Annotated in this window: 45 protein-coding genes, 1 tRNA gene and 1 pseudogene (2 of these 47 cut by a window edge); 24 read left to right on the top strand and 23 right to left on the bottom strand. The window is 70.7% G+C overall.

Annotated features, from left to right (window positions below; translation table 11 throughout):
• Both OHU34_RS24835 and OHU34_RS24830 read left to right on the top strand, forming a co-directional pair.
• On the top strand, window positions 1-491 hold the 3' portion of the coding sequence (locus OHU34_RS24835; RefSeq protein ID WP_142264691.1) for an SDR family NAD(P)-dependent oxidoreductase. Its footprint begins 274 nt before the window's first position; the window shows 491 of its 765 coding nt (coding positions 275-765); its start codon lies off the left edge, out of view; the stop codon is at window positions 489-491.
• Window positions 492-577: 86 nt separating this feature from the next.
• Window positions 578-949: a MerR family transcriptional regulator gene (locus OHU34_RS24830; RefSeq protein WP_142267883.1), complete on the top strand. Its 372-nt coding sequence runs from the start codon at window positions 578-580 to the stop codon at window positions 947-949.
• A 13-nt stretch (window positions 950-962) separates the two neighbouring features.
• Here OHU34_RS24830 and mfd read toward each other — a convergent pair whose 3' ends face one another.
• From mfd to OHU34_RS24815, 3 genes are all read right to left on the bottom strand, one after another.
• Window positions 963-4,496 (bottom strand): transcription-repair coupling factor, encoded by a 3,534-nt coding sequence (gene mfd / locus OHU34_RS24825; RefSeq protein ID WP_142264692.1) that lies wholly within the window; start codon window positions 4,494-4,496, stop codon window positions 963-965.
• Between the two features lie 374 nt (window positions 4,497-4,870).
• Window positions 4,871-7,450, bottom strand: a complete 2,580-nt coding sequence (locus tag OHU34_RS24820; RefSeq protein WP_405768363.1) for an ABC transporter permease — start codon at window positions 7,448-7,450, stop codon at window positions 4,871-4,873.
• Window positions 7,447-8,235 (bottom strand): ABC transporter ATP-binding protein, encoded by a 789-nt coding sequence (locus tag OHU34_RS24815; protein ID WP_142264694.1) that lies wholly within the window; start codon window positions 8,233-8,235, stop codon window positions 7,447-7,449. The genes OHU34_RS24820 and OHU34_RS24815 overlap by 4 nt, the downstream gene beginning before the upstream one ends.
• Before the next feature lie 421 nt (window positions 8,236-8,656).
• Here OHU34_RS24815 and OHU34_RS24810 point away from each other — a divergent pair, with 421 nt between their 5' ends.
• From OHU34_RS24810 to OHU34_RS24800, 3 genes are all read left to right on the top strand, one after another.
• Window positions 8,657-10,222 carry an MFS transporter gene (locus OHU34_RS24810; RefSeq protein ID WP_142264695.1) on the top strand — a complete coding sequence of 522 codons (1,566 nt, stop codon included), beginning with the start codon at window positions 8,657-8,659 and terminating at the stop codon, window positions 10,220-10,222.
• Window positions 10,223-10,520: 298 nt separating this feature from the next.
• The gene (locus tag OHU34_RS24805; protein WP_142264696.1) at window positions 10,521-10,949 is read left to right on the top strand and encodes a DUF485 domain-containing protein; all 429 of its coding nucleotides are present in this window, start codon (window positions 10,521-10,523) and stop codon (window positions 10,947-10,949) included.
• Window positions 10,946-12,556 carry a cation acetate symporter gene (locus OHU34_RS24800; protein ID WP_405768360.1) on the top strand — a complete coding sequence of 537 codons (1,611 nt, stop codon included), beginning with the start codon at window positions 10,946-10,948 and terminating at the stop codon, window positions 12,554-12,556. The genes OHU34_RS24805 and OHU34_RS24800 overlap by 4 nt, the downstream gene beginning before the upstream one ends.
• Before the next feature lie 189 nt (window positions 12,557-12,745).
• Here the strand turns inward: OHU34_RS24800 and OHU34_RS24795 are convergent, their stop codons facing one another.
• A complete protein-coding gene (locus tag OHU34_RS24795; RefSeq protein ID WP_142264698.1) occupies window positions 12,746-13,336 on the bottom strand; it encodes a TetR/AcrR family transcriptional regulator in 591 nt (196 codons plus the stop codon).
• A gap of 257 nt (window positions 13,337-13,593) precedes the next feature.
• Here OHU34_RS24795 and OHU34_RS24790 point away from each other — a divergent pair, with 257 nt between their 5' ends.
• Window positions 13,594-14,613, top strand: a complete 1,020-nt coding sequence (locus OHU34_RS24790; protein ID WP_142264699.1) for an aldo/keto reductase — start codon at window positions 13,594-13,596, stop codon at window positions 14,611-14,613.
• Between the two features lie 41 nt (window positions 14,614-14,654).
• A complete protein-coding gene (locus tag OHU34_RS24785) occupies window positions 14,655-15,530 on the top strand; it encodes an LLM class flavin-dependent oxidoreductase (RefSeq protein ID WP_142264700.1) in 876 nt (291 codons plus the stop codon).
• Window positions 15,531-15,658: 128 nt separating this feature from the next.
• On the opposite strand, the gene OHU34_RS24780 is transcribed toward OHU34_RS24785, so the two are convergent.
• The 3 genes from OHU34_RS24780 to OHU34_RS24770 form a co-directional block, all read right to left on the bottom strand.
• Window positions 15,659-16,543: a cellulose-binding protein gene (locus OHU34_RS24780; RefSeq protein WP_142264701.1), complete on the bottom strand. Its 885-nt coding sequence runs from the start codon at window positions 16,541-16,543 to the stop codon at window positions 15,659-15,661.
• A 228-nt stretch (window positions 16,544-16,771) separates the two neighbouring features.
• Window positions 16,772-19,783: an SUKH-4 family immunity protein gene (locus OHU34_RS24775; RefSeq protein ID WP_405772355.1), complete on the bottom strand. Its 3,012-nt coding sequence runs from the start codon at window positions 19,781-19,783 to the stop codon at window positions 16,772-16,774.
• Between the two features lie 8 nt (window positions 19,784-19,791).
• Window positions 19,792-20,790, bottom strand: coding sequence for an SMI1/KNR4 family protein (locus OHU34_RS24770; RefSeq protein ID WP_142264702.1), 999 nt, complete (start codon window positions 20,788-20,790; stop codon window positions 19,792-19,794).
• A gap of 307 nt (window positions 20,791-21,097) precedes the next feature.
• Here OHU34_RS24770 and OHU34_RS24765 point away from each other — a divergent pair, with 307 nt between their 5' ends.
• Entirely contained in the window at window positions 21,098-21,685 is a 588-nt protein-coding gene (locus OHU34_RS24765; RefSeq protein ID WP_142264703.1) for a YwqJ-related putative deaminase, read from the top strand.
• Window positions 21,686-21,770: 85 nt separating this feature from the next.
• On the top strand, window positions 21,771-22,265 hold the full coding sequence (locus OHU34_RS24760; protein WP_020128451.1) for an SUKH-3 domain-containing protein: 495 nt from the start codon (window positions 21,771-21,773) through the stop codon (window positions 22,263-22,265).
• A 22-nt stretch (window positions 22,266-22,287) separates the two neighbouring features.
• On the opposite strand, the gene OHU34_RS24755 is transcribed toward OHU34_RS24760, so the two are convergent.
• Window positions 22,288-23,574, bottom strand: coding sequence for a sensor histidine kinase (locus tag OHU34_RS24755; protein ID WP_405768354.1), 1,287 nt, complete (start codon window positions 23,572-23,574; stop codon window positions 22,288-22,290).
• A gap of 329 nt (window positions 23,575-23,903) precedes the next feature.
• On the opposite strand from OHU34_RS24755, the gene OHU34_RS24750 reads away from it, so the two are divergent.
• From OHU34_RS24750 to OHU34_RS24725, 6 genes are all read left to right on the top strand, one after another.
• Window positions 23,904-23,975, top strand: a tRNA-Gln gene (locus OHU34_RS24750).
• Window positions 23,976-24,090: 115 nt separating this feature from the next.
• Window positions 24,091-25,539: a bifunctional UDP-N-acetylglucosamine diphosphorylase/glucosamine-1-phosphate N-acetyltransferase GlmU gene (gene glmU, locus OHU34_RS24745; RefSeq protein WP_142264705.1), complete on the top strand. Its 1,449-nt coding sequence runs from the start codon at window positions 24,091-24,093 to the stop codon at window positions 25,537-25,539.
• A 134-nt stretch (window positions 25,540-25,673) separates the two neighbouring features.
• Window positions 25,674-26,648: a ribose-phosphate diphosphokinase gene (locus OHU34_RS24740; protein WP_020128448.1), complete on the top strand. Its 975-nt coding sequence runs from the start codon at window positions 25,674-25,676 to the stop codon at window positions 26,646-26,648.
• A 177-nt stretch (window positions 26,649-26,825) separates the two neighbouring features.
• Window positions 26,826-27,413, top strand: a complete 588-nt coding sequence (locus tag OHU34_RS24735) for a 50S ribosomal protein L25/general stress protein Ctc (protein WP_054244131.1) — start codon at window positions 26,826-26,828, stop codon at window positions 27,411-27,413.
• Window positions 27,414-27,483: 70 nt separating this feature from the next.
• A complete protein-coding gene (pth, locus tag OHU34_RS24730; RefSeq protein ID WP_054244130.1) occupies window positions 27,484-28,086 on the top strand; it encodes an aminoacyl-tRNA hydrolase in 603 nt (200 codons plus the stop codon).
• Window positions 28,087-28,239: 153 nt separating this feature from the next.
• Window positions 28,240-28,779 (top strand): hypothetical protein, encoded by a 540-nt coding sequence (locus OHU34_RS24725; protein ID WP_142267886.1) that lies wholly within the window; start codon window positions 28,240-28,242, stop codon window positions 28,777-28,779.
• A 77-nt stretch (window positions 28,780-28,856) separates the two neighbouring features.
• On the opposite strand, the gene ppc is transcribed toward OHU34_RS24725, so the two are convergent.
• A complete protein-coding gene (ppc, locus tag OHU34_RS24720; RefSeq protein ID WP_142264706.1) occupies window positions 28,857-31,598 on the bottom strand; it encodes a phosphoenolpyruvate carboxylase in 2,742 nt (913 codons plus the stop codon).
• A 312-nt stretch (window positions 31,599-31,910) separates the two neighbouring features.
• Between ppc and OHU34_RS24715 the strand changes: the two genes are divergently transcribed.
• Together OHU34_RS24715 and OHU34_RS24710 are read left to right on the top strand one after the other, a co-directional pair.
• Window positions 31,911-32,924, top strand: a complete 1,014-nt coding sequence (locus OHU34_RS24715; RefSeq protein WP_142264707.1) for a fatty acid desaturase — start codon at window positions 31,911-31,913, stop codon at window positions 32,922-32,924.
• On the top strand, window positions 32,921-33,601 hold the full coding sequence (locus OHU34_RS24710; RefSeq protein WP_028806628.1) for a TetR/AcrR family transcriptional regulator: 681 nt from the start codon (window positions 32,921-32,923) through the stop codon (window positions 33,599-33,601). Before OHU34_RS24715 ends, OHU34_RS24710 begins: the two co-directional genes overlap by 4 nt.
• A gap of 170 nt (window positions 33,602-33,771) precedes the next feature.
• Here OHU34_RS24710 and OHU34_RS24705 read toward each other — a convergent pair whose 3' ends face one another.
• The 3 genes from OHU34_RS24705 to OHU34_RS24695 all read right to left on the bottom strand — a co-directional run bounded on the left by OHU34_RS24705 (window position 33,772) and on the right by OHU34_RS24695 (window position 35,178).
• The gene (locus OHU34_RS24705; RefSeq protein WP_082413041.1) at window positions 33,772-33,945 is read right to left on the bottom strand and encodes a CsbD family protein; all 174 of its coding nucleotides are present in this window, start codon (window positions 33,943-33,945) and stop codon (window positions 33,772-33,774) included.
• A 65-nt stretch (window positions 33,946-34,010) separates the two neighbouring features.
• Window positions 34,011-34,379: a VOC family protein gene (locus OHU34_RS24700; RefSeq protein WP_230195502.1), complete on the bottom strand. Its 369-nt coding sequence runs from the start codon at window positions 34,377-34,379 to the stop codon at window positions 34,011-34,013.
• A 1-nt stretch (window position 34,380) separates the two neighbouring features.
• Window positions 34,381-35,178: a trans-aconitate 2-methyltransferase gene (locus OHU34_RS24695; RefSeq protein WP_142264709.1), complete on the bottom strand. Its 798-nt coding sequence runs from the start codon at window positions 35,176-35,178 to the stop codon at window positions 34,381-34,383.
• 104 nt (window positions 35,179-35,282) lie between these two features.
• Here OHU34_RS24695 and OHU34_RS24690 point away from each other — a divergent pair, with 104 nt between their 5' ends.
• On the top strand, window positions 35,283-35,780 hold the full coding sequence (locus OHU34_RS24690) for a MarR family winged helix-turn-helix transcriptional regulator (RefSeq protein ID WP_020128438.1): 498 nt from the start codon (window positions 35,283-35,285) through the stop codon (window positions 35,778-35,780).
• Here the strand turns inward: OHU34_RS24690 and OHU34_RS24685 are convergent.
• Window positions 35,739-36,506 (bottom strand): response regulator transcription factor, encoded by a 768-nt coding sequence (locus tag OHU34_RS24685; protein ID WP_142264710.1) that lies wholly within the window; start codon window positions 36,504-36,506, stop codon window positions 35,739-35,741. The two genes, OHU34_RS24690 and OHU34_RS24685, sit on opposite strands and share 42 nt — an antisense overlap.
• A gap of 281 nt (window positions 36,507-36,787) precedes the next feature.
• Between OHU34_RS24685 and OHU34_RS24680 the strand changes: the two genes are divergently transcribed.
• Window positions 36,788-37,231: an N-acetyltransferase gene (locus OHU34_RS24680; RefSeq protein ID WP_142264711.1), complete on the top strand. Its 444-nt coding sequence runs from the start codon at window positions 36,788-36,790 to the stop codon at window positions 37,229-37,231.
• A 172-nt stretch (window positions 37,232-37,403) separates the two neighbouring features.
• Here OHU34_RS24680 and galK read toward each other — a convergent pair whose 3' ends face one another.
• The 3 genes from galK to galT are packed head-to-tail and all read right to left on the bottom strand — an operon-like array spanning window position 37,404 to window position 40,614.
• Window positions 37,404-38,561 carry a galactokinase gene (gene galK, locus OHU34_RS24675; RefSeq protein ID WP_142264712.1) on the bottom strand — a complete coding sequence of 386 codons (1,158 nt, stop codon included), beginning with the start codon at window positions 38,559-38,561 and terminating at the stop codon, window positions 37,404-37,406.
• Window positions 38,561-39,556: a UDP-glucose 4-epimerase GalE gene (gene galE / locus OHU34_RS24670; RefSeq protein WP_142264713.1), complete on the bottom strand. Its 996-nt coding sequence runs from the start codon at window positions 39,554-39,556 to the stop codon at window positions 38,561-38,563. The genes galK and galE overlap by 1 nt, the downstream gene beginning before the upstream one ends.
• Window positions 39,553-40,614, bottom strand: coding sequence for a galactose-1-phosphate uridylyltransferase (galT, locus tag OHU34_RS24665; RefSeq protein WP_054244120.1), 1,062 nt, complete (start codon window positions 40,612-40,614; stop codon window positions 39,553-39,555). Before galT ends, galE begins: the two co-directional genes overlap by 4 nt.
• Before the next feature lie 149 nt (window positions 40,615-40,763).
• Here galT and OHU34_RS24660 point away from each other — a divergent pair, with 149 nt between their 5' ends.
• Complete coding sequence (locus OHU34_RS24660) at window positions 40,764-42,464, top strand: sodium:solute symporter family protein (RefSeq protein ID WP_142264714.1); 1,701 nt, start codon at window positions 40,764-40,766, stop codon at window positions 42,462-42,464.
• Window positions 42,465-42,500: 36 nt separating this feature from the next.
• Entirely contained in the window at window positions 42,501-42,899 is a 399-nt protein-coding gene (locus tag OHU34_RS24655; RefSeq protein ID WP_405768349.1) for a hypothetical protein, read from the top strand.
• Window positions 42,900-42,980: 81 nt separating this feature from the next.
• Here the strand turns inward: OHU34_RS24655 and OHU34_RS24650 are convergent, their stop codons facing one another.
• Window positions 42,981-43,250 carry a hypothetical protein gene (locus OHU34_RS24650; RefSeq protein ID WP_054244117.1) on the bottom strand — a complete coding sequence of 90 codons (270 nt, stop codon included), beginning with the start codon at window positions 43,248-43,250 and terminating at the stop codon, window positions 42,981-42,983.
• 103 nt (window positions 43,251-43,353) lie between these two features.
• Window positions 43,354-43,665 (bottom strand): annotated as a pseudogene (locus OHU34_RS24645) (ATP-binding protein); the annotation flags it as partial.
• On the opposite strand from OHU34_RS24645, the gene OHU34_RS24640 reads away from it, so the two are divergent.
• Together OHU34_RS24640 and OHU34_RS24635 are read left to right on the top strand one after the other, a co-directional pair.
• A complete protein-coding gene (locus OHU34_RS24640; protein WP_405772352.1) occupies window positions 43,603-44,484 on the top strand; it encodes a helix-turn-helix domain-containing protein in 882 nt (293 codons plus the stop codon). The pseudogene OHU34_RS24645 and the gene OHU34_RS24640 sit on opposite strands and share 63 nt — an antisense overlap.
• An 8-nt stretch (window positions 44,485-44,492) precedes the next feature.
• Window positions 44,493-44,780, top strand: a complete 288-nt coding sequence (locus OHU34_RS24635; RefSeq protein WP_405768347.1) for a DUF397 domain-containing protein — start codon at window positions 44,493-44,495, stop codon at window positions 44,778-44,780.
• Here the strand turns inward: OHU34_RS24635 and OHU34_RS24630 are convergent.
• The 5 genes from OHU34_RS24630 to OHU34_RS24610 form a co-directional block, all read right to left on the bottom strand.
• On the bottom strand, window positions 44,750-45,322 hold the full coding sequence (locus OHU34_RS24630) for a dihydrofolate reductase family protein (RefSeq protein WP_142264716.1): 573 nt from the start codon (window positions 45,320-45,322) through the stop codon (window positions 44,750-44,752). The genes OHU34_RS24635 and OHU34_RS24630 overlap by 31 nt on opposite strands.
• Window positions 45,323-45,400: 78 nt before the next feature.
• The gene (locus OHU34_RS24625; RefSeq protein WP_142264717.1) at window positions 45,401-45,856 is read right to left on the bottom strand and encodes a hypothetical protein; all 456 of its coding nucleotides are present in this window, start codon (window positions 45,854-45,856) and stop codon (window positions 45,401-45,403) included.
• Window positions 45,857-45,860: 4 nt separating this feature from the next.
• The gene (locus OHU34_RS24620) at window positions 45,861-46,511 is read right to left on the bottom strand and encodes a hypothetical protein (protein ID WP_405768345.1); all 651 of its coding nucleotides are present in this window, start codon (window positions 46,509-46,511) and stop codon (window positions 45,861-45,863) included.
• Between the two features lie 54 nt (window positions 46,512-46,565).
• Complete coding sequence (locus OHU34_RS24615) at window positions 46,566-46,994, bottom strand: hypothetical protein (protein ID WP_405768343.1); 429 nt, start codon at window positions 46,992-46,994, stop codon at window positions 46,566-46,568.
• A gap of 31 nt (window positions 46,995-47,025) precedes the next feature.
• Entirely contained in the window at window positions 47,026-54,753 is a 7,728-nt protein-coding gene (locus OHU34_RS24610; protein ID WP_405768341.1) for a ricin-type beta-trefoil lectin domain protein, read from the bottom strand.
• A gap of 512 nt (window positions 54,754-55,265) precedes the next feature.
• Between OHU34_RS24610 and OHU34_RS24605 the strand changes: the two genes are divergently transcribed.
• Window positions 55,266-57,671: the 5' portion of a DNRLRE domain-containing protein gene (locus OHU34_RS24605; protein ID WP_405768339.1), read on the top strand. Its footprint extends 1,071 nt past the window's final position; only the first 2,406 of its 3,477 coding nucleotides appear in the window; the start codon lies at window positions 55,266-55,268; its stop codon lies beyond the right edge, outside the window.

Genomic DNA, 57,671 nt, shown 5'->3' with positions numbered 1-57,671 from the left:
CGGCGATCGTCGACGCCGCGTCCCTGCGCACCTACACCCGAGACTCCGTCGGGCCCCAGCTCGCGACGAACCTGATCGCCCCCGTCCTGCTCACCCAGGCCGCACTGCCGGCCCTGACGGACACCCGGGGCGTCGTCGTGAACGTGACGACGGCCGTCGGACAGCGCGGCTGGCCCGGCAACTCCCTGTACGCGGCCGGGAAGGCGGCCCTCGAAGTGCTCACGCGCAGCTGGGCGGTCGAGCTCGCGCCGCTCGGGATCCGCGTCGCCGCGGTGGCGCCCGGCGCGATCGAGACGCCCATCGCCGACCACAGCGGCCTCACCCCCGAGCAGCGTGTCGCGATCCGGGCGTGGCAACTCGACCACACCCCCCTCGGCCGGGTCGGCCGGCCGGCGGAGGTCGCCTGGGCGATCACCCGACTGGCCTCACCCCAGGCCTCGTTCATCACGGGAGTGGTCCTCCCGGTGGACGGCGGAGCGGTGGTCGCATGAGACTGGCGCGCATGCAGCAGACCGACCCGGACGACGACGACCGATTCCGCCCCGGCGAGGATCCCTCCCGTCCGCCCGGGCGCGCGCTGCGCATCGGTGAGGTCGGCCGGGCGACCGGTGTCTCGCCGCGGGCGCTGCGGCACTACGAGCAGGCGGGACTCATCGTCTCCGAGCGGGCCGCCAACGGCTACCGGCTCTACGACCCCGCCGTCGTCGTCCGCGTCCGCAACATCCGTCATCTGGTGGACGCGGGGCTCACCTTGGACGACGCACGCGTCTTCCTGCCGTGCCTGGACCGGGACGTGACGGCGTCACCGCCGCGCGGCCGCAATCTGGCGGTCGCGCTGCGGCGTCTTGCGGTCATGGACGAGCGGATCGCGGCCCAGGTCGCGGTCCGCGACCGGCTCGCGGCGGCGCTGGCCGAGGCCACCGGCGGACGGATCCGACCGGTGGCCTGAGGACGACCGCGCCCTACGACCCCAGCACCGTCGCCAGCAGCTCGCCCACCCAGCCCAGCAGTTCGCGTCCGACCAGCGGCTTGCCGCCGACCCTCGCGGTCTTCGGGCGGGGCACCAGGATCTGGTGCGCGGCCGGCTTGAGGACGGTCCCGGGGTAGAGCCGCTTGAGGCGCAGCTCCTGGGACTCGCGCAACTCCACCGGCGCGAAGCGGATGTTGGCGCCCTGGAGCACGATCTCGCCGACGCCGCACGCGCGTGCCAGCATCCGCAGCCCCGCCACCAGCAGCAGGTTCTCCACCGGTTCCGGCAACTTGCCGTAGCGGTCGACGAGTTCCTCGCGGACCGCCTTGACGTCCTCCTCCGAGTTGGCCGAGGCGATGGCCCGGTAGGCCTGGAGGCGCAGCCGCTCGCCGGGCGCGTAGTCGTGCGGGACGTGCGCGTCGACGGGCAGCTCGATCTTGACCTCGAGCGGCGGCTCCTCCTCGGCCCCGCCGGACTCCAGCTGACGCCGGTAGTCCGCCACGGCCTCGCCGACCATGCGGACGTACAGGTCGAAGCCGACACCCGCGATGTGACCGGACTGTTCACCGCCGAGCAGGTTTCCGGCGCCCCGGATCTCCAGGTCCTTCATCGCCACGTACATGCCCGCGCCCATCTCGGTGTGCTGGGCGATGGTGGCGAGACGCTCGTGGGCGGTCTCCGTGAGGGGCTTCTCCGGGGGGTAGAGGAAGTAGGCGTAGCCGCGCTCACGCCCTCGTCCGACCCGGCCGCGCAGCTGGTGCAGCTGGGACAGGCCGAAGGTGTCGCCGCGCTCCACGATCAGCGTGTTCGCGTTGGAGATGTCGATGCCGGACTCGACGATCGTCGTCGAGACGAGCACATCGAACTTCTTCTCCCAGAAGTCGACGACCACCTGCTCCAGCGCCGTCTCCGACATCTGGCCGTGGGCGGTGGCGATGCGCGCCTCGGGCACGATCTCGCGCAGTTTCGCCGCCGCGCGGTCGATCGACTCGACCCGGTTGTGGATGTAGAACACCTGGCCCTCACGCAGCAGTTCACGGCGGATGGCGGCGCCGATCTGCTTCTGCTCGTAGGGGCCGACGAAGGTGAGCACCGGATGGCGCTCCTCCGGGGGCGTGGTGATCGTCGACATCTCGCGGATGCCCGTCACCGCCATCTCCAGCGTCCTGGGGATCGGGGTCGCCGACATCGTCAGGACGTCCACGTTCGCGCGCAGCTTCTTCAGCTGCTCCTTGTGCTCGACGCCGAAGCGCTGTTCCTCGTCGACGATGACCAGGCCTAGGTCCTTGAACTTCGTCTCGGAGGAGAACAGCCGGTGGGTGCCGATGACGATGTCCACCGCGCCCTCGTGCAGCCCCTCCAGGGTGGCCTTCGCCTCCGTGTCCGTCTGGAAGCGGGAGAGCGCCCTGACGTTCACCGGGAACTGCGCGTACCGCTCGCTGAACGTGCCGAAGTGCTGCTGCACCAGGAGGGTGGTGGGCACCAGGACGGCGACCTGCTTGCCGTCCTGGACCGCCTTGAAGGCGGCCCGGACGGCGATCTCCGTCTTGCCGTAGCCGACGTCACCGCAGATCAGGCGGTCCATCGGGACCGTCTTCTCCATGTCGTCCTTGACCTCGGCGATGGTCGTGAGCTGGTCGGGCGTCTCCGCGTAGGGGAAGGCGTCCTCCAGTTCGCGCTGCCAGGGGGTGTCCGTGCCGAAGGCGTGACCGGGGGCCGCCATCCGCGCGCTGTACAGCTTGATCAGGTCGGCGGCGATCTCCTTGACCGCCTTCTTCGCGCGCGCCTTGGTCTTCGTCCAGTCGGCGCCGCCGAGCCGGTGCAGCGTGGGCGCCTCGCCGCCGACGTACTTGGTGATCTGCTCCAGCTGGTCGGTCGGGATGTACAGACGGTCGCCGGGCTGGCCGCGCTTGGCGGGCGCGTACTCCACGACCAGGTACTCGCGCGTGGCGCCCTGGACCGTGCGCTGCACCATCTCGATGTAGCGGCCCACGCCGTGCTGCTCGTGGACGATGTAGTCACCCGCCTCCAGGGTGAGCGGATCGATGGTCTTCCTGCGGCGCGCGGGCATGCGCGCGCCGTCCTTGCCGGCCGCCTTCTGGCCGGACAGGTCGGTCTCCGTGAGCACGGCGAGGCGGAGCGCCGGGTCGACGAACCCGTAGTCGATCGAGCCGCAGGAGACGTGGACGACGGAGGGGCTCAGCTCGGTCAGGTCCGCGTCGAGGCGGGCCGCGACGCCTTCGCCGCCGAGCACCTCGACCGTGCGGGCCGCGGGGCCGTGCGCCTCGGTGACGAAGGCGACGCGCCAGCCGTCGGCCAGCCAGCCCTTGGTGTCGGCCAGCGCCTTCGCGGTGTCGCCCCGGTAGGTCTCGGGGGCGTGCATGCCGAGCTTGAGGGTGCCGGCGTCCAGTTCCTCGTCGGCCGCGAACGGCGACACCGACCACCACATCATGTCCAGCTCGCGCGCGTGGTCACGGACGTCCGCGATGGACCACAGGGAGGCCGCGCCGACGTCGATGGGTGCCTCGCCGCCGCCGGCGGTGGCCGCCCAGGACGCCTGGAGGAACTCCTGGGACGTCGCCACGAGGTCGGTGGCACGCGTGCGTACCCGCTCCGGGTCGCAGACGACGGCCATCGCGCCCTTGGGCAGGACGTCGATCAGCAGCTCCATGTCGTCGACCAGCACCGGGGCCAGGGACTCCATGCCCTCGACGGCGATGCCCTCGGCGATCCTGCCGAGCAGCTCGCCCAGCTCGGGGTGCTCCTCGGCGAGGGCACCCGCACGCGTGCGCACCTCTTGCGTCAACAGGAGTTCACGGCACGGCGGGGCCCACACGCCGTGTTCGGCGACTTCCAGGGAGCGCTGGTCGGCGACCTTGAAGTAGCGGATCTCCTCCACGTCGTCGCCCCAGAACTCGACGCGCAGCGGGTGTTCCTCGGTGGGCGGGAACACGTCCAGGATGCCGCCCCGTACGGCGAACTCGCCGCGCTTCTCGACGAGTTCCACGCGCGCGTAGGCGGCCGCGGCGAGGGCTTCGACGACGTCGTTCAGGTCGGCGGTCTGACCCGTGCGCAGAGCCACTGGTTCCAGGTCGCCGAGGCCCTTGACCTGCGGCTGGAGTACCGAGCGGACCGGCGCCACGACGACCGAGACCCGGCCGGTCTCCGGGTCGTCGGGGCGCGGGTGGGCCAGCCGGCGCAGGATGGCGAGGCGGCGGCCGACGGTGTCGCTGCGCGGGCTGAGGCGCTCGTGCGGGAGCGTCTCCCAGGAGGGGTACTCCACCACGCCGTCCGGTGGGAGCAGCGAGCGCAGGGCGGCGGCCAGGTCCTCGGCCTCGCGCCCGGTGGCCGTCACCGCGAGAACCGTACGGCCGGTCTCGCGGGCGAGGGCGGCGATGGCGAAGGGGCGGGCCGCCGGCGGGCCGACCAGGTCGACGTGCATGCGGTTGCCGTCGGCGGCCGCGGGGATCGCTTCCGCGAGGGCGGTGTCCTTGACGACGGCGTCGAGCAGACCGTGCAGGCTCATGGAGGGCTGGGCTTTCCGTCCGAGGGGCCGGGGTGCGTCCGGGGGCGGGCGTACCGGGGTCCGGGGTGGGCAACGCGAAGGGCCCGACGCGTGTCACGGGCCGGGGGTGTCCAGCGTACGTCGGGGCGGGGTTGTTCGCCGGGGGCTGTGGACAACCATGGGGGCGGTGGGGACCGTGCACGAGCTTCCTCGCCCCCGCCGCCCCTTCTCTTCCCGACCCTGGGGCCGCGCCCCCGGACCTCCGCCTTCGGCCTGACCAGCCTCGTCGTCGAGCTCCTGCGGAGGGGGCACCCGCGGACCGGCCGAAAGACGCGAGGGAGCCCGGCACCGAGAAGACCCCCGTTCTTCTCGGTGCCGGGCTGGTTCGGGTGGTGCTAGTCCGTCGCGATCGCGTTCAGGACGTTCATGCGGCCCGCGCGAAACGCCGGGATCAGGGCGGCGAACAGGCCCACGAAGGCGGAGCCGATGAACACGCCGATGATCGTCGGCCACGGGATCTCGAGGACGTTCAGGCCCTGGAGCGCGAGGAGCTGCTGGGCGGTGGCGCCCCAGCCCATGCCCAGACCGAGGCCCAGGAGGGCGCCGAAGAGGGCGATGACGACCGACTCCATGCGGATCATGCGGCGCAGCTGGCGGCGGGAGAGACCGATCGCCCGCATCAGGCCGATCTCCCTCGTGCGCTCCACCACCGACAGCGCGAGGGTGTTCACCACACCCAGGACGGCGACGATGATCGCGAGGGCGAGCAGGCCGTAGATCAGGTTGAGCAGCTGCCCGATCTGGTCCTTGAGCTCCTGCTTGTAGTCGGTCTGGTCGCGGACGGTGTACTGCGGGTAGTCGTGCAGCGCCGACTTCAGGGAGGTGTACGCGGCGTCCTGCTGTCCGTCCTTCGCCGTGGCGAAGACCAGGTCGTCGAGCGGCAGCTTGTCGGCCGGGACGTACCTCTTGAGGGTGGCGATGGAGGTGTACATCGCGCCTTGGTCGATGACGGCGTCACTACTGGTGATCGCGCGGACCGTCAGCCGGGCCGTGGAGCCGTTCTTGAAGGCCACCGCGATCTTGGAACCGAGGGTGATCCCGTGGTCCTCGGCGAACTTCTCGTGGACGGACATCGAGTCGGGACGGTAGGCGTCGGCGAGGTTGCCGGCGACGGTCTCGACGCGCAGGTCGGTCGCGTAGGTCGGGTCGGCCGCCGTGATCGCCGTCTTGTCGAGCGTCTTGCCGTCGGGCGTGGTGAAGTCGGCCTCGGTCCACTTGTACTCGGTGACCCGCTCCAGGCCCGGCGTCGACTTGATGGCCTGCACCGCCTGCGGGGTCATCAGCTGACCGCCGTCGCTCTGGATGATGAAGTCCGTGCCGACGCTCTTGTCGAGCTCCTCCGTGGCGGAGGCGACCATGGAGGAGCCGACCACCGACAGACAGGCGACGAGCGCGAGGCCGATCATCAGGGCCGCGCCCGTGGCGCCGGTGCGGCGCGGGTTGCGCAGCGCGTTGCGCTCCGCCATCCGTCCGACCGGACCCAGGGGCCGCAGCACGATCGCGCCCAGCGCCCGGACCACCGCGCCCGCCAGCAGCGGGCCGATCACCACGAAGCCGATCAGGCTCAGCACCACGCCCAGGCCGAGCCAGAGCGATCCCTCTGCGGCCTTGTCGGCGGCGGAGGCGAGGTAGAGGCCGAGGCCGCCTGCGCCGGTGAGGAGCAGGCCGATGACGGCCCGTACGGCGCCCGCCTTGGCGTCGGCGGGGGCGCCGGCGTCGCGCAGCGCGGCCATCGGGGAGACCTTGCCGGCCCGGCGGGCCGGGAGGTACGCCGCGAGCACCGTGACGACGATGCCGAGGACCATGCCGACCACCGGGGTCGTCCAGGCGACCGTCAGGTCGTCCGTGGACAGGTTCATGCCGGTCATGCCCATGAGCTTCATCAGCCCGACCGCGATGCCGACGCCCGCGCCGACGCCGAGGAGCGAGCCGACCACACCCAGCAGCAGGGCCTCCGCGAGAACGGACCGGTTGACCTGCTTGCGGCTGGAGCCGATGGCCCGCATCAGGCCGATCTCACGGGTGCGCTGCGCGACCAGCATGGAGAAGGTGTTGATGATCAGGAAGATGCCGACGAGGAAGGCGATCCCTGCGAAGCCGAGCATCGCGTACTTCATCACGTCCAGGAAGCCCCCGACGCTGTCGCGGTTGGCGTCGGCGGTCTCCTTGGCGGTCTGCACCTTGTAGCCGGCGCCGATCTCGGCCGCCACGTTCTTCTTCAGCTGCGCGTCGCTCACGCCGGACGCGGCCGTCACGTTGACGTTCGTGTAGACGTTCGACTCGCCGACCAGTGCCTCCTGGGCGGTCTTCGTGTCCAGGTAGAAGATCGCCGCGCCGGGGTTGGTGACCTGGAAGGCGGCGATGCCGGAGATCTTCGCGGTGTGCGTGCCGACCGCGGTGATCACGCCGATCTCGTCGCCGAGCTTCAGGTGGTGCTTGTCGGCGGTGTCCGCGTCCACCATCACCTGGTCGGAGCCCTTGGGCGCCGAGCCGTCGGTGATCTCCATGGTGCGGGCGTCGTTGCCGTTCCAGTTGCCGACGATGGTGGGCGCGCCGCTGGTGGGCGACAGGCTGTCCTTGTCGGCGTCGACGACGGTCGCGGAGGTCGAGAAGACGGTCCCCTCCGCCGACTTCACCCCGTCCGCCTTGCGGACCGCACCGAGTACGGAGGCCGGCATGACCGGCGGCTTCCCGTTGTCGGACGTCGTCTCGCCGGTGTCCGAGGCGCCCTTGGCGCTCACCGTCACATCGGAGGAGGTACTGGCGAAGAGCTTGTCGAAGGTGGTGTTCATCGTGTCGGTGAAGACGAGCGTCCCGCAGACGAACGCCACCGACAGCAGGACCGCCACGGCCGACAGGGCCATGCGCCCCTTGTGCGCGTAGAAGTTGCGCATCGAGGTCTTCATGACGGTCATGACGTACGCCCCCGCGCGTCGAAGTCCTTCATCCGGTCCAGGACGGTCTCGGCGGTCGGCTTGAACATCTCGTCGACGATCCGGCCGTCCGCGAGGTACAGCACCCGGTCCGCGTAGGAGGCCGCCACCGGGTCGTGCGTGACCATCACGATGGTCTGGCCCAGGTCGTCCACCGAGCGGCGCAGGAAGCCCAGGACCTCGGCGCCCGCGCGCGAGTCGAGGTTTCCGGTCGGCTCGTCCCCGAAGATGATCTCCGGGCGGGCGGCGAGGGCGCGCGCCACGGCGACGCGCTGCTGCTGACCGCCGGAGAGCTGGGTGGGCCGGTGCCTGAGACGGTCGGCGAGCCCGACGGTCTCCACGACCTGGCTCAGCCACGCCTTGTCCGGCTTGCGGCCGGCGATGTCCATCGGCAGCGTGATGTTCTCGATCGCGTTGAGCGTGGGCAGCAGGTTGAACGCCTGGAAGATGAACCCGATCCGGTCCCGGCGCAGCTTGGTGAGCTTCTTGTCCTTGAGCCCGGTGATCTCGGTCTCGTCCAGGTAGATCTGCCCGGACGAGACGGTGTCGAGACCGGCGAGGCAGTGCATCAGCGTGGACTTGCCGGACCCCGAGGGGCCCATGATCGCGGTGAACTGACCGCGGGCGATGTCCACGTCGACGTGGTCCAGGGCGACGACGCGGGTCTCACCGGACCCGTACGCCTTGACGACCTGCCGCGCCCGCGCGGCTACGGCCGTACGCCCTCCAGTGCCCCCGTGCCTGGGAATGGTCACAGCCGAAGTCACGGTAAGTCTCCTATGTCGTATGTCAGAAGCGGATGAGCAGCGCATCGGATGTGCAAGGGATGGTGCGAGGCGCTACGTCGAAGAGTCTGTCGGCGGAAGGGGGTCCCTCGCGCTGGTGCTCGGGCCCGTCTTTCCGGGGGGTTAACCCCACCCCCCGGAAGTGGTGCCGGCCGCCCCCCAGCGGCGTAAAGCCAGGTTAAGGACGGGACCCCGCCCCTCTCCTCCTCCGGCAGTACGAACCCTCCCCGAGCCCTGGTACGGAGGTACCCCTAGGGGCCGTCCACCGCCAGGTGGAGGGCCCCTAGGGGTTGTCTCCACCCTCCGGCCCAGTCAGGCTCCACCCTCCCGCGACGCGAGGGTCAAGTGGGAAGCTGACCCCGGCAGTTAGATGCAAGGGGCACGGGAGATACGGGGGCATCAGGTGGGGGACATCCAACCGGCGACACGCGAGGCCGCGCGGCCGACCGCACCGGGCAGACGGGGGGCGGTCGTCGCCGCCCTCATGCTCTCCATGGCGCTGGCCGCCCTCGACTCCACCGTGGTCTCCACGGCCGTCCCGCAGATCGTCGGCGACCTGGGCGGGTTCTCCGTCTTCTCCTGGCTGTTCTCCGGCTATCTGCTCGCCGTGACGGTCACCCTGCCGGTCTACGGCAAGCTGTCCGACACCTTCGGCCGCAAGCCGGTGCTGGTCGCCGGGGCGGCCCTCTTCCTGCTCGGCTCGCTGCTGTGCGCGCTGGCGTGGAACATGGGCGCGCTGATCGCGTTCCGCATCGTGCAGGGCCTGGGCGGCGGGGCGTTGCAGGGCACGGTGCAGACGCTCGCCGCCGACCTGTATCCGCTGAAGGAGCGGCCGAAGATCCAGTCGAAGCTGTCCACGGTGTGGGCGGTCTCGGCGGTCGCGGGCCCCGGCCTGGGCGGGCTCCTCGCCGCCTACGCGGACTGGCGCTGGATCTTCCTCATCAACCTGCCCATCGGGGCGGTGGCGTTGTGGCTGATCGTCCGTCATCTGCACGAGCCGCAGCGGCAGTCGTCGCCGCCCGGACCGAAGACACCTCCACGCGCGTGTGGCGGGTCGCGGGTACGCGCGACGCGTGACGCCACGCGTGCACGCGCGCGTGTCGACTGGGCGGGTGCGCTGGCGGTGTTCGCGTGCGGCGGGGTGCTGCTGACCGCGCTGGTGCAGGGCGGGGTGGCGTGGCCGTGGCTGTCGGGGCCGTCACTCGCCCTGTTCGGCGCCGGGCTCGCGCTGGCCGGGCTCGTCGTCGTCATCGAACGCCGGGCGGCGGAGCCGATCATCCCGGGCTGGGTGTGGCGCCGCCGCACGATCGCGGCGGTCAACCTCGCGCTCGGCGCGCTGGGCCTGCTGATGGTGGCCCCGACGGTGTTCCTGCCGACGTACGCCCAGTCGGTGCTGGGCCTGGGGCCAGTGACCGCAGGGTTCGTCCTCTCCGTCTGGACCCTGAGCTGGCCGCTGTCCGCCGCCCTCAGCCAGCACGTCTACCGGCGCATCGGTTTCCGTGACACGGCGCTGCTGGGCATCGGCGCGGCGACGCTGATCCTGCTCGCGTTCCCGCTCCTGCCGTATCCCGGCCAGGCCTGGCAGCCGGCCCTGCTGATGCTGCTGCTCGGCGCCGCGCTGGGCCTCTTCCAGCTTCCGCTCCTGGTCGGCGTGCAGTCGACGGTGGGCTGGTCGGAACGCGGCACCACGACCGCGTCCGTGCTGTTCTGCCGTCAGACCGGGCAGACGATCGGCGCGTCGGTGTTCGGCGCGGTCGCCAACGGGGTGCTGGCGGCCCGGCTGGGCGGCGCGGGCGATCTGGACTCCGTCACCCGCGCCCTCGCCGCCGAAACGGCACCCGAGGCCGTCCGGGACGCCGTCGCGAGCGCCGTGCACGCCGTCTACCTGGGCGCGGCCTGCGCGGCCGCACTCGCCTTCCTGGTGCTGCTGTGCGTGGCCCCACGACGGTTCCCGGTACTGACGGAGTGACGGGCTGACGGGCCGACGGGCTGACGGGCTGACGGGCCGACCGAGCGGCCGACCGATGGCCCCACCACGCCTATGTGAAGACGATCGCCACAAGGGCCACAGGAGTCACACAGACGTGGGGTTAACGGGGGTAACAGCGCAGGTCAGGCGGCGTTTTGCGCAGTAAGCGCATACCGACCACTCAGTTTGGTGAAAACCCTTCGCAGCCGCCGTACTCCCGAGTAACGTGCGTCCCTCGCACCACCCCCCACTCCCTGCGGTCCGCCGCCACGGACCCGAGCCACGCAAGGAGCACGGGATGTCACACGACCCGTCTCACCCCGGCCCGACCTACCCATGGCAGCCGCCACCCCAGCCGCCCGAGCCACCTCGACGCCGGCCGGCCGACCACGCTCCGCTGGGGCGCCACAGCGACCTGCGGGTCCTGCGCGGCGCCTACCGCCGCCAGCGGCGGGTCGCGACACTCACCGCGCTCGGCTACTTCGTCGTCTTCCTGGTCCTGTCGGCGTACGCGCCGTCCCTGATGACCGGCAGGGTCGCCGTCGGCCTCCCCGCGGGTCTGCTGCTCGCCCTGCTGCAACTCCCGGTCACCTGCCTGGCGATCGTCCTGTACGAGCGGACCGCCCGCCGTCATGTGGACCCGCTCGCGGACCGCATCCGCAAACTCTCCGAGATCGACGCGAAGCGGGACGCGCGCGGAACCCGTACCAAGGAGGCCGGACGATGACGGAGTTCAGCGACGACGCACAGACGATGTCCCTCGTCGCGTTCACCGCGATCGCCACGATCACGCTGCTGCTGTGCGTGATGACCGGCCCCGACCGCGACGACCTCGCCGAGTTCTACACCGGCTACCGCTCCCTCTCCCCGCTGCGCAACGGCCTGGCCATCGCCGGGGACTACATCTCGGCGGCCACCGTCCTGGGCACCGGCGGGGTGATCGCGCTGTGCGGCTACGACGGTGTCGTCCTCGCCCTCAGTACGGCGCTCTCCCTGATGCTGATGATGTTCCTGCTGGCCGAACCGCTACGCAACGCGGGCCGGTTCACCATGGGCGACGCGCTGGCCCGCCGTATGCCGGGCCGGGCGGTGCGCATCACGGCGTGCGCGGTGACACTCGCCGCGCTGCTGCCGATGATGCTCGTGCAGCTCGCCGGCACCGGTCAGCTGCTCGCCTTCATCCTGGGGTTCTCCGGCGCCTCGGTGAAGACGGGCTGCGTCGTCTGCATGGGCGTGCTGATGATCAGCTACGCGGCGATCGGCGGCATGAAGGGCACCGCCCTCATCCAGATGCTGAAGATCGTGATGCTGCTCGGCTCCGGCACGGTCATCGCCGTGCTCGTCCTGTACCGCTTCGACTGGAACCCGGGCACCCTCTTCGACGCAGCGGCCGAGGGCAGCGGGGTCGGCGACGCCTTCCTGCACTCCGGGCTGGAGTTCGCCGGCGGCCCCTTCCCCCGCGTCGACATGATCACCGCCCAGTTGTCGGTCGTCCTGGGCGGCGCCTGTCTGCCGCACATCACCATGCGCATGTACACCGCCTCCAGCGCCCGCCAGGTACGCCGGTCGATGTCCTGGGCGGTCTCCGGCGTCGCACTGTTCGTGCTGATCATGACGGTCGTCGGCTTCGGCGCGACGGCGATCGTCGGCCGCGCGGTGATCGCACAGGCGGACCCGCAGGGCAACACCGCCTACCTGCTGGGTGCCCGGGGCGCCTTCGGCAGTGAGGTGTCCACGGCCGAGACCCTTCTCTTCACGACGGTCACGACGGCGATCTTCCTCACCGTCCTCGCCTCGGTCGCCGGCATGATCCTCGCCTGCGCCAACTCCCTCGCCCACGACGTCTTCGCGGCACGCGACCCGCACATGTCGGCGCGCCGCGAGATGCTCCTGGCCCGGCTGTCCGCGCTGGCCGTCGGCGTCCCGACGATCCTGCTCGCCGCCCAGGTCCAGCACCGCAGCCTCCAGCCGCTGGTCACCCTCTCCTTCTGCCTCGGCGCCTCGGCGCTCGCCCCCGCCCTGGTCTACAGCCTCTTCTGGCGCCGCTACACCCGGACGGGCCTCCTCGCCACCCTCATCGGCGGCACCCTGTCCGTCCTGATCCTCATGCCGGGCACCAACCTGGTCTCGGGCTCGCCCGTCTCCGCCTTCCCCGAGGCCGACTTCAACTGGTTCCCCTTCACCACCACGGGCATCGTCACCGTCCCCCTGGGCTTCGCCTTCGGCTGGCTGGGCACGGTGGTCTCGGGGCACCGCAAGGCGGAGGAGCAGCGCCGCCAGTACGAGGCGGTGGAGGGCTGGATCCTGGCGGGCGCAGGGCGCAGGGAGTCGTGAGCGCGGGCGGTGCGGACGCCCACCCGCCGACCGCCCCACGCCGACCGCCCCATGCCGACCACTTGACGGCGGTCAGTGCAGTCAATTCGGTCCCCGCGGTCAGTTCAGTCCCCGCAGCCCCCGCCGTCAATGCCGTCAATGCCGTCAATGCCGTCAATGCCGTCAATGCCGTCAATGCCGTCAATGCCGTCAATGCGGACGACGCAGCCCCGCGACGAGGAGTTCCACCAGTCGGGGCGGGTCGTAGCGGGGATCGTTGTCCGCGCCGATGCACAGGTTGCCGACGCCGCGCATGACCTCGTAGGCCTCGAGACCTGGCCGGATCTCACCGGAGGCGGCCGCGGCGTCGAGCAGCCGGCCGCACACGGGCACGAGGCGGTCGAGGAAGTACGCGTGCAGCGTCTCGAAGCCCGCGTTGTCGGACTGGAGCACGGCGGCGAGTCCGTGCTTGGTGACCAGGAAGTCGACGAAGAGGTCGATCCATCGCCCCAACGCGGCGTACGGCGTCGGACCTTCCGCCAGCAGGGCCGGACCGGCCTCGGCGCAGGCGTCGACCTGGTGCCGGTAGACGGCGATGATGAGGTCCGCCCGCGTCGGGAAGTGGCGGTAGATCGTGGCCGTCCCGACGCCGGCCCGGGCCGCGATGTCGCGCACCGGCGCCTCCACGCCCGCCGCCACGAAGATCGCGGCGGCCGCGTCGAGCAGGGTCTCCTTGTTGCGTCGGGCGTCCGCCCGCTGAGGCCGGGCCGCGTGCCCCGCGCCCAGGTCGCCGTCGTTCACCGCGCCACCCTCTCCTCCGCCTGCTTGCCCACTGCCCGCATGCCCACTGCCCGCTTGCTCATTTCCTGCTTGATCACCGACCGGCTCACTCTCCGCGGAACGGCCTGCCGTCCACCCGGTTGCTAAACGGAACGACGTTCCGTATGTTCAAACGGGACACGGTTCCGTTTGCTCATCATGCCAGAGCGGCGGGCTCGTGACCAAGTCACGCACGCGTGGCGACACGACGCCTCATCCTCGAAGAGGAGACAACGGTCATGCAGTACCGCACTTTGGGCCGCACCGGTGTGCAGGTCAGCTCCCTCGCGCTCGGCGCCATGAACTTCGGCAGGATCGGGCGCACCGGCCAGGACGAGGCCACCGCCCTCGTCGACGCCGCCCTCGAGGCCGGGATCAACCTCATCGACACCGCCGACATGTACAGCGACGGCGAGTCGGAGGAGATGGTCGGCAAGGCCATCGCCGGCCGGCGCGACGACATCGTGCTGGCCACGAAGGCCGGCATGCCCATGGGCGACGAGCGCAACCGGCGGGGCAGCTCCCGCCGCTGGCTCGTCACCGAACTGGACAACAGCCTGCGCCGTCTCGGCGTCGACCACGTGGACCTCTACCAGATCCACCGATGGGACCCGAGCACCGGCGACGAGGAGACGCTCTCGGCGCTGACCGACCTCCAGCGCGCCGGAAAGATCCGCCACTTCGGCTCCTCGACCTTCCCGGCCTATCGCATCGTGCAGGCCCAGTGGGCCGCCCGCGAGCACCACCTGAGCCGCTACGTCACCGAGCAGCCCAGCTACTCGATCCTCCAGCGCGGCATCGAGACCCACGTCCTGCCCGTGACCGAGGAGTACGGGCTCGGCGTCCTGGTGTGGAGCCCGCTGGCCTCGGGCTGGCTCACGGGCGCGATCCGCGAGGGCCGGCCCGTCACCACCAGCCGCTCGACGTTCATGCCGCAACGCTTCGACACCGCGGTTCCCGCCAACCGGGCCAGGCTCGACGCCGTCGAGCAGTTGGCCGCGGTCGCCGACGAGGCCGGGCTGACCATGATCCAGCTCGCGCTCGGCTTCGTCACCGCGCACCCCGCCGTGACGAGCGCGCTCATCGGCCCCCGTACACCGGACCATCTGCGCGCGCAGCTCGCCGCCGCGGACACCGTGCTCTCCGCCGATGTGCTCGACGCGATCGACGCGATCGTGGCCCCGGGCACCGACCTCGCCGCGCACGAGAAGTTCGACACCCCGCCCGCGCTCCTCGATCCGTCACTGCGGCGCCGCTGACCGCAGGACGGCCTCCCCCCACCGAAGGAATCGACCACTCCATGTCACCCACACCCCGGCCCCGTTTCGGGATCATGACCGCCCCCATGCAGGTCGACTACCACGACGTCCTACGGGTCTGGCGCGAGGCGGACGCGATCCCGGAGATCGAGCACGCCTGGCTGTTCGACCACCTCATGCCGATCGGCGGCGACCCCGACGGCCCCACCCACGAGGGCTGGACCCTGCTCTCGGCGCTCGCCGCCCGGACCCGACGGCTGCGGCTCGGCGTCATGGTGACCAGCAACCGCTTCCGGCCGCCCGCGATGCTGGCCAAGATCGCCACGACCGTCGACATCGTCTCCGGCGGACGGCTCGACTTCGGCATCGGCGTCGGCTCACGCCCCGACCACCCGTCGGCCCGGCGCGAGTACGCGGCGCACGGTCTGCCCTTCCACGACACCGCGCACGCCGTGGGGAGCCTCGCCGAAGCCTGCACGGTGATCCGACGGTTGTGGACCGAGGACAAGCCGTTCGACTTCGACGGCACCTACCACCGGCTCACGGGCGCGTTCGGCAACCCCAAACCCGTCCAGCGCCCCCACCCGCCGATCCTCGTCGGCGGCCGCTCGGCCGCGACCCTGCGCGTGGCCGCCGAGCACGCCGACCTGTGGAACATCCCGGGCGGCGACCTCGACGACGTCGTTCGGCGCAGCGCCCTCCTGGACCGCTACTGCGCCGAGATCGGCCGCGACCCCGCCTCGATCACCCGCTCGATCCACCTGCCCATCTCCTACGACCGGCCCAACGACACCCGGGACGCGGTCGGCGACGCGATCGGCGCCGGCTTCCGGCACATCGTCCTCGGACTGCCGACGCCCTACCCCGCCGCCGCCGCACGGTGGGTCGCCGACGAGATCGTCATCCCGTCGTCGTAGACGCCGACCGTCCGCGCGACCGACGAACGCGGCCGGTCCCGCCAGGTCACTATCGCCTCAGGTCCAGGTCACGCCAGGTCCGGATCCTGTCAGGTCCGGATTCCGGCAGGTCGTGATCCCGGCAGGCCCTAGTCGACCGTGCGGCCGGTGAGGGCGCTCAGGCTGTTGCGTACGTGGTCCATGTGCGCCTGCACGTCGTCCCGGCGTTCGCCGTGCTCCCGCAGCAGCCGCTCCGTCTCGTGGACGACGCGCTCCTCCCGGGCGCGCGCCTCGGCGAGAAGCTCGGCGGCACGCGCGTGTGCCTCCTCCTGACGGAGGCGGTCGGACTCCTCGGCCTCCGCGTACGCCTGCTCGGCCTCGGACAGCGCCGCCTCGGCACGGGCCACCGCCCGATCGTGCCGCGCGTCGAGGGCGGCGGCCCGCTCGGCCTCCTCGCGCTCCGCCGCGGCCCACCGCTCGGCCTGCTCCTTCTCCTGTTCGGCGAGCATGCCGGCGGTGCGCTGCCGCACCTCGCGCAGGGCGGCCAGCGCCTCGCCGCGATACTCCTTGACCTCGCGCCGGGTGCCGATGCGGAGCTCGTCGGCCTCGGCGCGGGCCGCGAGCAACCGCTGACGAACGCGCTCCTCGGCCTCCGCGCGCAGCGCGTCCGCCTCCTCCTGCGCCGCGCGGCGCACATCGAGGGCGCACGTCTCGACGTATGCGAGGTGCTCACGCGCTTCACTGCGCGCGTTGTCGCGGACCGCGGCCGCCTCTTCCAGTCCGAGCTGGAGAATGCGCCGTGCACGCTCCCCGAGGGAGTCGTACGTCTGCGGCGCGAGCCGGGTCACCACCTCGCGCAGCCGCTCGGCCTCCTCCTCCATCTCCCTGGCGAGCACCGTGAGCCGGGCGGCCCGTTCCCACGCGGCGTCCCGGTCGGCGCAGAGGGCGGCGGTGTACGCCTCGACCTGTTCCGGTCGGTAGCCGCGGCCGCGGACGGTCACGAACCCCGGCGGTGACATCGATGCGCTGCTCATCCTGTAACCCCTCGCCACCCGACAGACACGACATGATGATTTCGCGCATATCTTGATGGATCGGGCGCAAGTGTTCATAACGCGACACTCCGCGCACAGGTCACGGCCAACCTCGAACACAAAGGGGCCGGACCCGATCATCCGACCGGGTCCGGCCCCTTTCCGTCCTGCTCACCCGCGTACGCGTACGCGGTTCCGCGCGCCCTTACGAGGCGCGGCGACCGCTCGTCACAGCAGTCCGTCCCACATCTGCTCCAGCAGCACCGACCACCAGCTCTCGGGCGAACCGAGCGCCGCCGGGTCGAGCGAGGCCAGCTGGGCCTGGAAGTCGACGGTCCAGCGACCCGCCTGCTCCTGGTTCAGACCGAACCGCAGCCGCCACATCCGCCCCAGCAGCGCCAGACAGCGCGCGAACTCCGGCAGCCCGGTGTTCACGAACTGCGGCGGTACGGGCGCACCGCCCGGCCCCGCCTCCACCGGCACGGCGACGATGTTCGCCGTGCCGTACTGCACACAGATCGCCTTGCCGAAGTCACTGCCCATGACGAGGTACGAGCCCGCGTCCGACGCCGGCTGCACGCCCCGTTCGGCCGCCAGCTCGGCCAGCGTCGGCACCGGCCGGCCCGGCTGGGCCTGCGCCCAGAAGAACGGCCCCATGTCGGCCGGCAGACCCGCCACCACCAGGGTGTGCGCCACGACCGGCGGCACGCCCTGCCGGGACACCGCGGCCTGCTCGAAGCGGAACACCGCCGGCCCGAACACCGCCGCCAGCTCCTGCCCGATCGCCTCCGGCGGCAACGGCGGCGCGGCCTGCACCGGCGGCAACGGCGCACGAACAGGGGCCGGCCGCGCCGGTCCGTCCGCCACCTGGTGCAACTCGCCCTGGTGCGCCAGCAGCTGCTGCATGCCCTGCTGCCGGCTCGCGTGATCCGTGCCGTACGGCGCGATGCTCGTGATCCGGGCCTGCGGCCACTGCTCGCGCATCATCCGCGCGCAGTAGGCGCCCGGCAGCTCGCACGACTCCAGCTCCGTGTGCAGCTCCAGCACCTGGTCCGGCGGCACGTTCATGGCCCGCAGTTCGTGGAAGATCTGCCACTCCGGGTGCGGGGTCCCCGGCGCCGAACGCCGGATCAGCTGCTGCTCCGAGCCGTCCTGCGCGCGGAAGCGCAGCACGGCCTGATAACCCGGGCCGACCGTCGGCAGTCCCTGCTGCTGCGGATACCCGTACGCGGGCGGCTGCCCCGGCGCCGGCCCGCCCGGCGGCATCGGGGGCTGAGGGGCACCGGGAGCCATACCGGGAGCGGGGGCCATGCCCGGGGCACCCGGGAAACCGGGCGCCGCGGGTGCGCCGGGAGCGCCGGGAGCGCCCGGGAAGCCGGGGCCACCGGGAGCCGGCGGCGGCGGAGGCGCGCCGGGGCCACCTGCCTGGGGCCCGGCCAGCATGGTCGCGGCGTGGTGAGCGACGCCGGGCGTACCAGGGGCGCCCGGAAAGCCGGGAGCACCGGGAGCCTGCGGTGCACCGGGGGCACCCGGCGCGGCCTGCGCGCCAGGCATACCGGGAGCACCCGGAGCACCAGGCGCACCAGGCGCACCAGGCGCATGCGGAGCACCAGGGGCACCAGGCGGCTGCGGTGCGCCCGGTCCCATCCGCGAGGGGTCGGCAAGCATCGTCGCGGCGTGGTGAACCCCACCGGGAGGCGTACCCCCGGGCGGATTCGGCCCGGCGGGCGCGCTCGGCGCACCAGGCACCCCAGGGGCGCCAGGGGCGCCAGGAGGCTGGGGCGTGCCCCCCGCCCCCTGACCCGTACCCGGACCACCCGGACCACCCGGGCCCGCAGATCCGTCCGGGCCCAGGGAGGACACGAGCTGGGTGGGCACATAGCCGCCCGCCGGGGTACCGGGCGCACCCGGGCCGGAAGGCGGAGGCGGAGGCGTGTTCCCGGGTCGCGTGCCCGGCGTTCCCGGAGCACTCGGCGGAGGCGGCGGCTGCGCCCCTCCACCACGTTGACGACGCGGAGGCGGCGCCGCCTTGCTGGTCGCGGCGTCCGCGATGTCACCGGCGTTCGGAGCGAGCGGCCGCGCGGGCGTCCCCGGACCGGCCGGAGGCGGCGTACCAGGACCGGCGGCCGAAGACGAAGACGGGGACGAGCCCGGCGAAGAACCCGAGGACGAGGACGGAACCCCGGGGCCACCCGGTGCGCCCGCGCCCGGCCCCTGCGGGTAGCCGTACGACGAACCGGCCGGACCGGACGGCGGAACCGGAGCAGTCGGCGGGGTCGGAGGAGTCGGGGAGGTCTGAGAGGCCGGTGTGTTCCCGGCCGTACCCGCGCCGCCCGGCCCCGTGCCACCCGCCCCGGGAGCGTCGAGCGCGGGGGCGACCGCCGTCCGCGGAAGCCGGCTGCCGCCCGACATCAGCGCCGTCTTGGCGTCCGGCGCGGACGTCGGCGGCGCCGGCTCGTCGTCGGAGCCGCTCAGCGGCGGCGCGAACACGGTCGCGGGAAGTGACACGGAACGGTCGTCACCGGCGTCGGCGTTGGTGTCCGTCCCCGCCCACGGCGTGGCCCCGACGGGAGCGGCAGGCGCGGACGACCCACCGGAACCCGGACCCGCGGGCACCCCCGCCTGTGTCTCGGGCAGCCCGCTCCCCGACACGCCGCCCTGGGTCCGGGGCAGCGAGGGATCACCGCCCGGCACAACACCGGCCGAACCGGAACCGGAACCAGCACCAGCACCAGCACCAGCACCAGCACCAGCATGTGAGCCGGACCCGGGCGCCGAAGCGGCCTCGCCACTTCCGGAATCCGCGGAACCGTTCCCGGATCCAGCTCCCGAACCGGCTCCCGAACCGGCCTCCCGCCGATCCGCGATCCCCAGCTTGTCCGCCGCCTCCTGGAGCCACTCCGGCGGCGACAGCAGGAACGACGTCTGGTTCAGATCCACCCGTGCCGCGGGTGCCGGCACCGCGTCGGCGGGGGTGTCCGTACGGCCGTACTCCTCCTCGTACCGGCGGATGACCTCGCCCACCGGTACCGAGGGCCACAGCGTGGCCTCCCCGCTGTCCCGGGCGATCACGAGCCGCTGCGCGCCGCCGTCCGAACGCGGTCCCTCCGCGCGGTCCTCGGCCCACACCACGAATCCGAGATCGAACTCGCGTACCCGCACCTCACGGTGCTGGTACGCCGGCACATCCCCGTTGATCCACTCTTCGGCGCGCTCCTGCGCCTGCGCGAACGTCACCATCGTCCAGCTCACTCCCCCACCGAAGACGCGGCCGCCGCGGGCACCGCACGCGCGAACCCGCCGTCCACCATCAGATTGGCCACCGTCTCCAACTCCGGCGGATTACCGGCCAGCCTCGACAGGAAGACGTCGAAGTCCTCACCGCACGGCAGCAGCAGCCGCTCCATACGCTCCGCGGGCGACCACGCCGGATCGACGTCCCGGATGTCGTCGTACGCGCAGAACCACACCGAACCGGCCCGCTCGCCCCGCACCTTCACGGCGAGCAGCCCGCCCTGCACGAACGCGACGCCCAGGTAGTCCTTCGTCAGATGGTCACGCAGACACTTGTTCACGTACACGAGGTCGTTGACCGCCGCCTCGTCGCGCACGGTGAAGAACGGCTGGTCGATCAGGAGCCCCAGCTCCGCGTCCAGGGCCGCGCCCACCGGCGCACAGCCGCCGGCCGCCTTCACGAACGAGCGGTACGCCCCCGGCAGCCGGTACCCCAGGTCCTCCTCGACCCCCTGGACCTGCTGTTCCGTCACCGCCACGCCCGACTTCGGGAGCCCGAAGTGCACCGGACGGGTCTCCTGAAGGGGCCGCGTCCCGCGCTTCGCCTGGTCCACGATCGCCGACGACACCCCGCCGTGATGCCGCAGCAGTGCCTTCACCTCGACCGGGACCAGTTCCAGCCGACGCGAACCCACTACGTGGTGCCACGTCCAGCCGTGCGGTGTCGCCACGCTCGACACCGTGTCCCACAGCTCGTGGCCCGACGCCGCCAGCACCGCGTTCGCCGACACGTAGTCCGTCAGCCGCAGCTCGTCCACGCCGAAGCCCTCCGGCGGATCCGCGATCTCCGCTGCCGCCCGCGCATACGGCGAGAAGTCGGGGTAGCCCCGCTCGTCCATCCGCACGCCTCTCGGGTGCCGTGCCGCCCGGACCGGATCCGGGAAATGCACGACCTGCCCGGCATAGGCCGCGTTCGGCGGCGCGGCTTGCTGCCCGAGCCGACCTGTCGTCATGGCGGTTGCCCCCTGCGGCACTCTGTACGGCCCGCAGCGGCCGGTTCCGCTTCCGGATCCACCCACCACGCCCCGTATCGACTGTCTCCAACAATCTCCAACGCGCGTCAACCGCGCGCCGACGGTGCCGACAGCCTATGCGGTACGACGACAGCGGTCACCGGCCCTCCGCTTCCGTGACCAGCCGTCACCCCGCCGTGACAGCCCGCCCAAACCCGGGCGTGTCGAACCGCCCCAGCTTCCGCACCCGCCACGCCATTTGGCACTCTGTGACGTCCGGGGGGATGCACGGGAGGGGAAGACGATCATGAACGCGACTCAGACGGGGTCTCACACCGGCAGGTCGGACGACCTGTACACCGGCAACACGGCCGCCCACGACAGCGGCCGGACCGGTGATCCGCACACCGGTCGGTCCGGCGATCCCCGCATCGGCTGGTCCGCCACCGAGGCCCCGCACGCCCCCGTCCTCCGTCACCGCAGGGACGGCATACTCCCCACCGTCGCCGCCGCCCTCTCCGTCCGCGGCGCCACCCTCACCAGCACCGCCGCCCGCGCCGACCAGCCGCCGCCCCTGCACCCGCTCGTCCAGGACTTCCTCGACACCCTCACCAGCACCCAACGCGACCGCTTCACCGGACGCTGTGCCGAGGCGCTCCTCATCTCGCGGCATCTCACCGCCGCCGACGCCGCCCGCAGCAGACGTGCCGCGCGTCGTCCCATGACCAACGGCGAAGCGCGCAAGACCCTCAGACAGGCCAAGCTCACCACCCGCCGCATCCGCGAGGACGGCGACCCCCTGCACGGCAGCTTCGCCGCTCCCTGCCGCGCCTGCACCGCGCTCAGCGCCCACTTCGGCGTCCGCATCGTCGACCCGTCGACCGCCGGCGACTGAACCGTCCCCTACCGCCACCCCCCGTGCAGGACGACACGACGGCCCCACCGGGCCACGCACCACCAGCTCGACGAACGAAGGGCCGATGCACCCCGACCGCACTTCCACCACACGCTTCCCCGTCCCCGTCGACGCCGCGCTGCGCGCCGCCGGCTGGCAACCCGGACGCTGGGACATCAAGCAGGCCGAGATCTGGGCCGACACCCTGCGCGAACACACCTCACCCGCCGGGCACCGGCACGCCGTCTTCCCCGCCGCCGTCGAGGCCTGGGCCGAGTTCGGCGGCCTGACCATCGCCCCCACCGGCCCCGGCCGCCAGGTCGCGCCCACCACCGTCCACCTCGACCCCCTGCACGGCCTCCACCTCGCCCGCACCCTCGCCGACCTGGGCCGCGCCCTCGACACCGACGTAGCGCCCCTCGGCACCGAGACCGACACCCAGGGCATCCTCGCCATCGACGCCGGCGGCCGTGTCTACGCCCTCGACCACACCGGCGACTGGTACCTCGGCCCCGACATCGACCAGGCCCTCGGCGCCCTCGCCGCCGGCATCGAACCCGTCCGCCTCACCGCCGGCTGACCGGCCGGCGGGCGCCGGAGGGCTACGACGCCGGTATCACCGCCGACACCCGGAAACCCCCCGCCTCCGTCGGCCCCGACACGAACACCCCGCCCAGCGCCATCACCCGCTCCTTCATCCCCACCAACCCGTTGCCCCCCGACGGGAACCCCGCCGACAACGCCGACACCTCCGGCGGCGGCCCGTTCTCCACCTGCATCGCGATCTCCCCCTCCCGATGCGCCAGGCGCACGTGCGTCTTGGCGCCCGCCGCGTGCTTGTGGACGTTCGTCAGGGCCTCCTGCACCACCCGGTACGCCGTCTGCTCCACGTCCGCCGCATACGCCCGCGTCTCCCCCTCCACCAGCAGTTCCACGACCATCCCCGCGGCCGCCGACTGCCCCACCAGCTCGTCGAGCTCGGACAGACACGGCCCCTCGCCCTCCTCCACCACCACCGCGGCGGCCACCCCCACCGCCACCACCGGCACCGACGCCGCCCGCTCTCCCGGACCACCGCTGCGCAGCACCCCGAGCATCTCCCGCAGCTCGGCCAACGCCTGCCGCCCCATGTCACCCACGAGCGCCGCGTTGCGCACCGCCTTCTCGGGGTCCTTGCGCGCGACGGCCTGCAACGCCGCGGCGTGGACGACCATCAGACTCACGCGATGCGCGACCACGTCGTGCATCTCACGCGCGATCCGGGTCCGTTCCTCGCCGCGCGCCCACTCCGCCCGCTCCTCCGCCCGCTCCGCGAGCAGCTGCAACTCCCGCTCGAGGCTGTCCGCCCGCTCCCGCAGGCTCTCCATGAGCCGCCGCCGGGCGCCGACATACATCCCGAGCAGCAGCGGCGGGGCGGTGAGCCCCAGCGAGGTCGTGATGGCGGCGAACGGGATGAACCAGTCACCGATGGTCAGCCGGCCCTGGTCCATGCTCTGCCGCACCCGCACGAACGTCACGATCAACGTCCCCACCAGCTGCATCCCCGCGAGCGAGGCGATGATCCGGCGGGGCAGCTCGGAGGCGGCGAGGGTGTACAGCCCCACGATGCCCATCAGGTAGCCCATCTGCGCCGGGGTGATCGCGATCGACACCAGCACCACCGCGATGGGCCACTTCCGGCGCACCACCAGAACGGACCCGGCGAGCAGTCCGAACACCACCCCCGCCGCCGACGGGATCCCCGCGTCCCGCGCGAACGGGATCCCCTCCACCGCGCACTCCACGGCGGACACGAGTCCCAGGCTCCAGTCGAACGCCGCGCTCCGCCATCTGGTCCACCACCACGGCCCTCCCAGGGCCGCCGTGTCCTCTTCCCCCGTCGTGGTCATGCCTCCAGCCTACGGGCGCGACCCCCGGCTTTTCCGGCGACTTTCCCCGACCGGGCGACACCACACTCCGTAACCGAACAGCATCGAAACCCACCGGTATCCCTCGAACTGCCGAACCACGCCTGTTCGAGGGCGGAACTGACGATTCCACCCTGGGTCACGCCGGGGCGGACGGGCGCCGCCAACCCCGGCGAAGGCGACCACGATTGCCCTGCGGCGACGGTGCTCCGGAGCACCGGCCAACACCGTCGCATCGAGGGCTGATGGTGCGGCATAGTAGGAGGCGCCACTCGACGGCCTGACTGATTGTCCGGTCGCGTCGTCATCATTCCCCCGTGGTGTAATTGGCAGCACCGTGGCTTTTGGTGCCATTTGTCCGGGTTCGAGTCCTGGCGGGGGAGCATTACCAGGTTCGGGCCCTGACAGCACTGTCAGGGCCCGCTCTCATGTCCCCAAAGAAACGCCCCGGTATCCTTCGGATGTCCCACCCCACTCCACAGCCGAAGGGCAACTTCCGTGAGCGCCATTCGCCCGGCAGCCGTCGTCGTTCTCGCAGCGGGTGAGGGCACCCGTATGAAGTCCGCCATACCGAAGGTCCTGCACGAGATCAGCGGCCGCTCCCTCGTGGGTCATGTGCTGGCCGCGGCCCGTGAGTTGGACCCCGAGAACCTGGTCGTCGTCGTCGGACACGCACGGGAGAAGGTCACGGCGCATCTCGCCGAGGTCGACGCCGGTGTACGCACCGCCGTGCAGGAGGAGCAGAACGGCACCGGGCACGCCGTCCGGATGGGGCTCGAGCAGCTCGGCGGCGACGTCGACGGCACGGTGGTCGTCGTCTGCGGCGACACCCCGCTGCTCACCGGCGCGACCCTCGCGGAGCTCGCCGCCACCCACCACGCCGACGGCAACGCCGTCACCGTCCTCACCGCCGAGGTGCCGGACGCGACCGGCTACGGGCGGATCGTCCGGGACGGCGCCTCCGGGACCGTCACCGCGATCGTCGAGCACAAGGACGCCAACGACGCGGTGCGCGCGATCCGTGAGATCAACTCCGGGGTCTTCGCGTTCGACGGGCCGCTGCTGGCCGACGCGCTGAAGAAGGTCCGCACGGACAACAGCCAGGGCGAGGAGTACCTGACCGACGTCCTCGGGATCCTCCGGGAGGCCGGTCACCGGGTAGGCGCGTCCGTCGCCGCCGATCACCGGGAGATCGCGGGCATCAACAACCGGGTGCAGCTCAGCGAGGCCCGCCGCATCCTCAACGACCGGCTGCTGACCGCCGCGATGCTGTCCGGCGTGACCGTCGTGGACCCGGCGACGACCTGGATCGACGTCACCGTCACCTTCGAGCGGGACGCCGTCGTCCTGCCCGGCACGCAGCTGCACGGCAGCACGCACCTCGGCGAGGGCGCCGAGGTCGGCCCCAACAGCCGGCTCAAGGACACCCAGGTCGGCGCGGGAGCCCGGGTCGACAACACCGTGTCCGACGGCGCCCGCATCGGCCCGAACGCGTCCGTGGGACCGTTCGCGTACCTGCGGCCGGGCACCCGCCTCGGGGCGAAGGGCAAGATCGGCACGTACGTCGAGACCAAGAACGCCGCCATCGGCGAGGGCACGAAGATCCCGCACCTCTCCTACGTCGGTGACGCGACGATCGGCGAGTACACCAACATCGGCGCGGCGAGCGTGTTCGTGAACTACGACGGCCAGGACAAGCACCACACCACCGTCGGGTCGCACTGCCGTACGGGTTCGGACAACATGTTTGTGGCTCCTGTCACGGTCGGGGACGGCTCCTACACCGCTGCCGGGTCCGTGATCACGAAGGACGTGCCGCCCGGTTCGCTGGCCGTGGCCCGTGGTCAGCAGCGGAATATCGAGGGTTGGGTGGCCCGCAAGCGCCCCGGCAGCGCGGCAGCGAAGGCGGCCGAGACGGCCTCCCGCCAGGCGGAAAGCGAAAGCTGACCGGAAACAGGCACGTCGGACACGGCGTACCGTGATAAGTGCACACCCGCACCCCACCAGCTGAGACGGCCCCGTCGCGCCCAGCGGCGAGGCTTCTCGACACCCAGCTGAGACACCTCTGAGGAGACAGTGCTGTGACCGGGATCAAGACGACCGGCGAGAAGAAGATGATGTTCTTCTCCGGCCGCGCCCACCCCGAGCTTGCCGAGGAGGTCGCCCACCAGCTGGGTGTCGGGGTCGTCCCGACCAAGGCCTTCGATTTCGCCAACGGTGAGATCTACGTCCGCTACCAGGAGTCGGCGCGAGGTGCGGACTGCTTCCTGATCCAGAGCCACACCGCTCCGATCAACAAGTGGATCATGGAGCAGCTGATCATGATCGACGCGCTGAAGCGCGCGTCGGCCCGCTCGATCACCGTCATCGTGCCGTTCTACGGCTACGCCCGGCAGGACAAGAAGCACCGCGGCCGTGAGCCGATCTCGGCCCGTCTGATCGCCGACATGATGAAGACGGCGGGCGCGCACCGGATCCTGACGGTGGATCTCCACACGGACCAGATCCAGGGCTTCTTCGACGGCCCGGTGGACCACCTGTTCGCGCTGCCGCTGCTCGCCGACTACGTGGGCAGCAAGGTGGACCGCGACAAGCTCACGGTCGTGTCGCCGGACGCGGGCCGGGTACGGGTGGCCGACCGCTGGTGCGACCGGCTGGGCGCGCCGCTGGCGATCGTGCACAAGCGGCGCGACAAGGACGTGGCGAACCAGGTGACCGTCCACGAGGTCGTGGGTGAGGTCAAGGGCCGGGTCTGTGTGCTCGTCGACGACATGATCGACACGGGCGGCACGATCTGCGCCGCCGCGGACGCGCTGTTCGCGCACGGCGCCGAGGACGTCATCGTGACGGCGACGCACGGTGTGCTGTCGGGTCCGGCGGCCGACCGCCTCAAGAACTCCAAGGTCAGCGAGTTCATCTTCACCAACACCCTGCCGACGCCGGGTGAGCTCGAGGTGGACAAGATCACGGTGCTGTCGATCGCGCCGACGATCGCGAACGCGGTGCGCGAGGTGTTCGAGGACGGTTCGGTGACGAGCCTCTTCGACGAGCAGTGACGGTCCTCGTCTAGATCGATTTCCTGTACGGCCTTCCCGCTGCGTAAACTGCCACAGTTGCTCGGCGAGGGAGGCCGTACACGTCTGTGTACAGCTGTCCGTTATCGACGCGCTCTTCGTAGCAGGCCGATGGTTTGGCCGGGTGACCACCTTTCCCCAGTTCTACGAGGAGTGAACATGGCCGAGGTCAAGCTCGCAGCCGAGACCCGCACCGAGTTCGGCAAGGGCGCCGCCCGCCGTATCCGCCGTGACAGCAAGGTTCCCGCCGTGGTCTACGGCCACGGTGCCGACCCCGTGCACATCACGCTGCCGGGCCACGAGCTCCAGCTCGCGCTGCGCACCCCGAACGTCCTGCTCAGCCTCGAGATCGACGGCAAGACCCAGCTGGCCATCCCGAAGGCCGTGCAGCGTGACGCGATCAAGGGCTTCCTGGACCACGTCGACCTGCTCCTCGTGAAGCGCGGCGAGAAGGTCAACGTCGAGGTCTACGTCCACACCGAGGGCGAGCTGGCCCCGGGCGCCTACCTGCTCGAGCACGTGCTGAGCACGCTGAACGTCGAGGCCGAGGCCACCCACATCCCCGAGTCGGTCACCGTCTCCATCGCGGGCCTGGAGGCCGGCGCGGCCATCCTCGCCAAGGACATCCCGCTGCCCAAGGGCACCACGCTGGCCACCGACGAGGACGCGGTCGTCCTCCAGGTCCTGGCCGCCCAGGCGGAGGAGGCCCCGGCGGAGTCCGCCGAGGCCGAGGGCACCGAGGCCTGATTTCCCGGCACCTCATCCCGTCGGCCGCCGCTTCCTTTGGGGAGCGGCGGCCTGCGCGTATCAAGGAGACATGGACGTGACGACCGACGCCAATGCCCCCTGGCTGATCGTGGGTCTCGGCAATCCCGGCCCCGAGTACGCCATGAACCGGCACAACGTCGGCTTCATGGTGGCGGATCTGCTGGCCGAGCGGATCGGGGGAAGGTTCAAGCGGGCGGGCAAGGCGCAGGCCCAGGTCGTCGAGGGCCGGCTGGGGCCGCCCGGTACGGGGAGCCGGCGGGTGGTGCTGGCGAAGCCGATGTCGTTCATGAACGTGTCGGGCGGGCCGGTGAACGCGCTGCGGGACTTCTACAAGGTGCCGGTGGCGAACATCGTCGCGGTGCACGACGAGCTGGACATCGACTACGGCGTGCTGCGGCTGAAGCTCGGCGGTGGGGACAACGGGCACAACGGTCTGAAGTCGATGACGAAGGTGATGGGCCCGGACTACCACCGGGTGCGGTTCGGGATCGGGCGGCCGCCCGGGCGGATGCAGGTGGCGGACTTCGTGCTGAAGGACTTCTCCTCGGCCGAGCGCAAGGAGCTGGACTACTTCGTGGACCGTGCGGCGGACGCGGCGGCGGCCCTGGTGCTGGAGGGTCTGGAGCGGGCGCAAAGCACGTACAACTCCTGACTTGTCACCCACCCGGGTTGACGGGCCGTTCAGGCATGGCCAATGATCCCGGCCATGCCTGCCACAGCAGCCTCGTCCCACCGCCGCCGGGGTCACTCCCGTAAGGGCTCGGCCAAGAGCCCGGCCAGAGGCGCGGTCACGGCCAAAGGCCCGGTGTCCGGCTCCGGCTCGGCCAAGGGGTCGGGCTCGGCCAAGGGGGCTGCCGAGGGAGCCAGGCCGGCCAGGAGCTCGGCCTCGGGGACCGCGTTGCGGTTCGGACGGCTCGTGGCGATGGGCGCGGTCGCCGTACTGATCCTGTTGGCGGGGGTGTGGGGTTCCTGGGGGTCCGCGCAGCACGTGATGCTGACGAAGGGCCGGGAGCAGGGCACGGTCGACGTGACGAGGTGCGGTGAGGACACCTGCGCGGGGCCGTACACGCCGCTGTCCGCCGGATCGACGGCACGCGCGCGCGTGGAGATCGAGAAGTCGGTCGCGGTGCGCAAGGGCGGGATCTACACCGTGGTGATCAAGCCGGGCAGTGACGAGGTGGTCCGGTCCGGTCCGGCCGGGATCCTGTACGCGTGGGTGCCGCTCGGCGGGGCGCTGCTGCTGGCCTCGGTGGTGGTCGCGGGCGGTCTGGGGCGCGTGCGGGTGGGCTGGGCGCTGGCGGGGTCGGGCGTCGCGTTGCTGACGGCGGCGTTCCTCGCGGTGTGAGCGTGTGAGCGTGTGACAAGAGGGTGCCCCCGGGTTCGTACGAACCCGGGGGCACCCTCTTGTGCGGAGAGCGGGGGTCAGCCGGTGTTGCGCAGGCCCGCGGCGACGCCGTTGACGGTGAGCAGGAGGGCGCGGGCGAGGAGCGGGTCGGGCTCCGCCCCCGCGGCCGCGGCGTCACGCTGCCGCTTGAGCAGGGTGACCTGGAGGTAGGAGATCGGGTCGAGGTAGGCGTCGCGGATGGTGAACGTCTGCTTGAGCACGGGGGTGGCGTCGAGCAGTTCCGGTTCGCCGGTGATCTTCAGTACCTCGGCGACGGTCAGGGCGTGTTCGGCCTTGATCCGGTCGAAGACGTGCTTGAGGTCGTCGGGGACGAGGGTGTCGACGTAGTGCTGGGCGATGCGCAGATCGGTCTTCGCGAGGGTCATCTCGACGTTGGAGATGAAGTTCTGGAAGAAGTGCCACTGTTCGCGCATCTCGTCCAGGACGGTGTCGAGGCCGGCGTCGCGCAACGCCTTGAGCCCGGAGCCGACGCCGAACCAGCCGGGGACGATCTGGCGGGACTGGGTCCAGCCGAACACCCACGGGATGGCGCGCAGGCCGTCGAGCCCGGCACCGGAGTCGGGCCTGCGGGACGGGCGCGAGCCGAGGTGCAGGTCGGCGAGCTGGTCGACCGGGGTGGAGGCGAAGAAGTAGGGCGGGAGGTCGGGGTCCTCGACGAGGGTCCGGTAGGCGTCGTGGGCGGCGTCCGAGACGACGTCCATGGCGGCGTCCCAGCGGGCGAGGGCCTCGTCGGACTGGCGGGGCGCGGTGTGCAGGGCGGAGGCCTGCAGGGTCGCGGCGACCGTCAGTTCCAGGTTCTCCCTGGCCAGGGAGGGGATGAGGTACTTGTCGGAGATGACCTCGCCCTGTTCGGTGACCTTGATCTCGCCCTCCAGGGTGCCCCAGGGCTGGGCGAGGATGGCGTCGTGGGAGGGGCCGCCGCCGCGGCCGACGGTGCCGCCGCGGCCGTGGAACAGCCTCAGCCGGACGCCGTAGCGGTGGGCGACGTCACGCAGTCGGCGCTGGGCACGGTGGATCTCCCACTGGCTGGTGGTGATGCCGCCGAACTTGGAGGAGTCCGAGTAGCCGAGCATGACCTCCTGGACGTCTCCGCGCAGCGCGACCAGGCGCCGGTAGGAGGGGTCGGAGAGCATGTCCTCCAGGATGGTGTCGGCGGCCTTGAGCTCGTCCGTGGTCTCCAGGAGCGGCACGATGCCGATCTTCGCCCAGCCTGCGTGCAGGTCGACGAGTCCGGCCTCGCGGGCCAGGACCGCCGCCGCGAACACGTCGTCGGCGCCCTGGCACATGGAGATGATGTACGACTCGATGACCTCGGGCCCGAAGACGGCGAGGGCCCGCTTGACCGTCTGGAAGACCCCGAGGGTCTTCTCGCCGGCGGCGTCGACGGGGGCCGGGCTGGGGGCGAGCGGCCGGCGGGAGCGCAGTTCCTTGGCGAGGAGCTTCGTGCGGTACTCGCGGGGCATGTCGGCGTAGCGCCAGGACTCCTCGCCGAGGCGGTCGAAGAGCTGACCGAGGGCGTGGTGGTGGGCGTCGGCGTGTTCGCGGACGTCCATGGTGGCGAGCTGGAGGCCGAACGCGGCGAGGGTGCGGATGGTGCGGTTCATCCGGCCGTCGGCGAACAGCCCGCCGCGGTGCTCGCGCAGGGACGTCTGGATGAGGGTGAGGTCCGCGAGGAGCTCGCTGGTGCCGAGGTAGTCGCGCCCGGTCTCGTGCGGGATGCCCTTGGCGAGGCGCTGCTTGGTGTTCTCGAGCTTCTGCCGGATGCAGGTGGCCTTGAGCCGGTAGGGCTCTTCGGCGTTGAGGCGCTTGTAGCGGGGGCTGATCTCGGGCAGCCGTTCGAGGTCGCCCTTCAGCGACTCCAGGAGTTCCTCGGTGGCGCCGGTGTAGCGGATGGAGTTGGAGAGGAAGCCGCGGAGCTCGTCGATCATCTCCAGGGCGTCGTTGATGCCGTGTTCGTGCTGGAGGATGAGAACGTCCCAGGTCACCTGGGGGGTGACGTTGGGGTTGCCGTCACGGTCGCCGCCGATCCAGGTGCCGAAGGTGAGCGGGCGGGTGTTCTCGGGGAGCTTGACGCCGACCCGCTCCAGTTCGGCGGTGAGGTCCTCCAGGACGTCGCCGACGGCGCCCGCGTGGAGTTCGTCGAGGTAGTAGATGGCGTTGCGGGCCTCGTCGGCGGGCTCGGGGCGTACGACCCGGAGCTCGTCGGTCTGCCAGACGAGGTCGATGTTCTCGGCCAGGCGGGTGTCGTAGCGGCGGCGGTCGGCCTCGATGACGGGGGTCTCCAGGAGCGCGGCGATGCGCCGGAGCTTGTTGAGTACCGACCGGCGCGCGGCTTCGGTGGGGTGCGCCGTGAACACGGGGCGAACGTTGAGGTGACGGACCGTCTGCTGGACGTGTTCGGGGTCGACGTCCTTGAGGCGGTCGGCGGTGCGGGCGAGCAGCCCGCCCTCGGCGGCGCGGCGCTCGCGCAGTTCGCGGCCGCGGTGGACCTGTTCGGTGACGTTGGCGAGGTGGAAGTAGGTGGAGAAGGCGCGGACCAGCTTGGCCGCGGTCTCCAGTTCGATGCCACGCAGCAGTTCGGCGGCGGCTTCGCCGTCCTCGCGGGTCAGGCGGCGGACCTTCTCGACCAGGTCGAGGAGTTCCGGGCCCTCCTGCCGTACGAGGGTCTCGCCGAGCAGATCACCCAGTCGGCGGATGTCGGCGCGCAGCTCGGTGCTGGTCGTTGTGGTGGCCTGGCCAAGGTCGTCGGCACTGCTCACAGGTGCGGCTCCTTGCAGTGTTGAAGCTCGTCCGGGGGGAACTCGGACTTCGGCCCCGCGGCGGGCGTCGCATAGGGGCCGGACATCCGGGAAGAAAACAGAGCGGACCGCGCTGTCCGACTGTCTCCAAGGATAGGTGTCCCTGGGGACGCGCAGGTTGGCGGGCTCTTGCCGCCGGGCAGGGCGCTGCCATACTTACGATGCCGTAGGTTACGGAACCGTAGGGAGCAGGGCATTGGTTCGCTGTGTGACCTTCCGCGGTGTGCGGAACGACGGCACCTCCCTCAATCCAAGACCCCCCAGGGGACGCGCATGACCACAGGCAGCTCCAACGTGATCGATGACCCTTCGAAAGCGCCCGACGACACCCCCGCGCCCTCCGCCACGCTCGGTGGCGAGCAGAAGCGTTCGATCGAGCAGATCATGCTGCTGATCTTCATCGTCGTCCCGTTCCTGGCGGTGCTGGCGGCGGTGCCGCTGGCGTGGGGCTGGGGGGTGAGCTGGCTGGACCTCGGTCTGCTGGTCTTCATGTACTTCCTCGGCTGCCACGGCATCACCATCGGTTTCCACCGCTACTTCACGCACGGTTCCTTCAAGGCCAAGCGGCCCCTGAGGATCGCGTTGGCGATCATGGGGTCGATGGCGGTGGAGGGCCCGCTCGTGCGCTGGGTGGCCGATCACCGCAAGCACCACAAGTTCTCCGACGCCGACGGCGACCCGCATTCGCCGTGGCGGTTCGGCGAGACGCTCCCGGCCCTGATGAAGGGCCTGTGGTGGGCACACATCGCTTGGATGTTCGACGAGGAGCAGACCTCGCAGGAGAAGTACGCGCCGGATCTGATCAAGGACCCGGCGATCCGCGCGGTGTCCCGGCAGTTCGTCTACTGGACGATCCTGTCGCTGGCGCTGCCGCCGCTGGTGGGCGGGCTGGTGACGATGTCCTGGTGGGGCGCGTTCACGGCGTTCTTCTGGGGCTCGCTGGTGCGGGTGGCCATGCTGCACCACGTGACGTGGTCGATCAACTCGATCTGCCACGCGGTGGGCAAGCGCCCCTTCAAGTCGCGGGACCGCTCAGGCAACGTCTGGTGGCTGGCGATCCTGTCCTGCGGCGAGTCCTGGCACAACCTGCACCACGCGGACCCGACCTCGGCGCGGCACGGCGTGATGCGGGGCCAGCTGGACTCCTCTGCCCGGTTCATCCGCTGGTTCGAGATGCTCGGGTGGGCCTACGACGTGCGCTGGCCGTCACGCTCGCGTATCGATTCGCGCCGTAACACCGGTCAGGGCGGCTCCCGACGGGGGAAGGCCACCGCCGAGGCGGCATGATTGACGGCGTGGCGACCGATCCCAGCAGTAACCCCAGTAACGAAGCGAAGCCTCGGCGCGCCCGGCGCACCCGTATGACGGGTGCGGAAAGGCGCCAGCAGCTGCTCGAGATCGGTCGCACCCTGTTCGCGGCGAAGGGTTTCGAGGGCACCTCGGTGGAGGAGATCGCGGCGAAGGCCGGAGTCTCCAAGCCGGTGGTGTACGAGCACTTCGGCGGCAAGGAGGGGCTCTACGCGGTCGTGGTGGACCGGGAGATGCGCCGGCTGCTGGACATGGTCACGTCGTCGCTGACGGCGGGCCATCCCCGCGAGCTTCTCGAACAGGCGGCGTTCGCGCTCCTCGACTACATCGAGGAGTACACGGACGGTTTCCGGATCCTGGTCCGGGACTCCCCCATCCCGCAGTCGACCGGGTCGTTCGCGTCCCTGATCTCCGACATCGCCACCCAGGTGGAGGACATCCTGGGCCGCGAGTTCAAGAGCCGCGGCTTCGACCCGAAACTGGCCCCGCTGTACGCCCAGGCCCTGGTCGGCATGGTCGCCCTGACCGGCCAGTGGTGGCTGGACGTACGCCGCCCGAAGAAGGCGGAGGTGGCGGCCCACCTGGTGAACCTGTCCTGGCACGGGCTGGACGGGCTCGAGGCGAAGCCGCACCTGATAGGACGCCGGAAGGCCTGACGGGACGCCGTACGCACGTACGAACGCAGCGCCGTCCACGCATTACGGACGGACGCCGTCCGCATACGGACGCGGCACCACATGCGGGCGGGCCCCGACCTTGATGGTCGGGGCCCGCCCGCATGTGGTGCCGTCGGCGCCCACGGGCGCGTCAGTGCCTCACGACGTCGTCAGTGCTTGAAGACGTCCTTGCCCTTCTCCTTGGCCTGCCGGGCGTCACCCTTGGCCTGCTCGGCGCGGCCCTCGGCTTCCATCCGCTCGTTGCCCACGGTGCGGCCGATCGTTTCCTTCGCCTTGCCCTTGGCCTGTTCCATCTTCGCCTTGGACTTCTGCTCGCCTGCCACTGTCCATCACTCCCAGTCAGGTCTGCGTGTGGTCTCAGTACTGCGAGTGACCCGTCCGGTGCCCCTCAAACCCCGCCGACCGGCTCCAGGAACTCCAGCCGGTTGCCGACGGGGTCCAGGGCGTGGAAGCGGCGGTGTCCCGGCAGGTCCGTGTCCCAGGTGACCGGTGTGCCGTGGGCCTCCAGCCGGGCGGCGTACGCCTCGATACCGGTGACCCGCAGCCCGGGGTGCGCCTTCGCGGACGGTTCGAAGCCCGGCTCGATCCCCAGGTGCAGGTGCACGGCTCCCGCCCGGAACCAGCATCCTCCCTTCGCCGCGAGCACCGGCGGCTTCGGGACCTCGGTCATCCCGAGGGTGCCGGTGTAGAAGCGGCGCAGCAGGTCCTCGGAGCCGGGCGGCGCGGCGAGCTGCACATGGTCGACGGCTGCCAGCACGTCAGGCCCCCTTCACGGCCACCGCGAACAGGCGGCGGAACGGCAGGACGGTGCCGTACTCCGCGCTCGGGTAGGCCTCGCGGAGCAGGTCGCGGTATTCGGTGACGAAGGCGTCGCGGGCCTCGGGGTCGTCGGCGAGGGCGTCGAGGGCGGGGCGCAGACCGGTGCCCTTGACCCAGTCGAGGACCGGGTCGTCGCCCTGGAGCACATGGAGGTAGGTGGTCGTCCAGACATCGGTGGCGCAGCCGAGGCGGGCCAGCCGGTCGAGGTAGACGCCGGGGGCGTGGACGGAGTCCTCGTGCCGCAGGACATGGCCGAGGCGGCCCTTCCAGCGCACGCTGTCGCCGAGCTCGCGCATGAGGGCGTGCAGGGGCGCGTCGATGTTGTGGGGGACCTGGAAGGCGAAGGTGCCGCCGGGGGCGAGGCCGTCCAGCCAGCCGGCGAAGGCGTCGAGGTGGCCGGGCACCCACTGGAGGGCGGCGTTGGAGACGAGCAGGTCGTACGTCTCCTGCGGCGCCCAGCTCGCGAGGTCGGCGTGGGCGAAGTCGAGGCGCGCGCCCGCGTGCGCCGCCGCGTCGGCGAGCATCTGCGGCGAGTTGTCGTAGCCGGTGACGCGGGCGGTGGGCCAGCGGTCGGCGAGGACGGCGGTGAGGTTGCCGGGGCCGCAGCCGAGGTCGGCGATCCGCGGCGGGTCGCCGGGCAGGCCGGGGACGCGGGCGAGGAGGTCGCCGAAGGGGCGGCCGCGGTGGCCGGCGTGACGCAGGTACTGGGCGGGGTCCCAGCTGGGGTTGGTCGTCATGTCCGACACTTTCCCCTCCGCCTTATCTTGATGTCAAGAGACTTGATATCAAGATGCTTCAGATCAAGAGACTTCACGTCGACACAACCACTACACTGATCGTCATGGAGGACGAGGTCGATCGGCTGGTCGCAGCGTGGCGCCGGGAGCGCCCGGACCTCGACGTGGAGCCGCTGGAAGTACTCAGCCGGGTGAGCAGACTGGCCCGGCACCTGGACCGCGCACGCCGTCTGGCGTTCTCCGAGCACCAGCTGGAGCCCTGGGAGTTCGACGTCCTGACGGCGCTCCGACGCGCGGGGGCGCCCTACCAGCTCTCGCCGGGCCAGCTGCTGACGCAGACGCTGGTGACCTCGGGCACGATGACGAACCGCATCGACCGGCTGGCGAAGAAGGGCCTGGTGGAGCGACTGCCGGACCCGAGCGACCGCCGGGGTGTGCTCGTCCGCCTCACGGACGACGGCAAGGACCGCGCCGACCAGGCACTCGCCGGGCTGCTCGACCAGGAACGAGCGATCCTGGCCGAGCTCTCGAACGCCCAGCGCGGCGAACTGGCGGGCCTGCTACGCCAGCTGACCGCCCCGTTCGACAACATCCCCGGCTAGGTCCACCGGCCCCACGCCCGCCCGGCGGGCGAGGGCGACCGCGGCGAGGGTGGAGTGCACGCCCAGCTTGCCGAGGACGTTCTGCATATGGGTGCGGACGGTGTGCGGGGAGAGGAACAGCCGGTCGGCGACCGCCTTCCTGCCCAGTCCCGCGACCATGCAGCGCAGCACTTCCCGCTCCCTCGGCGTGAGCGACTCGACCAGCCGTTCGCTCTCGGTGCGGTGCTTGCGGGCGGCCGTCAACTCCCTCAGGACGCCGGTGAGCAGGGCGGGCGGGAGGTGGGTCTCCTCGCGCAGCACGCCTCTGATGACGGTGAGCAGACGGGACAGCGAGCAGTCCTTCGCCACCCAGCCGGACGCCCCGGCCTGAAGGGCGAGGGCCGCACGGCGCGGCTCGTCCTTCTCGGCGAGGACGACGATACGGACATGGGGCTGCGCGGACCGGACCCCCACGACCAGCGATATCCCGTCGACGAGCCCGTCCTCCCCCACCTCCTGCACGGGCACGGCGGGCCGTATGCCCGGCAGCGCGGCGCCCAGGTCGGCATCGACGAGCAGCACGTCGTACCGGCGCCCCTCGGCGGCCGCGCGCTCCAGACTGCGCAGTGCCGCCGGGCCGCTGCCGGCCGCGGACACGTCGACGTCGGGCTCGGCGGCCAGTGCCGCGGCGAGCGACTCGGCGAAGATACGGTGGTCGTCGACGACCAGTACACGAATGCGAACCACGAAACCCCCTCCCCCAAGCTCCTTGACAGAGCAGGGGATACCCCAAGGTCCGGAGACGGAGAACGACGACCGCGCGGACACGACGCCCGGACGGGAGGCCACTACCGCAACGGCCGCCGCCGTGCAGAGACTGCTACCCCCACCACGGGCGCCGTACCCGACTGTCTCGCCCCCTGATCAGCACCGGCCCCCACCGGCACTGTTCACAGGGTAGGGCCGCGGGCGTGGAGCGGAAGGCAAATTGCAGGATTGGTTCGGCCACCGCGTTTATGGTGTGCCGCATGTTTCGTCTTGAGACAGAAGTCGACAGGACTCGCCGCGATCTTCTCCGTTCGCGGCTTCTCGCCACCAACACCGAGGCCTCCCCGGTCCTGCGCGCACTGCGCGGCACCCCCGCGGAACGCGAATCGGCGCTGCACGTCTGGGCCTGCGACCCGGGCGGCGATCTGGCCGGCGGTCTGGTGGGCCACACCTGGACGACCTGGCTGCACGTCACCTACCTCTGGGTGGACGCCCGGCACCGGGGCACGGGCCTGGGCAGCGCCCTCCTCGCCGAAGCGGAGCGCATCGCCCGCGAGCAGCGCGGCTGCGACCGCGTACGCCTGGAGACCTGGGACTTCCAGGCCCCGGAGTTCTACCGGCGCCGAGGCTACGAGGTGGTCTGCGTGATCGAGGACTATCCCCCGGGCCTGACGGAGTTCACCCTGACGAAGAGACTGGGGTAGCGGCTGGGGCAGCCTCCACTCCCCTCCGGCCCCGCCAGCCCGTCCGGCGCTTGAGGACGAGGCCCTTTCGGGGCCGACAGGGGGGTCCGGGGGCGCAGCCCACAGGGCCGGGAACGGGAAGGGGCGGTGGGGGCGAGATCAACTCGCGCACCCACCGCCCCGCGCAGAACGATCAGCCCAGCCGGCGCGCCCCCGCCGCGGGCACCGCCTCGAACACCCGCGGAGCCTTGTGCCCCGCGGCCGCGAACGCCTCTTCGACGGCCTTGGTGAGCGTCTCGACATCGGTGGCCTCGGCCAGCACGATCGCCGAGCCGCCGAAACCCCCGCCGGTCATCCGCGCACCGAGCGCCCCGTGGGCGAGCGCGGTGTCGACGACGAGGTCCAGCTCGGCGCAGGAGACCCGGAAGTCGTCCCGGAGCGAGGCGTGACCCGCCGTCAGGACCGGCCCCACCGCGCGGGTGTCGCCGCCCGACTCCAGGAGGGCGACGACCTGCTCCACCCGCTGATCCTCCGTCACCACATGGCGGACCAGGCGGCGGACCTCCTCCTCGTCACCGAGCCGGGCGAGGGCCGCGTCCAGGTCGGCGTACGCGATGTCGCGCAGCGCGTCGACACCGAGGAGGGCGGCGCCCTTCTCGCAGCCGGCCCGCCGCTTGCCGTACTCGCCACCGCTGTGGGCGTGCGTGACCTGCGTGTCGACGACCAGCAGGCGCAGGCCCTCGGCGGCCAGGTCGAGGGGGATCTGCTTCTGCGAGAGGTCGCGGGTGTCGAGGAACAGCGCGTGGCCGGCCTCGCAGCACGCGGACGCCGTCTGGTCCATGATGCCGGTGGGCGCGCCGACGTAGACGTTCTCGGCGCGCTGGCACAGGCGGGCGAGCTGCCAGCCCTGCAGCCCGAGGTCGTAGAGGTCGTTCAGCGCCAGGGCCACGACGACCTCGATGGCCGCGGACGACGACAGGCCCGCGCCCGACGGGACCGTCGAGGACAGGTGGATGTCGGCGCCGGTCACCGCGTGCCCGGCCTCGCGCAGGGCCCAGACGACTCCGGCCGGGTACGCCGTCCAGGCGTCGTCGGACTCGGGCGTCAGCTCGTCGAGCCGCAGCTCGGCGACGCCGCTGTCGAGGTCGGCGGAGTGCAGCCGCAGCACGCCGTCGGTGCGCGGTGCGACCGCCGCGACCGCGATGTGCGGCAGCGCGAAGGGCATCACGAAGCCGTCGTTGTAGTCGGTGTGCTCACCGATGAGGTTGACGCGGCCGGGCGCCGCCCAGACGCCCTCGGGCTCGGCCCCGTACAGCCGGACGAAACCCTCGCGAACTTCCTGTGCCCCCACTACGACTCCCTTGCGCTGCTTGCGATGTGCTGCGCGAACTCCCACGCGTCCGCGACGATACCCGCGAGATCCGCGCGGGACGGGTTCCAGCCCAGCTGCTCACGGGCGGTGGCCGCCGAGGCGACCAGGACGGCCGGGTCGCCCGCGCGACGAGGGGCCACGACCTCGGGGATCGGGTGGCCGGTGACCTCGCGGACCGTCTCGATGACCTCCCGCACGGAGAAGCCGTTGCCGTTGCCGAGGTTGCAGATGAGGTGCTCGCCGGGCTTGGCGGCGGCGACGGCGAGGAGGTGTGCCTCGGCGAGGTCGGCGACGTGGATGTAGTCGCGGACGCAGGTGCCGTCGGGGGTCGGGTAGTCGTCGCCGAAGACGGAGATGGCCTCGCGGCGGCCCTGCGCGACCTGGAGGACGAGCGGGATGAGGTGCGACTCGGGGTCGTGGCGCTCGCCCTGCTCGCCGTACGCTCCGGCCACGTTGAAGTAGCGCAGGGAGACGGCACCGAGCCCGTGGGCGGCGGCCTCACCGCTGATCATGTGGTCGACGGCGAGCTTGGAGGCGCCGTAGGGGTTCGTGGGCTGCGTCGGGGCGCTCTCCACGATCGGCACCTGCTGCGGCTCGCCGTACGTCGCCGCCGTGGACGAGAAGACCAGCTTGCGCACGCCGGCCTCGCGCATGGCGCCGAGCAGGGCCATGGTGCCGCCGACGTTGTTGTCCCAGTACTTCTCGGGCTTGACGACGGACTCGCCGACCTGCGAGAACGCGGCGAAGTGGAGCACGGCGTCGAAGGAGTCGTCGAGCCACTTGGCGGCGTCGCGGATGTCGCCCTCGATGAACGAGGCGCCCGCCGGGACACCCTCGCGGAAACCGGTGGAGAGGTTGTCGAGCACGACGACCTCGTGGCCGGCCTCCAGCAGGTGCCGGGCGACCACGCTGCCGACGTAGCCCGCGCCACCCGTGACCAGATACTTGCCGCTCGTGCCGGTGGTGCCGCTCATGAACTCGCTACCTCTCGCAGTCGCCGGGCCGCGAACTCCGGCGGGACGTCGTTGATGAAGACGTTCATGCCTGATTCGGAGCCCGCGAGGAACTTCAGCTTGCCGGAAGTGCGGCGAATGGTGAAAAGCTCGAGATGGAGCGCGAAGTCGTCCCGGTTGACGCCCTCGAACTCCTCCAGCGCGCCGAACGGCGCCTGGTGCCAGGCGGAGATGTACGGCGTGGGCGGTTCACCTTCGCCGAAGATCCGGTCGAAGCGCCTCAAGAGTTCCAGATAGACCTGGGGGAACTCTGTGCGCGCCTCCTCGTCGAGGGCGAGCAGGTCCGGCACCCGGCGCTTCGGGTAGAGGTGCACCTCGTACGGCCAGTGCGCCGCGTACGGCACGAACGCGACCCAGTGTTCACCCTCCAGGACCACCCGCTCGTCGGCGAGTTCACGCTCCAGGACGGCGTCGAAGAGGTTCTCCCCGCCGGTCGCCTCCTTGTGCGCCGCGACCGAACGCAGCATCAGCGCGGTGCGCGGAGTGGTGAACGGGTAGGCGTAGATCTGCCCGTGCGGGTGACCCAGAGTCACACCGATCTCGGCGCCACGGTTCTCGAAGCAGAACACCTGTTCCACGGAGGGCAGATGCGACAGCTCGGACGTACGGTCCGTCCACGCGTCGAGGACCAGTCGTGCCTGTTCCTCGGTGAGGTCGGCGAAGGACGCGTTGTGGTCGGAGGTGAAGCAGACCACCTCGCAGCGCCCGGAGTCGCCGGCCAGCGAGGGGAAACGGTTCTCGAAGACGACGGCGTCGTACGACGAGTCCGGGATCTCGCTGAGCCGGTCGCCCTGGGAGGGGCAGAGCGGGCACTCGTCGGCCGGCGGGTGGTAGATGCGCCCCTGCCGGTGCGAGGCCACGGCGATGGAATCGCCGAGCAGGGGGTCCCGCCGTACCTCCGAAGTGGTGACCGTCGGGTCCAGCGGACGCCTGTCCACCGCGTCGCGCACCGAGTCGTCCCGCTGGTCGTAGTAGATCAGCTCACGACCGTCGGCCAAGCGGGTCGAGGTCTTCTTCACCGCGACTCTCCATCCGTACCTCTAGACCCGCAGACCTAGATCCGTACACCTAGCGAAGCTTCCAACAGAACCAAACACATAAAACCATAAACCCCCACGCGAGTCAGCACCACAACCAAACAAAGAACACCAAACGAAGTGAGCAGGGCATGCGAACCCCCACAGACCCGGCCTACACGGCAGCACAGCTGGCGGCAGAGCTCAGGCTGCCGACGAACTGGCTCGACTACACGATCCTCGGCATCTACTTCGTCGTGGTCCTGGGCATCGGCTTCGCCGCTCGCAGATCGGTGAGGACCAGCCTCGACTTCTTCCTCTCGGGACGCTCCCTGCCCGCCTGGATCACGGGCCTCGCGTTCGTCTCGGCCAACCTGGCCGCCACCGAGATCCTGGGCATGGCCGCGAACAGCGCGCAGTACGGCGCGTACACCGTCCACTGGTACTGGATCGGCGCCATCCCGGCGATGGTCTTCCTGGGCATCGTGATGATGCCGTTCTACTACGGCAGCAAGGTCCGCTCCGTCCCCGAGTTCCTGCTGCTGCGCTTCGACCGCGGCGCCCACCTGCTGAGCTCGGCCCTGTTCGCCTTCGCGGCGATCCTGATCTCCGGCGTGAACCTGTATGCCCTCGCGATCGTCGTCGAGGCGCTGCTGGGCTGGCCGCAGTGGGTGGCGATCGTGGTCGCCGGCGCCTTCGTGCTGGCCTACATCACGCTCGGCGGCCTCTCCTCGGCGATCTACAACGAGGTCCTGCAGTTCTTCGTGATCCTGGCGGCGCTCATCCCGCTGTCGGTGCTCGGCCTGAAGAAGGTGGGCGGCTGGGACGGTCTGACGGACTCCCTGACGGAGACCCACGGCGACGACTTCGTCACCGCCTGGGGCGGCACGGGCATCGGCAGCGACAACCCGCTCGGCGCGAACTGGCTGACCATCGTGCTGGGCCTCGGCTTCGTCCTCTCCTTCGGATACTGGACGACCAACTTCGCCGAGGTGCAGCGCGCCCTGTCGGCGAAGAACCTGTCGGCGGCCCAGCGCACCCCGCTCATCGCCGCGTTCCCGAAGATCTTCATCGTCTTCCTGGTGATGATCCCGGGCCTGGTGGCGGCGGTGCTGGTGCCGAAGATCGGCACGGCCGACTCCGACCTCCAGTACAACGACGCGATCCCGTACCTCATGCAGGAGCTGCTGCCCAACGGTGTGCTGGGCATCGCGGTGACCGGCCTGCTGGCGGCGTTCATGGCGGGGATGGCGGCGAACGTCTCGTCCTTCAACACGGTGTTCACGACCGACATCTGGGCGAAGTACGTGGTGCGGGGCCGGGAGGACTCGTACTACGTGCGCTTCGGCCGTCTCATCACGGCCATCGGCGTGGCGGCCTCGGTGGGCACGGCGTTCCTCGCCTCGTCCTTCTCGAACATCATGAGCTACCTCCAGACGCTGTTCAGCTTCTTCAACGTGCCGATGTTCGTCGTCTTCATCGTCGGCATGTTCTGGAAGCGTGCGTCGAAGAAGTCGGGCTTCTGGGGCCTGCTCGCGGGCACGACGGCCGCGATGGTCAACTACTTCGTCCTCTACAAGCAGGACATCATCGGCATCCCCACCGACCAGGGCGCGAACTTCGTCTCCGCGATCGCGGGCTTCGTGGCGGGCGCGGTCGTGATGGTGGCGGTGTCGCTGTTCACGGCCCCCAAGCGGGACGAGGAGCTCCAGGGCCTGGTCTACGGCACCGTCTCCCCCGGCATGGCCGAGCCGCCGGCGGCGGGCGACGACGCGTGGTACCGGCGCCCGGCACTGCTGGGCTGGAGCGCGCTGATCCTGGCCGCCCTGTGCTACATCCCGTTCTCGTTCTGAGCCCGGTCGCGAATACCGCGGGAGACTGGAGAGACCATGTCCGAGCAGTTCGAACCCTCCGAATCCGCCGAGCGCGCCGAGCGTGCCGAGGCGGCCGAGCGGCTGCGGCGTGCGGGGTACTCCGAGGCCGACGTCCAGCGTGAGGTCACGGAACTCGAGGAGAAGTCCGCGACCGCGGCCCGCATCTTCGACCTGCGCCGCATCATCGGCGGCCTGTTCGTCGTCTACGGCGTGATCGTCACGATCGCCGGCATCACGGACAGCGACGCGGAGATCGACAAGGCCCAGGGGATCAACATCAACCTGTGGACCGGCCTGGCCATGCTGGCCCTGGGCATCTTCTTCCTGGCCTGGCTGAAGCTGCGGCCCGTGGCACCGGTCACCCCGACGCTGCCGCCCGAGGCGCTGGAGGGGAAGCCCCCGCGCGGCGAGTAGCCGCGGGCCGGGGGTGCAGGTCACGAAGCCGAGCCGGCTCCTGGATCCGTTGCGTCGGGTCCGGGAGCCGGCTCAGTTCGTCTACTCGTGGTCGGCGACGTTCGCGTTGATGGCGTCGTCCCCGTTGTTGCAGATCTGCTGCGTCGCGTCCTGGTTCGACGAGAGGCCGAGCAGCGGGAGGTTCAGGTTCGGGATGTTGATGAGGCCGAACGAGATGTTCTCCACGTGGTTGGAGCACTCCCTGGAGTCCCCGTCCGCGCCGTGGACGGCGGCGGAGGCGAACCCGGCGCCGGCCATGCCGAGGCTTCCGATCATGGCGGCCACGAGAGCGGTGTTGCGGAGCTTGCGCATTGCATACCCTTTTCCGTCTGGATGGCGTGTCCCACTACAGAGCGGGACGTTACGGTTACGCACCGTATGCTGTGATTATCCGTTTTGCACCACGGACTGGGCCTTATGCCACCGCCAGCTCGCACCACACGAGCTTGCCGCGACACCCCATTCGGGACAGCGGCTGCCAGTGCCGGACGTCGGCGCAGGCCCGGACCAACGCCATGCCGCGCCCGCTCTCGGCGCCGGCCAGCCCCTCCAGCCGTCCCGGCGGCTCGGGCGGCTCGGGGTCCGCGTCCCAGGCACCGATCTGGAGGATGCCGTCCCGGAAGCGGAGGCGCAGGCACGCGGGGCCCCTGGTGTGCAGTACGGCATTGGAGACCAGCTCCGAGGCGAGCAGCTCCGCGGTGTCGACCACCAGCCCACTGCACGCCAGGTTCGTCTCGGCTCCGAGCTGCGCAAACTCCGGGAAGCGGCGGGCAAGCCCGCCAAGGAGGTGGCCGGGCTCCTCGGATCGAGCTCGGCACACATGAGCCAGATCGAGGCCGGAAGCTCGGGAATCAGCGAGGAACGGCTGCGCAGGCTCGCGGCTCACTGCGCCTGTACGGACGAGGAGTTGATCGAGGCGCTGGTGGGGATGGCGACCGACCGCACGCGGGGCTGGTGGGAGGAGTACCGGGGAGTGCTGCCGCAGGTGAATCTGGACGTGGCCGAAGCGGAGCATCATGCGATGTTTCTGCGCGAGGTCGTCATCACACACGTGCCCGGGTTGCTCCAGACACCCGACTACGCTCGAACGATCTTCCGGTACATGCGTCCGGAACTGCCCGAAAGCGAGTTGCGGCCCCGGGTGGAACATCGCATGCGGCGGCGGACAGTCATCGAGGGCGACAACCCGACGCCGTACGAGACGATCGTCCACGAGTTCGCCCTACGTGTCCGCGTGGCCGACCGTCGGACTTCACTGGCTCAACTCCGTTGCATCCTCGACCAGATCGAGCAGGGGCACGCGGCTCTCCGCATCATCCCCACCGACCAGGACGGATTCGCCGGCGCCGGGGCCTCGATGATGTACATGGGCGGTCCAGTCCCCCGGCTGGACACCTGTCTACGGGACACCCCGACCGGAACAGCGTTCATCGACGCCGAACCCCATCCGGCCCAGCTTCGAACACTCTTCCGTAAAGTGGAGAAGGCGACGCTGGACCCCTCGATGTCACGGGACTTCATCCACCGCTTGACGAAGGAGCTGTGAGACACCTCATGGACCACACCCTGCGCTGGCAGAAGTCATCCTTCTCCGACGGCGGTGAGGGCAATACGTGCATCGAACTCGCCGTGTCCTGGCAGAAGTCCATGTTCTCAGACGGTGGCAACGGCAACACCCGCGTCGAACTCGCCGCCTCCGCCGCCCCCTCGGCCCTTCACCTCCGTGAGAGCGACGCCCCGGACACGGCCCTCAGCACCACGCCCGTCGCCCTCGCCCACCTCCTGGCAGGGATACGCACCGGCCTCGCGCCTCAGCGGACGACGTCGAAGACGTTCTTCTGAAGGCCGTTGGCGTACGCCTCGTGCTCGACGAGCTTCAGCTTCTGCGTGTCCTTGTCCGTGGCGCTGAAGAGCCGCTTGCCCGCCCCGAGCAGGAGCGGGAAGACGAGCAGGTGGTAGCGGTCGATCAGGCCCGCGTCCGAGAGGGCCTGGTTCAGGGAGGCGCTGCCGTGGACGATGATCGGGCCGCCCTCGGTCTCCTTCAGCGCGGCGACGTCGTCGAGCGAGCGCAGGATCGTCGTCTCGCCCCAGTTCGACACCAGGTCGTCCTCGGTGAGGGTGGTGGAGACGACGTACTTCGGCATCACCTTGTAGTCGGCGAAGTCCGCCATGTCGGGCCACACGGGGCTGAACGCCTCGTAGCTGGCCCGGCCCAGCAGCATCGCGGAGGCCTCGGTCTGCTCCCGGCCCTTGATCTCGAAGGCCTCGGGGAGGAACTCGATGTCCTTGAAGGTCCATCCGGCGTTCCGGTAACCGGGCTCGCCGCCCGGGGCCTCCACGACGCCGTCGAGCGAGATGAATGCGGTGCTGATCAGGGTGCGCATCTGAAGTTCCTCAAGGTGTCGGGCCGGTTCAGTCATGAGCTTTGACCGGGAGACGCGGCGAAACTCATCGCCGTTCCCTCAGTGATCAGCGCCACAGTCGGCGATCTCCCCGCTGCGGGCCGCCGCCACCAGGGCGATCGTCAGGGTCGCCGACCATGTGAGGAAGTGGATCGACGGCGGGTAGCTCGCGAGGGTGTAGCCGTCTCCGGTCAGGGCGGCGACGGAGAGGGCCGCCACCGGCAGCCCGGCGGTGAGCGCCGCCAGCAGGCCGCGCAGCGGGGGGCGCGTGAGGAGGCCCCGGGGGGCGAGCGCCAGGGCGAGGCCGGTGGCCGTGCCGACGGTGACGCCCACCGCCATGAGGCCCAGCACGGCGAGCCCGCCCGCGACCGTCAGTGTCCACGCGGTGCCGTCGTGGCCGCCGACCAGGAAGACGAACGCCGTCACGAGGCACAGGACGCCCACGATGCCCGCGGGCCACGCCCCGATCAGCACGCCGAGGCGCGCTCCCCGCCGGACCACCGGTCGCAACTTCACGCGGTCAGCCTCGCAGCTTCACCAACTGGGCGTCCAGGACCGTGGCCGGGATCGACGGGGTGCCGCTGAGATAGGCGATCGCGTTGCCCGAGCGGAGGATCACGGCCTTGGCCGGGGCCGCCCTGCCGGACCGGGTCACCGTCGCGCCCACACCCATCGCCTGGTCCACGCCCTCGGGGGCGAGTTCCGGGGCGACCTTGCCGACCTTGTGTTCGTCGCCGTCCACGGTGGCGGTGAAGCCGGCCGCGCACTCGTCGAGGGCGGTGGCGATCGCGTCCATCGCCTGCTGGGCCTGGTCGGACCCGTACTCGGCCAGGACGACGGTGACCTCGGTGCCCTCGCCGGTGGCCTTGCGGACGACCGTGGTGGCCGGCCTGCCGACGGCCGTGCCGGACAGGGCGTACGCCAGCGGAGCGCAGGCGTCCTGCGTGACCCGCACCTTGCGGCCGTCGTCCGGCGTGGACACGGTGAAGCCGTTCGTGTCCCGCGAGACCAGCGCCGCACTGCCGAGGCCACCGGCCCGCGCGGTGGCCCCGGCCTGGGCGGTGGGCTTCAGCAGATTGTCCTCGCCGCCGGCGCCACCGCCGCTCGCCACATCGCAGGCCGACAGCAGCGCGCACAGTGCCAGCACCGCACTTCCCCACAGGCGACGCACGCCCACCCCTCCGCTCTCATCGAACAGGCCCCACGCACGGGACCAAGCAGGCCGTCAGGCCGTCCAGCAGTAGACACTCTCCCCGGACGGCCTCTCCTCGCGGATCAGCCGGACGAGATCCTCGAGGATCCGCAGGGCGACGAACGCGTCGACCGGGAACCCGTCCTCCGCCGTCTTGGCCGCCCACCAGTTGGCCGTTTCACCGATCCGCGAACTCGGGCTACCGGTGAGCTCCGCCAGAAGCTCGTCCGACAGGAGGAAAACGGTGGGACCGTCTTCCTCCTCGGCGAAGACCACGGGAATATCCCGGTCGAGAAGCTCGTCGAACGTGCTGCCCGTGAGATGCGCCTCCCAGTTCAGCAGCGCTTCCTCTGCGTCGAAATTCCCGAACACAATCGATGGGAGCGATGCACCCGGTCCATGCGTCAACGCATCGGTCGCATCCGACGGTGCCGCCACGAAAAACTTCACGATACTGCTCATGCCGCTCTTCCTTCGCCTTCGGGAAACCGGGTCAACTCCAGAGGATTCCTATCCCTGGACCGTATCCGGGCCCGTAGTCAAACGCATGTTGTCCCCACATTCGACTGGTCGTGAGGTCGTACCAGCCGATACCCGAGACACTCTTCCCCGTATTCACCCAGTCCGGTCCAGGCATGCCACCCGGAGTGGAGAACAATTCCTTCAGGGCCGGATCGGCATCGGCCAACTCCTTGACACGCTTGTCCAGGATATTGCCCATGATCGTGTTGGCCCGATTCTTGTTCCGGTCGATCCGTTTGAAATCGGCCTCAGTGTATCCGATGATTCCGGAATCCCACTCGGACAGCGCCGTATTCGTGTGCTCGAGAAGGCGCGTCGCCAACGGATCGGGATTCGCGATGTCATTGCCATTCATATCGACAACGCGCGCCCCACAGTTGTGGACGAGAATCGCGGTCCCGCCGACCAGCACGTAGTAGGTGTGCAGGTCGCTGACGGTGAGGTTGTGGACCGTGGCCCGCTGGGTCGTCCACCGCTCGACCGCCGTGACCTGGACGTAAGTGCCGGCGCTGGTGCGCAGCCACTCGCCCGACCGCAGGTCCGTGGCGTCGACCCACTCGCCCAGCTCCTGGACCCAGAACGGGTGCCCCTCGGTGGCCGTCACCTGGGCGGTCCGCTCTCCGTCGCCGATCGCGACGGTCACCTTGACCAGGTGCTTGACGCCCTCGCCGACGATCTCGGCGGTGACCGTCTCGACGGCGGTCTCGCCGGTCTCCGGGTCCGTCGCCACGACCTTGTCGCCGTTCCCGACGTCCTCGATCGGCTTGGTGGTGCCGTCGGCCATCAGGACGAGTGTGCCGGGGACGAAGCTGTTGGCCTCCTTCGCCGGGCAGCTGCCCCCTCCGCCGTCGCCGGACGGCTCGTCCTTGCCCTTCGCCGCCTTCGCCTGCCGCGGTTTCGGCTCCGCCTTCTTCGCCGCTGCCTTGCGCGCCTTCTGGATCGCGTTGCCCGTCTTCTGCGCGGCCTTCTTAGCCTGCCGGGTCGCCGCTTCCTTCGCCTTCTTCTTCAGCTGTGCCGCCAGCGCGGCCGCCTTCTTCTTCGCCGCGGCCGCCTTCCGGGCCAGCTCGCGGGCCTTGCGGGCCAGCTCGATGATCTTGCGGGCCTTCTCCTTGGCCTTCATCAGGGCGTTGATCGCCTTCGCGATCCGGTACGCCGCCTTGGCGATCCCGAAGGCCTTGTACGCCTTCGTCCACGGGATGGCGTTGAGGAACAGATCACCGCAGGCCCAGACGTCGCCGCGGGAGAAGCAGCCCACCACGCTGTCCCAGCCGACGAATTCCTTGAGCGCGGCCCAGCCGATGGAGAGGATCACATCCGCCACCGTCGTGCCCAGCGTCTTCTTCGCCGACGCCTCCTCCGACGCCGAGGGACCGCCGTACTCCGAGCTTCCGCCGTCCGACGCGAGACCCGACGGGTCGGCGTAGGTGACCGGGTTGTTCTCGCAGTAGACGTAGCCGTTCATCTGAACCGGGTCGGCCAGGTCCAGGATCGGGTCGGCGGAGAGGAATCGGCCGGTCGACGGGTCGTACTCACGAGCGCCCAGGTGGACCAGACCACTGCTCGTGTCGTCGTCGCCCCCGACGTAGCTCTGGTGGGAACGCCAGGTCGTGGCCTCGGACCGCTCCACGCCGAAGGCGTCCGTCTTCGAGAACTTGACCTTGTTGCCCGACGCCAGCGCCACGTTGGCGTACGCCGTGCCGTTCTGGTCGGTGACCTGGACGGACAGTTCCGCCGCACCCGTGCCCTGCGCGTGGCGCATCACGGTCGGCGCGCCCGCCTGGGAGTAGTAGCGCTCGGTGTAGGCGGGGCCGCCGGCCACGTTGACCGAGATCGTCGCTTCGCCGAGGTACAGGGTGCGCTCGGTGGCGGAGATCGCCATCAGGCGTGATCCGTCACCGCCGTAGACGTACTTGGTCTCCTTGTCCGGGACCCACTGCTGGTTCGCAGCGGTCCCGCAGGTGTTCAGCTGGAGGTCCGTGCTGTCGGCCGAGTTGGAGCTCGGGACGTCCAGGCACTTGCCCGACGAGACGTGCTTCAGGGTGCCGGTGGACGTCGCCGTCCACCGCTGGGCCGCCGCGCCGGTGCAGTCCGCGATGACGACCAGCGTGCCGTTGGCCGTGCCGCCGCCCTTGGGCACCACGCACTTGCCCAGGATCTTCAGCGCGCCCGTCGACGGGTCCGCGGAGGAGGCCGAGTCGATGCGGAACTTCTGCGCCTTGGAGCCGTTGCAGGTGTAGAGCTGGACGGGTGTGTCGGCCGTCGTCGCCGCGTTGGCCAGGTCCAGGCACTTGTTCGCCAGGCCCTTCCACGCGCCGGAACCGTTCTCACCGAAGCCGCTGACCTTCTCCACCTGACCGTCCCAGGTCCAGGTCAGCGCCTGCTCCGAGCCGTCGTACGTGCGCGTCCGCGTGTTGCCCGCGTCGTCGTACGTCAGCGTCGTCGCCTTCGTCACCTGAGCGCCGGACTCGGCCTTGTAGGTGGAGGACATGCCGGTCAGGGTGTGCGGCTGGGTGCCGTCCGCCTTGCCGTACACGTAGTCGGTCGTGGCGTCCTTGGTGGTGTCCAGGCCCGGGTCGTGCTCGACGAGCTTCTTCCGGTTGCCCATCGCGTCGTACGTGTACGACTGCCAGTAGCCGCTGTTGGCCGCCGTGACGTTGGTCGTGCCGTCCGAGTACTTCGCGGCGGCCGTCGTCTTGCCCGTCGCCGTGCAGGACGCGGGTGCCGTCCATGCCTCGCTCAGCTGGCCCAGCGCGTCGTACGTGAAGCACTGGCGGTCGGTCACCGAGTTCGAGGTGTCCGCGATCGACGTGACATTGCCGGCCGGGTCGTAGGTGTAGGCACGGGAGTTGACGCGGTGGCCGGTGACGGCCGTGGTGTCGCTGGTCGACTCACGGTCGACGATGCTCTGGGTCAGTTCGCCCGTCGCCTCGTCGTACAGGTTCGTCGTCCAGACGCGGTTCGGGTTCTCGCCGCTGGCCGTGCGCAGGACCTGGCCGTACGGGGAGTACGAGGTCTGCGCGGTGTACCAGGCCAGGCCCGAGGTGGAGACCGGCAGCCCGTCCTCGTTGTAGCGGACGACCACCTTCTCCGCGGGAAGGGTGCCCACGGAGGGCAGGTTGACGGCCTCCAGCAGGCCGGACTGCGAGTACTCGTAGCTGTACGCGTACTCCTTCTGGAGGCCGTAGGAGAGCGCCACCGATTCGGGGATGGAAATCTTCTGGCCGGCCGGCTGGTAGTCGGCGGTGTAGCCGGTCACCGCCGTGGTGTACGCCAGCCCGTCCGTGTAGCGGGTCTGCGAGGTGGCCAGGCCGACACCCCCGATCAGGGTGTCGTACGTGGCCTGCGCCAGCAGCTTGCCGGTGGCCGAGTTCTCGCGCTGCTCGATCGGGCGGGACAGCTTGTCGTAGACCGTGTACACGGCCGTGTTCTCGTCCGTGACCAGTTGCGGCCGGTTGAGCAGGTCGTACTGGGTCGTTGTCGTTCCCGTGTCCGGGTCGACCGACTCGATCCGACGGCCGCGGGCGTCGTACGCGTAGGTCCAGAGATTTCCCTCCGCATCCTTCACCTCGACCTGGTCGCCGCGCTCGTCGTACCTGTACGTCGTCGAGCGGTAGGCGGCGCGCAGCGCGTCCGTGTACGTGTCGACGCGGACCGTGCGGCCCATCGCGTCGGACCAGGTGCGCTGGGCGGTCGCGCCCGTCGGGTTGATCACCGTGGAGCTGTCGAGGCCGTACTCGTAGCGGCTCGCCTTCGCCGGGACCTCCGTGCCGTTGAGGTACGGGGTCTCGGTGAGGGTGCGGCCCAGGCCGTCGTACGCGTACAGCGTCGCGTTGGGGACCTGGTAGTCCGACTCCAGCTCGAACAGGACGGTGGAGGGGTCGTCCTTGTCGTAGTAGGCGTTGTTGGTCTGCCGGATGGTGCCGTTGGCGCCGTACAGGGTGTCCGAGATGAGGCGTCCGCCGCCGACAGCCGGCTCCTGCTTCTGGCGTTCGCGGCCGAGGCCGTCGTAGATGACGGTGGAGACGCCGTAGTCGCCGTCGTCGGTGAGCGACTCGGTGGTGATCGAGACCGGCTGGCCGATCGTCGTGTCGTAACTGATCTTCGCCGACGGCGACTTGGACGTGGCGCGGGACGGGTTCCACACCTGGGTGGCGCGGCCGAGGGCGTCGTACGTGTAGGTGGTGACCCGTCCGTTGACGTCCTGGTCGGTCAGGGCGACCCCGCGGCCGGGTTCCAGCGTGCTGGTCTCGCTCTGGTTCAGCTCGTTGGTGGTGGTGATCCGGAAGACCTGGCCCTTGTCCGGGACGTAGGTCGTGACCGCCTTCGCGGTGTCGCTGTTCGCGATGGCCAGGGCGTTCTTCGTGGACGTCGTACGGCCGTAGTCGTCGTACGTGACCTCGCCGTCCTTGACCCAGCCGCCGCCGGTTCCGGTGATCGCCCAGGTGGTGGTGGCGTTGCCGGTGGTGGGAGCGGCGTCGTAGGCCTGGCCGTCGTAGGCGACCCGCGAGCCGTCGATCCAGTCGGCGGCGGTCGCCGTGGCCGCCTGTGCGCAGGTGCCGGCGGTGGTGAGGGTCTGCCGGTCCAGGCCGATGAGGTGCTTGGCGGTGTTGTGGACGTACGACATCACCGTGCAGGTGTCGTCGTCCGTGTTGTCGGTCGCGGCGTCGGCCGACCAGTCGTTGTACTCGGCGACCTGCGTCGGCAGACCGTAGGTGTCCTCGTACTCGGTGACGGTGCGCAGGACGCGCACGGTGCGCTTGTCGTCGCCGGTGCCGGAGGAGCGGGTGTAGGTGAGGGACTCGGGGGTGAGGACCCGCCAGGCCTTGAGGTCCGGGATACCGCCGGAGCGGCTGCGGGCGGCGAGCTTCACGGCCTTCGGCTTGTCGACGGTCCTGGTCAGCCAGGTGTCGGCGGTCGCCGAGGCGTAGGTGAGCGACTCCGCGACGCGGCCCGCGAACGGCTCCTCGTCGGTGGCGACGGTGACGCCCTCGGAGTCCTTCACGGTGACCGAGCGGGTGCCTCCGCCGGAGAGGGGGTCGCCGTCCATGCCCCGGAAGAAGCGGGTCTCCGTCATGCCGCGCTTCGTGGACACGTACGCGGCGTCGCTGTCGGCGCCCGTGTAGGTGCGCACGCGGGCGAAGCCGCGCCACTGGTCCCAGGTGCGGGTCTTCTTCTTGGAGAACTCCGCCTGGTTCAGGGCCCAGGCGGCGTCACCGAGGTAGTCGTAGGTGGTCGTGATCGCGTCGACGCCGGTGAGGGCGGGGAGTTCCTGGACGGACTCGACGACGTACTTGTTGAACCAGTCGGTGGTCTCGACGTCCGGGTCGGCGTTCCAGAACACCGGGAAGCACAGGCCGGTGTTGGAGTCCGGGGCGGGGAAGCCGCTGCCCGTCTTGCACGCGCCCGACGGCGCCTTGTAGGTGACGACTGTCTCGCCGCCGTACTCGCTGACGACGCGCGCGATGCGCAGTCGGTCGAAGGCCGGGTTCGGGTCGTTCGCGCCCTCCTTGACCCGGTTGGGCATCGGCTGGCTGTTGGCGAGGAACTGCACCGGGTTGAGGGTGAGCGACTCGCCCTCGGTGTCGTAGCCGGTGCGGGTGATCGACTCCAGCCACAGGGCGGTGCCCTCGTCGGTGAGGTCGGCGGGCAGCGACTGCTGGAGCGTCCAGCTGTCCACCTTCGACAGGGCCGTGGAGCCCTGGGTGCGCTGCGTCCACGTCGTCACCTGGGCCAGCCGCTTGCGCGACCAGAAGGTGGGGACGGGGACGTAGCACTCCTTGCCGGCGGCGCAGTACAGGTCGGCCGGGGTGTCGTACCAGATGCGGTTCTTCGCGAAGTCGCCGGAGGCGAAGTTGTCGTTCTCGTCGCCCTCCGCCGTACAGGCGAGTTCGCCCTCCTTGAAGCAGCGCTCGTCGACGTCGAAGGTGACCTTGGAGATCGGGGCCGCGTACGGGTCGGCCGCGGTCAGGCCGTACTCGATGCGCTTGAGCCAGCCGCCGCGGTCGTAGGAGACGGGCGTCTTGAACTTGTTGTTCTTCGCGTAGTGGTTGGTCTCCTTGGCCCACCACAGCGTCATCGCGTTGCCGTTGGTGTCGACGACGTAGTCGAGGTTCCAGCGCCAGGCCTGGTCGCAGAAGGAGCCCGCGAAGTCGCCCGCCTTGTAGCAGGGTTCGCCGAACTGGTTGCCGGCGACGGGCGCGGTGAGGACCGAGTTCGTCACCGGGTCGCCGCTCGCCCAGTCGTCGGCCAGCTTGTGCTTGCCGAAGTAGTACTGGGTGCCGTCGCGGGTGGTGACGCGCCAGTACTCGCCGTCGGCGTCGCCGTTGTCCAGGGCGGTGTTGCGCAGCAGTTCGACGCGCGAGCCGTCGTCGTTCGCGGTGACCCACTTGTCGCCGTAGGGGCTGCTCGCGCCGTCGGGCAGGACCAGTTCGGTCGTCGTGCCGCCGAGCGTGAGCGTGGCGTTGTACGAGCCGAAGCAGAGGTCGCTGGTCTTCTTGGTGTTGTTGCCGTTCGTCTGGTCGTCGCGGCAGGAGGCGTAGGTGCGGGTGATGGAGCCCGCGTTGTACTCCCAGCCGTCGCCGACCCAGGAGGGCTGGTTGTTGGAGGCGGAGGTGCGGCCGTCCACGCCCTGCGAGTTGTAGCCGAAGGACACCGACGGCGAGGGGCCGCCGGGGACGCTCGGGGTCTGCAGGGCGTACGAGTAGGTGAAGCCGCCCGAGTTGCCTCCGGCCGACCAGGAACCGGCGCTGACCAGCGGGGTCGCGCCGAAGTCGCCCTTGGAGCCGGAGCCGGAGTCGGTGGCGAGGAGGACGGAGGAGCCGGAGCCGGCGGCGGTCGCGGCGGCGAGCGTCGCCAGCCGGGTGCCGCTGCCGGTCTGCGCCTCGCGGTACACGCCGTCGGTGACCGTGCCCGTGCCGGACGCGGCGGCCGTGGACGCGGTCGAGGCGCTGGTGCCGCCCGCCGCGAGGACCTCGGTGTCGACGGTCGCCAGGATGCGGCGCTCGAACACCGCGTCGCCGTCGGCGTCGGTGCCCGTCTGCGCGACCACGTTGTCGGTGGAGACCTCGGTCGGCTCCGAGCAGCCCTCGGTGTCCGGGGTGGTCAGGAAGCACGCCGGGTACTGCACGAAGGACAGCCGGTCCGCCCAGTTCGCGCCGTACAGCTCGGAGAAGTCGGTGTAGTCCAGGGCGATCACGGCGTCGCCGGTCGCCTCGGCCGGCGGGGTGACCGTGAGGGCCACGCCCTCGATGGCGGTGGTGGCCAGCTCGCCCTGGCCGGCGAGGGTGACCTGCCACTCGCCCTCCAGGGCCGTGGCCTCGGGCGCGGTGGCGTCCTCGGGGGCGCCGACCTCGACGGGGAGCGCGGTGCCGTCGGCCTGGGTGAGCGGCACCAGATCGCCGGGCGCGAGGCCCGTGAGGTCCTTCGTCGCGGTGCCGCCGACCGGCGCGGTGACCTGGCTCGGGTCGTACTCGAGGGGCTGCTCGGCCTCGGCCGTGGTCAGTTCGGCGAGCCGGCCGCCGGCCTCGCCCTCGGCCTGCTCGGCGTCCGGCAGGTCGACGAGGTCGACGCCGCTGCGGTCGTCACCCGGCGGCAGCGCCACTGCGGCGGGCGAGATGCCCACCACCAGTGCCACGGCGAGCGCACCGACCACACCGGCGCGTATCCGCGCCCGTCTGCGGCGTTCGGCATGCGTGCTCACACGCCACCCCCTGCCGCTCCATGACAGCGATCCCCACACAGCGACAGCCCCCGCGCCCACAGTTCCGGCCATTGATGAGCACGAATGTTCTGGCAAATGTTCATGGAAAGTCAACAGATCCAAGAAGGCGCGTGATTTAGCTCACCGGAGAAATTCCACAGTCCGAATAAAAAGATATGAGCACGACTCAATCACTGAAAGACCAGGTCAAATGCCGGTCAATGCACTGCCACGCGTGGGCAAATTGTGATCGTTTGGCGCGAGACGCCCGGGACGCGAACTCCCTGCTCAGCCCTACCTGTTAGACGTACGCGAGGGCCGTCCCGCCTCACCCTCAAGGTCACAGAAAGGCAAAGGCGACCGAGCGGTGTGGCGCTATCTCCTCGGCATCGGCAATGCTCTGGTGCGCGCTTTCCGGGCGTGGGATGCGAAAAGCAGGCCCCCGGTTGCGGCATAGCTCATTCACAGAATCCTGGCTCGCCCGGGATTTCAGGGGGAGGGGGCGCAAGCCCATGGAACGTCGTCGCTTCGGCCTGCCCGCGTCCGGGCGCGGCCGGGCAGGGGTCGCCGCAGCCGTCGCCGGCGCGATCGGCGTCGGGCTGCTGGCCGTGCCGCTGTTCGACGACCCCGGCACCGCCGACGCCCCCGCCGGAACAAAAAAGGCCGCCGCCCGTCCCCTGGACCAGGACACCGCGCAGCAACAGGCCGTCGCCGCGGGCAGGCGCGTCGAGGTCACCGCCCTGCGCGACGAGACGTCCACGACGTACGCGCGCCCCGACGGCAGCTTCGAGCTGGTCGCCCACGGGGCGCCGGTGCGGGCCCGGGTGAACGGCGCCTGGAAGCCCATCGACACGAGCCTGGCCCGGACCGCACAGGGCTGGGCCGCCAGGGCGACCGTCGATCCCGTGGTGTTCTCGGCGGGCGGCGCTGCCGGGACCGGCGGCGGCGAGAGCGCCAGGAACCGTAGGACCAGCAGGACCGGCAAGACCGGCAAGAACGCCGAGGCCGCCGTCTACACCGTCGCGCGCGGCGGTGACGCCGTGCGGGTCGCCGACGCCACCGACGGCTTCTCCCAGCTCGCCACCCTCACCAGCGGCGGCCACGAGATCACCCTGAGCTGGCCCGGTGCCCTGCCCGAGCCCACGATCAGCGGGTCGAGCGCGCTGTACCGCGAGGTCCTCGACGGCGTCGACCTGATGCTGACGGCCCAGGCCGGCGGCTTCAGCCACGTCCTCGTCGTGCACAGCGCCGAGGCCGCGGCCGACCCCGCCCTCACCCGGCTGTCCTACGGGCTCTCCTCCCCCGACCTGACCTTCCACCTCGACCCCGTCACGAAGATCGTCACCGGCACGGACCGCGACGGCCAGGAGATCGCCGTCTCCCCCACCCCCTACCTGTGGGACTCGGCCGGCACGTACGCGGCCACCGAGGGCACCGACCCCGAGCCGGCCGAGGAGAGCGCCGAGCCGGCGCCGTCCTACTCCGAGGAGCCCGGCGCGCCGGTCGGCGAGGAGAGCGCCGCGCCCGGGGACGGGCAGGACACCGACGCGCCGACGGCGACCGCCACCGAGAGCGGGGACACCGAGGACGGCGACACCGGGGACACCGGCGCGACCACCGCCGACCCGGCCGCCTTCCACCCGGCGTCGTCCGCCGCCCTCACCGACGCCCAGGTGTTCGCCCTGCCGGGCCTCGCCGGACCCGACCCGGGCACCCATCTGGCCGTCGCCGGCACCGCGTTGAGCGCCCCGGGCGCCGCCTCCACCGCCCTGTCGATCGTGCCGGACGCCGACCTGCTCGCGGACGCGGACACCGTCTACCCGGTCTTCGTCGACCCCACGATCTACGGCAAGACGAAGAACTGGACCACGGCCTACAAGAAGTACCCGAGCTCCAGCTTCTACGACGGCGCCAACTACAACAGCGGCACCACCGAGGCCCGCGTCGGCTTCGAGTCCACCACCTGGGGCCTGTCCCGCTCCTTCTTCAAGCTCGGCTGGTCCACCAACATCAAGGGCGCCAGCATCTCGTCGGCCTCCATACGGCTGCGCGAGACCTACTCCTGGTCGTGCTCCGCGCGCGAGACCCAGGTCTGGCTGACCTCCGGCATCTCCTCCAAGACCACCTGGAACAACCAGCCGGACTGGAAGTCGGAGATCGGCACCAAGTCCTTCGCCTACGGCTACAACTCCTCCTGCCCGGACTCCTACGTCAGCTACGACGCGAAGTCGGTCGCGCAGGACGCGGCGGACGGCGGCTGGTCCTCGATGACCATCGGGCTGCGGGCCAGCACCGAGGACTCGGCGTACGCCTGGAAGAAGTTCCGCGCGGAGGGCGACAGCGCCCCCAAGCTCACCCTCGTCTACAACCGCAAGCCGAAGACGCCGAGTTCGGTCGTCCAGACCCCGGGCGGCACCTGCGACCGCACCACCCCCTACCTCCACATCGGCAAGCGCGACCTCGTGCTGTCGGCCGCCTCCTCCGACGCGGACGACACCTCCACCCGCCAGGACCTGAAGTACCTGGACTTCGAGCTGTGGCGGACCGGCTACGGCGACAGCAAGATCCTCGACAAGAACGTCACGGTCACCAGCGCCGGCAAGGCGTCGGTCACGGTCGCCAAGTCGTCGTTCACCAACGGCTACCAGTACTCGTGGCGGGTGCGCGCGATCGACTCCAGCGGGGCCGCCTCACCGTACGCGCCGACCTCCGACCCGTACGTGTGCCGGTTCATCTACGACAGCAGCGTGCCCAACGAGCCGCTGATCACCTCCACCGCCTTCCCGGCGGCGGACGAGGACGGCACGGTCTGGTCGACGGTGAAGTTCGGCACGTCCGGCAACTTCACCTTCGCGCCGGACGAGGACACCGACGTCACCAAGTTCCAGTGGTCGTTCAACACCACGACCTACGCGAGC

It is taken from the genome of Streptomyces sp. NBC_00080, assembly GCF_045041255.1.
GTDB classification, from domain to species: domain Bacteria; phylum Actinomycetota; class Actinomycetes; order Streptomycetales; family Streptomycetaceae; genus Streptomyces; species Streptomyces coriariae.
The sequence above is the reverse complement of the archived record's forward strand: the minus strand, read 5'-3'. Positions and strand labels throughout refer to the sequence as shown.

Excerpts from the sequence above, each read along its gene's own strand:
- mfd (WP_142264692.1), bottom strand. The coding sequence starts at position 4,496 with ATGAGCCTGCACGGTCTGCTCGACGCCGTCGTCAAGGACACCGCCCTC.
- OHU34_RS24820 (WP_405768363.1), bottom strand. The coding sequence starts at position 7,450 with ATGACCGTCATGAAGACCTCGATGCGCAACTTCTACGCGCACAAGGGG.
- OHU34_RS24805 (WP_142264696.1), top strand. The coding sequence starts at position 10,521 with ATGTCACACGACCCGTCTCACCCCGGCCCGACCTACCCATGGCAGCCG.
- OHU34_RS24800 (WP_405768360.1), top strand. The coding sequence starts at position 10,946 with ATGACGGAGTTCAGCGACGACGCACAGACGATGTCCCTCGTCGCGTTC.
- OHU34_RS24790 (WP_142264699.1), top strand. The coding sequence starts at position 13,594 with ATGCAGTACCGCACTTTGGGCCGCACCGGTGTGCAGGTCAGCTCCCTC.
- OHU34_RS24785 (WP_142264700.1), top strand. The coding sequence starts at position 14,655 with ATGTCACCCACACCCCGGCCCCGTTTCGGGATCATGACCGCCCCCATG.
- OHU34_RS24780 (WP_142264701.1), bottom strand. The coding sequence starts at position 16,543 with ATGAGCAGCGCATCGATGTCACCGCCGGGGTTCGTGACCGTCCGCGGC.
- OHU34_RS24775 (WP_405772355.1), bottom strand. The coding sequence starts at position 19,783 with ATGGTGACGTTCGCGCAGGCGCAGGAGCGCGCCGAAGAGTGGATCAAC.
- OHU34_RS24770 (WP_142264702.1), bottom strand. The coding sequence starts at position 20,790 with ATGACGACAGGTCGGCTCGGGCAGCAAGCCGCGCCGCCGAACGCGGCC.
- OHU34_RS24765 (WP_142264703.1), top strand. The coding sequence starts at position 21,098 with ATGAACGCGACTCAGACGGGGTCTCACACCGGCAGGTCGGACGACCTG.
- OHU34_RS24760 (WP_020128451.1), top strand. The coding sequence starts at position 21,771 with ATGCACCCCGACCGCACTTCCACCACACGCTTCCCCGTCCCCGTCGAC.
- OHU34_RS24755 (WP_405768354.1), bottom strand. The coding sequence starts at position 23,574 with ATGACCACGACGGGGGAAGAGGACACGGCGGCCCTGGGAGGGCCGTGG.
- OHU34_RS24735 (WP_054244131.1), top strand. The coding sequence starts at position 26,826 with ATGGCCGAGGTCAAGCTCGCAGCCGAGACCCGCACCGAGTTCGGCAAG.
- pth (WP_054244130.1), top strand. The coding sequence starts at position 27,484 with ATGGACGTGACGACCGACGCCAATGCCCCCTGGCTGATCGTGGGTCTC.
- OHU34_RS24715 (WP_142264707.1), top strand. The coding sequence starts at position 31,911 with ATGACCACAGGCAGCTCCAACGTGATCGATGACCCTTCGAAAGCGCCC.
- OHU34_RS24710 (WP_028806628.1), top strand. The coding sequence starts at position 32,921 with ATGATTGACGGCGTGGCGACCGATCCCAGCAGTAACCCCAGTAACGAA.
- OHU34_RS24695 (WP_142264709.1), bottom strand. The coding sequence starts at position 35,178 with ATGACGACCAACCCCAGCTGGGACCCCGCCCAGTACCTGCGTCACGCC.
- OHU34_RS24690 (WP_020128438.1), top strand. The coding sequence starts at position 35,283 with ATGGAGGACGAGGTCGATCGGCTGGTCGCAGCGTGGCGCCGGGAGCGC.
- OHU34_RS24680 (WP_142264711.1), top strand. The coding sequence starts at position 36,788 with ATGTTTCGTCTTGAGACAGAAGTCGACAGGACTCGCCGCGATCTTCTC.
- galE (WP_142264713.1), bottom strand. The coding sequence starts at position 39,556 with ATGAGCGGCACCACCGGCACGAGCGGCAAGTATCTGGTCACGGGTGGC.
- OHU34_RS24660 (WP_142264714.1), top strand. The coding sequence starts at position 40,764 with ATGCGAACCCCCACAGACCCGGCCTACACGGCAGCACAGCTGGCGGCA.
- OHU34_RS24655 (WP_405768349.1), top strand. The coding sequence starts at position 42,501 with ATGTCCGAGCAGTTCGAACCCTCCGAATCCGCCGAGCGCGCCGAGCGT.
- OHU34_RS24650 (WP_054244117.1), bottom strand. The coding sequence starts at position 43,250 with ATGCGCAAGCTCCGCAACACCGCTCTCGTGGCCGCCATGATCGGAAGC.
- OHU34_RS24635 (WP_405768347.1), top strand. The coding sequence starts at position 44,493 with ATGGACCACACCCTGCGCTGGCAGAAGTCATCCTTCTCCGACGGCGGT.
- OHU34_RS24630 (WP_142264716.1), bottom strand. The coding sequence starts at position 45,322 with ATGCGCACCCTGATCAGCACCGCATTCATCTCGCTCGACGGCGTCGTG.
- OHU34_RS24615 (WP_405768343.1), bottom strand. The coding sequence starts at position 46,994 with ATGAGCAGTATCGTGAAGTTTTTCGTGGCGGCACCGTCGGATGCGACC.